The organism is uncultured Sphingomonas sp., from assembly GCF_937871615.1.
GTDB lineage: Bacteria > Pseudomonadota > Alphaproteobacteria > Sphingomonadales > Sphingomonadaceae > Sphingomonas.
In genome coordinates, this window is the sequence record NZ_CALMPA010000046.1 from 1 (window position 1) to 56817 (window position 56817).

The 56817-nt window shown below is 63.2% G+C and carries 57 protein-coding genes (1 of these 57 only partly in view); 40 read left to right on the forward strand and 17 right to left on the reverse strand.

Annotation, left to right across the window (positions count from 1 at the left end; all coding sequences use genetic code 11):
* Positions 1–91: 91 nt before the first annotated feature.
* The 3 genes from Q0316_RS12850 to Q0316_RS12860 all read left to right on the forward strand — a co-directional run bounded on the left by Q0316_RS12850 (position 92) and on the right by Q0316_RS12860 (position 2615).
* The gene (locus Q0316_RS12850; RefSeq protein WP_367179695.1) at positions 92–1834 is read left to right on the forward strand and encodes a strawberry notch C-terminal domain-containing protein; all 1743 of its coding nucleotides are present in this window, start codon (positions 92–94) and stop codon (positions 1832–1834) included.
* Positions 1835–1950: 116 nt separating this feature from the next.
* Positions 1951–2205, forward strand: coding sequence for a type II toxin-antitoxin system VapB family antitoxin (locus Q0316_RS12855; protein ID WP_298673098.1), 255 nt, complete (start codon positions 1951–1953; stop codon positions 2203–2205).
* On the forward strand, positions 2205–2615 hold the full coding sequence (locus Q0316_RS12860; protein ID WP_298673099.1) for a type II toxin-antitoxin system VapC family toxin: 411 nt from the start codon (positions 2205–2207) through the stop codon (positions 2613–2615). The genes Q0316_RS12855 and Q0316_RS12860 overlap by 1 nt, the downstream gene beginning before the upstream one ends.
* Positions 2616–2641: 26 nt before the next feature.
* On the opposite strand, the gene Q0316_RS12865 is transcribed toward Q0316_RS12860, so the two are convergent.
* The 4 genes from Q0316_RS12865 to Q0316_RS12880 form a co-directional block, all read right to left on the reverse strand.
* Positions 2642–3067, reverse strand: a complete 426-nt coding sequence (locus tag Q0316_RS12865) for a nuclease (protein WP_298673100.1) — start codon at positions 3065–3067, stop codon at positions 2642–2644.
* A complete protein-coding gene (locus tag Q0316_RS12870) occupies positions 3064–3594 on the reverse strand; it encodes a MucR family transcriptional regulator (RefSeq protein WP_298673101.1) in 531 nt (176 codons plus the stop codon). Before Q0316_RS12870 ends, Q0316_RS12865 begins: the two co-directional genes overlap by 4 nt.
* Positions 3595–3773: 179 nt before the next feature.
* Positions 3774–4775, reverse strand: coding sequence for a FecR domain-containing protein (locus Q0316_RS12875; protein WP_298673103.1), 1002 nt, complete (start codon positions 4773–4775; stop codon positions 3774–3776).
* Positions 4772–5245 (reverse strand): RNA polymerase sigma factor, encoded by a 474-nt coding sequence (locus tag Q0316_RS12880; RefSeq protein ID WP_298673106.1) that lies wholly within the window; start codon positions 5243–5245, stop codon positions 4772–4774. The genes Q0316_RS12875 and Q0316_RS12880 overlap by 4 nt, the downstream gene beginning before the upstream one ends.
* Before the next feature lie 370 nt (positions 5246–5615).
* Here Q0316_RS12880 and Q0316_RS12885 point away from each other — a divergent pair, with 370 nt between their 5' ends.
* The 17 genes from Q0316_RS12885 to Q0316_RS12965 all read left to right on the forward strand — a co-directional run bounded on the left by Q0316_RS12885 (position 5616) and on the right by Q0316_RS12965 (position 22514).
* On the forward strand, positions 5616–8828 hold the full coding sequence (locus Q0316_RS12885) for a TonB-dependent receptor (RefSeq protein WP_298673108.1): 3213 nt from the start codon (positions 5616–5618) through the stop codon (positions 8826–8828).
* Between the two features lie 148 nt (positions 8829–8976).
* Positions 8977–9513 (forward strand): hypothetical protein, encoded by a 537-nt coding sequence (locus Q0316_RS12890; RefSeq protein ID WP_298673109.1) that lies wholly within the window; start codon positions 8977–8979, stop codon positions 9511–9513.
* Positions 9514–9729: 216 nt separating this feature from the next.
* Positions 9730–12216 carry a TonB-dependent receptor gene (locus Q0316_RS12895; protein WP_298673112.1) on the forward strand — a complete coding sequence of 829 codons (2487 nt, stop codon included), beginning with the start codon at positions 9730–9732 and terminating at the stop codon, positions 12214–12216.
* Between the two features lie 64 nt (positions 12217–12280).
* Positions 12281–12730 (forward strand): DUF2147 domain-containing protein, encoded by a 450-nt coding sequence (locus Q0316_RS12900; protein WP_298673114.1) that lies wholly within the window; start codon positions 12281–12283, stop codon positions 12728–12730.
* A gap of 715 nt (positions 12731–13445) precedes the next feature.
* On the forward strand, positions 13446–14639 hold the full coding sequence (locus Q0316_RS12905) for a DUF932 domain-containing protein (RefSeq protein WP_298673116.1): 1194 nt from the start codon (positions 13446–13448) through the stop codon (positions 14637–14639).
* 44 nt (positions 14640–14683) lie between these two features.
* Entirely contained in the window at positions 14684–15595 is a 912-nt protein-coding gene (locus tag Q0316_RS12910; protein WP_298673118.1) for a hypothetical protein, read from the forward strand.
* 129 nt (positions 15596–15724) lie between these two features.
* The gene (locus Q0316_RS12915; protein WP_298673120.1) at positions 15725–16192 is read left to right on the forward strand and encodes a hypothetical protein; all 468 of its coding nucleotides are present in this window, start codon (positions 15725–15727) and stop codon (positions 16190–16192) included.
* Positions 16193–16263: 71 nt separating this feature from the next.
* Entirely contained in the window at positions 16264–16893 is a 630-nt protein-coding gene (locus Q0316_RS12920) for a DUF1419 domain-containing protein (protein WP_298673123.1), read from the forward strand.
* A gap of 182 nt (positions 16894–17075) precedes the next feature.
* On the forward strand, positions 17076–17387 hold the full coding sequence (locus Q0316_RS12925; protein WP_298673126.1) for a hypothetical protein: 312 nt from the start codon (positions 17076–17078) through the stop codon (positions 17385–17387).
* A gap of 131 nt (positions 17388–17518) precedes the next feature.
* Complete coding sequence (locus tag Q0316_RS12930; RefSeq protein WP_298673127.1) at positions 17519–17944, forward strand: hypothetical protein; 426 nt, start codon at positions 17519–17521, stop codon at positions 17942–17944.
* Positions 17941–18225, forward strand: coding sequence for a hypothetical protein (locus Q0316_RS12935; protein WP_298673129.1), 285 nt, complete (start codon positions 17941–17943; stop codon positions 18223–18225). Before Q0316_RS12930 ends, Q0316_RS12935 begins: the two co-directional genes overlap by 4 nt.
* A gap of 75 nt (positions 18226–18300) precedes the next feature.
* Positions 18301–18879, forward strand: coding sequence for a hypothetical protein (locus Q0316_RS12940; RefSeq protein ID WP_298673131.1), 579 nt, complete (start codon positions 18301–18303; stop codon positions 18877–18879).
* A gap of 30 nt (positions 18880–18909) precedes the next feature.
* Complete coding sequence (locus Q0316_RS12945) at positions 18910–20037, forward strand: phosphoadenosine phosphosulfate reductase family protein (protein WP_298673133.1); 1128 nt, start codon at positions 18910–18912, stop codon at positions 20035–20037.
* 48 nt (positions 20038–20085) lie between these two features.
* Positions 20086–20781, forward strand: a complete 696-nt coding sequence (locus Q0316_RS12950) for a hypothetical protein (RefSeq protein WP_298673135.1) — start codon at positions 20086–20088, stop codon at positions 20779–20781.
* 73 nt (positions 20782–20854) lie between these two features.
* Positions 20855–21502: a hypothetical protein gene (locus tag Q0316_RS12955; RefSeq protein ID WP_298673138.1), complete on the forward strand. Its 648-nt coding sequence runs from the start codon at positions 20855–20857 to the stop codon at positions 21500–21502.
* An 11-nt stretch (positions 21503–21513) separates the two neighbouring features.
* Entirely contained in the window at positions 21514–21975 is a 462-nt protein-coding gene (locus Q0316_RS12960) for a hypothetical protein (RefSeq protein ID WP_298673141.1), read from the forward strand.
* Positions 21960–22514, forward strand: coding sequence for a hypothetical protein (locus Q0316_RS12965; RefSeq protein WP_298673142.1), 555 nt, complete (start codon positions 21960–21962; stop codon positions 22512–22514). Before Q0316_RS12960 ends, Q0316_RS12965 begins: the two co-directional genes overlap by 16 nt.
* Here Q0316_RS12965 and Q0316_RS12970 read toward each other — a convergent pair.
* Together Q0316_RS12970 and Q0316_RS12975 are read right to left on the reverse strand one after the other, a co-directional pair.
* Positions 22482–24743 (reverse strand): tyrosine-type recombinase/integrase, encoded by a 2262-nt coding sequence (locus Q0316_RS12970; protein WP_298673143.1) that lies wholly within the window; start codon positions 24741–24743, stop codon positions 22482–22484. The two genes, Q0316_RS12965 and Q0316_RS12970, sit on opposite strands and share 33 nt — an antisense overlap.
* The gene (locus tag Q0316_RS12975) at positions 24740–25804 is read right to left on the reverse strand and encodes a tyrosine-type recombinase/integrase (protein WP_298673144.1); all 1065 of its coding nucleotides are present in this window, start codon (positions 25802–25804) and stop codon (positions 24740–24742) included. Before Q0316_RS12975 ends, Q0316_RS12970 begins: the two co-directional genes overlap by 4 nt.
* Positions 25805–25931: 127 nt before the next feature.
* Between Q0316_RS12975 and Q0316_RS12980 the strand changes: the two genes are divergently transcribed.
* The 12 genes from Q0316_RS12980 to Q0316_RS13035 all read left to right on the forward strand — a co-directional run bounded on the left by Q0316_RS12980 (position 25932) and on the right by Q0316_RS13035 (position 34115).
* Complete coding sequence (locus tag Q0316_RS12980) at positions 25932–27521, forward strand: ATP-binding protein (RefSeq protein WP_298673147.1); 1590 nt, start codon at positions 25932–25934, stop codon at positions 27519–27521.
* Positions 27522–27600: 79 nt separating this feature from the next.
* Positions 27601–28038, forward strand: coding sequence for a hypothetical protein (locus tag Q0316_RS12985; protein WP_298673148.1), 438 nt, complete (start codon positions 27601–27603; stop codon positions 28036–28038).
* Entirely contained in the window at positions 28038–28355 is a 318-nt protein-coding gene (locus tag Q0316_RS12990; protein ID WP_298673149.1) for a DUF6117 family protein, read from the forward strand. Before Q0316_RS12985 ends, Q0316_RS12990 begins: the two co-directional genes overlap by 1 nt.
* Complete coding sequence (locus Q0316_RS12995; RefSeq protein ID WP_298673151.1) at positions 28352–28540, forward strand: hypothetical protein; 189 nt, start codon at positions 28352–28354, stop codon at positions 28538–28540. The genes Q0316_RS12990 and Q0316_RS12995 overlap by 4 nt, the downstream gene beginning before the upstream one ends.
* A 38-nt stretch (positions 28541–28578) precedes the next feature.
* Positions 28579–29385, forward strand: coding sequence for a hypothetical protein (locus Q0316_RS13000; protein WP_298673153.1), 807 nt, complete (start codon positions 28579–28581; stop codon positions 29383–29385).
* Positions 29386–29498: 113 nt separating this feature from the next.
* Entirely contained in the window at positions 29499–29765 is a 267-nt protein-coding gene (locus tag Q0316_RS13005; protein WP_298673156.1) for a hypothetical protein, read from the forward strand.
* Between the two features lie 53 nt (positions 29766–29818).
* Positions 29819–30793, forward strand: a complete 975-nt coding sequence (locus Q0316_RS13010; RefSeq protein ID WP_298673158.1) for a hypothetical protein — start codon at positions 29819–29821, stop codon at positions 30791–30793.
* A gap of 105 nt (positions 30794–30898) precedes the next feature.
* Positions 30899–31549, forward strand: a complete 651-nt coding sequence (locus Q0316_RS13015) for an antitoxin of toxin-antitoxin stability system (protein ID WP_298673160.1) — start codon at positions 30899–30901, stop codon at positions 31547–31549.
* Between the two features lie 209 nt (positions 31550–31758).
* Positions 31759–32028, forward strand: coding sequence for a hypothetical protein (locus Q0316_RS13020; RefSeq protein WP_298673161.1), 270 nt, complete (start codon positions 31759–31761; stop codon positions 32026–32028).
* Between the two features lie 90 nt (positions 32029–32118).
* On the forward strand, positions 32119–32634 hold the full coding sequence (locus Q0316_RS13025; RefSeq protein WP_298673164.1) for a hypothetical protein: 516 nt from the start codon (positions 32119–32121) through the stop codon (positions 32632–32634).
* Positions 32612–33445, forward strand: coding sequence for a hypothetical protein (locus Q0316_RS13030; RefSeq protein ID WP_298673167.1), 834 nt, complete (start codon positions 32612–32614; stop codon positions 33443–33445). The genes Q0316_RS13025 and Q0316_RS13030 overlap by 23 nt, the downstream gene beginning before the upstream one ends.
* 175 nt (positions 33446–33620) lie before the next feature.
* Entirely contained in the window at positions 33621–34115 is a 495-nt protein-coding gene (locus Q0316_RS13035; RefSeq protein WP_298673169.1) for a hypothetical protein, read from the forward strand.
* A gap of 94 nt (positions 34116–34209) precedes the next feature.
* Here Q0316_RS13035 and Q0316_RS13040 read toward each other — a convergent pair whose 3' ends face one another.
* A complete protein-coding gene (locus Q0316_RS13040; RefSeq protein WP_298673170.1) occupies positions 34210–34605 on the reverse strand; it encodes a hypothetical protein in 396 nt (131 codons plus the stop codon).
* An 864-nt stretch (positions 34606–35469) separates the two neighbouring features.
* On the opposite strand from Q0316_RS13040, the gene Q0316_RS13045 reads away from it, so the two are divergent.
* Together Q0316_RS13045 and Q0316_RS13050 are read left to right on the forward strand one after the other, a co-directional pair.
* On the forward strand, positions 35470–35979 hold the full coding sequence (locus Q0316_RS13045; RefSeq protein WP_298673173.1) for a DUF736 domain-containing protein: 510 nt from the start codon (positions 35470–35472) through the stop codon (positions 35977–35979).
* An 81-nt stretch (positions 35980–36060) separates the two neighbouring features.
* The gene (locus tag Q0316_RS13050; RefSeq protein ID WP_298673176.1) at positions 36061–37134 is read left to right on the forward strand and encodes a DUF2493 domain-containing protein; all 1074 of its coding nucleotides are present in this window, start codon (positions 36061–36063) and stop codon (positions 37132–37134) included.
* A 150-nt stretch (positions 37135–37284) separates the two neighbouring features.
* On the opposite strand, the gene Q0316_RS13055 is transcribed toward Q0316_RS13050, so the two are convergent.
* Positions 37285–37602: a hypothetical protein gene (locus tag Q0316_RS13055; RefSeq protein ID WP_298673178.1), complete on the reverse strand. Its 318-nt coding sequence runs from the start codon at positions 37600–37602 to the stop codon at positions 37285–37287.
* A gap of 358 nt (positions 37603–37960) precedes the next feature.
* On the opposite strand from Q0316_RS13055, the gene Q0316_RS13060 reads away from it, so the two are divergent.
* From Q0316_RS13060 to Q0316_RS13085, 6 genes are all read left to right on the forward strand, one after another.
* Positions 37961–38260, forward strand: a complete 300-nt coding sequence (locus Q0316_RS13060) for a ribbon-helix-helix protein, CopG family (protein WP_298673181.1) — start codon at positions 37961–37963, stop codon at positions 38258–38260.
* On the forward strand, positions 38257–40335 hold the full coding sequence (locus Q0316_RS13065) for a type IV secretion system DNA-binding domain-containing protein (RefSeq protein WP_298673183.1): 2079 nt from the start codon (positions 38257–38259) through the stop codon (positions 40333–40335). Before Q0316_RS13060 ends, Q0316_RS13065 begins: the two co-directional genes overlap by 4 nt.
* Complete coding sequence (gene mobF / locus Q0316_RS13070; RefSeq protein ID WP_298673186.1) at positions 40332–43328, forward strand: MobF family relaxase; 2997 nt, start codon at positions 40332–40334, stop codon at positions 43326–43328. The genes Q0316_RS13065 and mobF overlap by 4 nt, the downstream gene beginning before the upstream one ends.
* 9 nt (positions 43329–43337) lie before the next feature.
* Positions 43338–43919: a restriction endonuclease gene (locus Q0316_RS13075; protein ID WP_298673189.1), complete on the forward strand. Its 582-nt coding sequence runs from the start codon at positions 43338–43340 to the stop codon at positions 43917–43919.
* A 68-nt stretch (positions 43920–43987) separates the two neighbouring features.
* Positions 43988–44452, forward strand: coding sequence for a lytic transglycosylase domain-containing protein (locus Q0316_RS13080; protein ID WP_298673928.1), 465 nt, complete (start codon positions 43988–43990; stop codon positions 44450–44452).
* Between the two features lie 259 nt (positions 44453–44711).
* A complete protein-coding gene (locus tag Q0316_RS13085; RefSeq protein ID WP_298673191.1) occupies positions 44712–45167 on the forward strand; it encodes a hypothetical protein in 456 nt (151 codons plus the stop codon).
* Here the strand turns inward: Q0316_RS13085 and Q0316_RS13090 are convergent.
* The 9 genes from Q0316_RS13090 to Q0316_RS13130 form a co-directional block, all read right to left on the reverse strand.
* The gene (locus Q0316_RS13090; RefSeq protein ID WP_298673195.1) at positions 45164–48934 is read right to left on the reverse strand and encodes a conjugal transfer protein TraG N-terminal domain-containing protein; all 3771 of its coding nucleotides are present in this window, start codon (positions 48932–48934) and stop codon (positions 45164–45166) included. The genes Q0316_RS13085 and Q0316_RS13090 overlap by 4 nt on opposite strands.
* A gap of 15 nt (positions 48935–48949) precedes the next feature.
* On the reverse strand, positions 48950–50371 hold the full coding sequence (locus Q0316_RS13095) for a conjugal transfer protein TraH (protein ID WP_298673198.1): 1422 nt from the start codon (positions 50369–50371) through the stop codon (positions 48950–48952).
* A gap of 46 nt (positions 50372–50417) precedes the next feature.
* A complete protein-coding gene (locus Q0316_RS13100) occupies positions 50418–51005 on the reverse strand; it encodes a hypothetical protein (RefSeq protein ID WP_298673200.1) in 588 nt (195 codons plus the stop codon).
* Entirely contained in the window at positions 51002–51841 is an 840-nt protein-coding gene (locus Q0316_RS13105) for a conjugal transfer protein TraF (protein WP_298673931.1), read from the reverse strand. Before Q0316_RS13105 ends, Q0316_RS13100 begins: the two co-directional genes overlap by 4 nt.
* Positions 51842–51876: 35 nt before the next feature.
* On the reverse strand, positions 51877–52473 hold the full coding sequence (locus Q0316_RS13110) for a peptidase (RefSeq protein WP_298673203.1): 597 nt from the start codon (positions 52471–52473) through the stop codon (positions 51877–51879).
* A complete protein-coding gene (locus tag Q0316_RS13115; protein ID WP_298673205.1) occupies positions 52445–53329 on the reverse strand; it encodes a type-F conjugative transfer system pilin assembly protein TrbC in 885 nt (294 codons plus the stop codon). Before Q0316_RS13115 ends, Q0316_RS13110 begins: the two co-directional genes overlap by 29 nt.
* Entirely contained in the window at positions 53301–54407 is a 1107-nt protein-coding gene (gene traN, locus Q0316_RS13120) for a conjugal transfer protein TraN (protein WP_298673207.1), read from the reverse strand. Before traN ends, Q0316_RS13115 begins: the two co-directional genes overlap by 29 nt.
* Positions 54407–56317: a hypothetical protein gene (locus Q0316_RS13125; protein WP_298673934.1), complete on the reverse strand. Its 1911-nt coding sequence runs from the start codon at positions 56315–56317 to the stop codon at positions 54407–54409. Before Q0316_RS13125 ends, traN begins: the two co-directional genes overlap by 1 nt.
* A gap of 349 nt (positions 56318–56666) precedes the next feature.
* A protein-coding gene (locus tag Q0316_RS13130; protein WP_298673210.1) for a TraU family protein crosses the window boundary here: on the reverse strand, positions 56667–56817 show its end. 866 nt of this gene lie beyond the right edge of the window; the window shows 151 of its 1017 coding nt (coding positions 867–1017); its start codon lies beyond the right edge, outside the window — the gene reads right to left on this strand; it ends in the stop codon at positions 56667–56669.

Here is a 56817-nt window from a genome sequence, read left to right on the forward strand (position 1 = left end):
ATCTGCGCCTCCCGCTGCCACGCTCGACATAAACTGCGACTGCAAAGAACAACTGATCGACTATCTCAACAACGCTTTCCCGACCCGCCAGATGGCTGTCTTTCGGGACAACAGCGGGGAGCTTCGTTCGCGTCCTGCAATCGGCGAGGACGGCAATCCACTGCTCTCGCAGGAAGCGCTGCGGATCCGGGACGGGCTGGTCGAGCGGCTCTGCGCGATGCCGCCGGTTGCGACCGCGCTCGACGAACTCATCCGGCATTTCGGCGCGGACCGCGTCGCCGAAGTCACCGGACGCACCCGCCGGATCATCACGGACGCGAACGGGCGACAGAAGATCGAGCGCCTCAGCCCGCTCGCCCGCATCGCCGAGACCGACGCCTTCCAGAACGGCGACAAGGATATCCTGGTGTTCTCAGGCGCCGGCGGAACCGGGCGATCCTATCATTCCGACCGGAACTGCAAGAGCGCCCATGGCCGGCGCGTCCACTTCCTGCTCGAACCGGGCTGGCGCGCGCCAGCCGCGATCCAGGGACTGGGCAGGACGCACCGCACCAATCAGGTCTCACCGCCGATCTTCCGCCCGGTCACCACGAACTGCAAAGGCGAACGCCGCTTCATCTCCACCATCGCCCGTCGCCTGGATGCACTCGGGGCGCTCACACGCGGCCAGCGGCAAGCCGGAAGCCAGAACCTGTTCGATCCTGCCGACAACCTCGAAAGCGACTATGCCAGGGATGCGCTCCATCAATGGTATCATCTGCTCCACGCGGGCAAGCTCACCAGCACGACGCTGGATGCGTTCGAGAAGATGACCGGCTTGAAGCTCACCGTCAGCGAGGGCGGCGAACTGCTGGAGCGCCTGCCGCCGATCCAGCGCTGGCTCAATCGTCTGCTCGCCCTTCGCATCGCCACGCAGGACGCGATTTTCGAGGAGTTCTTCGGGCTGATCCAGGCGCGCATCGACGCCGCGCGCGAAGCCGGCACGCTCGATCTGGGCGTCGAGACGATCAAGGCAAGCCGGATCGACCTGCTCTCCGACATCGTTATTCATCGCGAGCCGATTTCCGGAGCCGAGACCCGGCTTCAGAAGCTGAGCCTCCACCTCAAGCGATCGGTCACCACCTTCGAGCGCCTGATGAATGTCTGGGGTGGGACCGACGATATCGCCTTCGTTCGCAACACCCGCTCGGGTCGGGTCGCGTTGCGCGTACCGTCCTGGTCCACGATCGACGAGGAAGGGCGGCCTGTCCCGATGTGCCAGCTCATTCGACCGACCGGCCAGGATCGCGCAACTCTCGAAAATCTCGCGCGCAGCTTCTGGCACCGGATCGACGAGCCGACATTTCGTGCGCTGTGGGACGCCGAGGTCGATCAGGCGCGCGAGCAGGTCGATATCGAGACGGTCCACATCGCAACCGGCCTGCTGCTGCCGGTGTGGGACAGGCTCCCCGAGGACGACGTGCGCGTCTGGCGGATCGTCGACGAGGCGACCGGCGAATCCCGGCTTGGCCGCATCATCTCGGCCGAAATGCTCTCGGCGACGGCGGCTAGTTTCAACGTTGCCGAAGCTGTTCGGCTTACACCGGCCGACATAGTCGCCGCTGCTGTTTCAACCGAGGGCGGGCGGATCGACGCCTTGCCGGGCGCGCGACTGATCCGGGTCCGCGTCAATGATCAGCCGCGTCTGGAAATTCGCGGCTATCCGTTCGACCAGCTCGATTGGCTGAAGTCGCTGGGCTGCTTCACCGAAATTATCTCCTATCGGACGAGATTGTTCGTCCCACCTGACCAGGCCGAAACCGTCCTCGCCACGATGGACCGGGTGCCGGCATGATGCTGGCCGGGCCGGCTACACCAAGCCGGTCCGGACTCGCCCCTTGCGAGAAATCGCATATCGGATTGCCGTATGGCTGATGAAGGTATATATTGCCATACAAGCGGAGCTATACAATGACATTGAGCATCAGAAACCCCGAAGCGGACAGTCTCGCACGACGATTGGCGCAGCTAGACGAGACGTCCATCACCGATGCGGTGGTGATCGCCCTCAAAGAGGCGATCCAGAAGCGGGTCCGGAAGGAAACGCCTTCCGATACCGCCCAGCGCCTTCTTGCTGGCAAGAGGCTTTCCTTCGTGCCTGGCCGCAAACCCGTCAGCGCGGACGTTTGGCATCAGCTTGATCACGATCTGATCGACGACGATTGATGTTCATCGATGCGTGCGCGATCATTTCGATCTTCGCGAATGAGGAAACCGCTCCCGCCTACGATCGCGCCATCATGGCGGCGGAGGCGCCTTATACTTCGGCTCTGGCCGCGTGGGAGGCTATCATTGTCCTATCGCGGCCCGATCAACTGGATTGTCCCTATATCGAGGCCCATGCGTTAGTCACCGAATGGCTGGCGCTGCGCAACATCGAGTTGCGTGAGTGTCCATTGCCGGCGGACGCGCTTCTCTATGCCGTGGAGGTCGCGCAGGAACATGGCATTGGCAAGCGCAAGCTCAGCAATTTCGATTGCTTCCATTATGCTCACGCCAAGGTCGCCGGAACGCCGCTTATCGCCCTCGACAGGCTGCTGCGCGACACCGATATCGTCACCTTGCCGGACGATTAATGGGCGTGAGGCGCGGTGCCGACGCGTCATCTTCTCGGTATGCCTCGACCGCCCTCGATACCGCCCAGGCGTCGCAGTTCATCACCCGGCGGTTTGCCGTTGACCATGCAGGCGGCCACGATACGGTCATAGCTTCGATGGTCGGCCACGCAGGCGACCGTGCGGCCGAACACCAAAGACCGCAGGCGCTGCCTGGCCTGCTCGCCGCCCCGCTCGTGGAGTTCGGGAGCGTAGAAATCGGCGAGGCGGACTTCGATCCAACGATCCGGCCTTCCCATCGGGCCGACGCATAGGCCATCGCCATCCCCAATATAGCGCACCACACCGCTGAATTGTGCGCCCGGCGAGGGCAGCGGCGCGGTGCAGGGATCGGCGAATACGGCAGTCGGGGCAAGGAACGAGCCCGCGCCGATGAGGATAAGCGCCTTCGAACGCGATCGGTGGGCGGTCATACCGGTTGCGCGGACGCGGCCTTCTTGCGGAGACGACCCGCCGCGACCGGCTTGATGGCCTTGGCAGGCGCCTTGGTGACGGCCTTCGCGGGCTTGGACTCGACGGTTTGCACGGTCTCGGCCGCAACAGCCTTCGGCTTGCGACCGAGACCGCGCGCCTTGGCAAGTTCGCTCCGCTTGCGCGCATAACTCGGCGCCACCATCGGATAGTCCAAGGGCAGGTTCCATTTCGATCGGTATTGCGCCGGCGTCATTCCGAAATGCGTTCTCAGGTAGCGACGAAGCATGGTCAACTTCTTCCCATCCTCAAGGCAGACAAGATAGTCTGGTTTGACCGAAGCTTTGATGGATACGGCGGGTTTTTGCTTCGTCTCGATCGTCACAGCTCGCTGCGCAAGCCGCTTCAACGCCCGATGAACTACCCCGATCACGGTTTCGACCTCAGACACCGCCACTTCGTTGTTGGATAAATAAGCTGAAACAATGTCGACTGTCAGCGTGATGGACGGGCCGATCGCGTCAGTCATGCGCTCACTTTCATAGGAATGGCAGAACAAAAGGCAGTCTTGAATCACAGATCACGCCGCTTCGGAATCCACTACGTCAACACGGCCTAAGCTCAGAACCTTTTGCTCACGCTGAAAGCGAAGGTGCGTGGATTGAGCGTGAAGACGTTGGTGTCGGCCATTGCGAGCAGCGCTTTCTTTCATCGCCCGTCCTTCTCCATAATGATTTCGTCGGGGGTCGTGGAAACGCGCTTCGCGATCCCGTTCAGTTCCAGCGCGGTGATGAAGCTCTCCACGTCGCCAGCGGAAAACACGCCGACAATCTCCTTGTCCGGGATCTGGCCGTCCTTGAACGTCAACTTGCGGGTCGAGTAGCGGTTCACTTCCTCGATGGCCTTTGCCAAGGGATCGCGCATGAAGATCAGGCGGCCCTCGGTCCAGCCTATCTCCTTTTTCACGTCGACGGTGCTCACCGTCCATTGCCGGTTGGGGGAGACGACCAGTTGGCGTCCGGCCGTCATATCGGTTCCGTTGGCGGTCTTTTGCACCTCTTCGACGCGCACCTTGCCTTCGGCGAGGACGACCGCCATTTCGCCGCGATCCACGCTGACCTCGAACGCGGTGCCTATCGCGCGCACGCGCTTGCCCGCGGCCGTAACGGTGAAGGGACGAGAGGGATTGTGCGCAACCTTGAAAAAGGCGCGACCGCGAAACAGTTCGACGCGCCGCTCCTCGGCCAGGTCGGTGAAGCGCATAGCGGTTTGGGAGTCGAGCGTGACGATCGAGCCGTCGGGAAGCGTGATCGTGGTGCGCTGGCCCGTCGCGGTCTGGAACGCCTGCACCTGGCCATCGTGATCGCCGACCAGGTAAGGCGCGATCGCAGACGATCCAATGCCGACAGCAAGCAGGATCGACGCGGCAGTCGCGAACAGCCTTAGGCGGTTCGGGGCCACGCGCATCGGTGCGGCGCTCGCCAATTGCGCTCGGCTGTCCGACAGGGCGGGGTCGTCCTTTGCCATCCCCGTGATGAGCCACGCGCGATCGACGGTTCGATAGGCCTTGCGATGCGCGGGCGACCGATCGAGCCAGTCAAGAAAGCGATGTTCGTCCTCCAGCGTCATATCACCTGACAATCGCTCGACGTACCAGCGCACGGCCTCGGATCGAAGCCGGTCCCGATCTGCAAGGCTTTCGGGGTTCATCGGCCCGTCTCCAGTTCCTTGGCGATCCGACCCAGCGCGCGATGGATAAGCTCCTTGACGGAGTTCATCCTGATGCCCATGCGGTTAGCGATCGCTTGATAGGTCAATCCCTCGAATCGGTTGAGCTCGAAGGCCTGGCGGACCCGGGGCGGAAGGTCACATATGGCTGTGATCACGCGTTCGTATTCCTCAAGTCCGATGACGATGCGCTCGGGTGTGAGCAGGTCAATCACCTCGGCGCTTTCGGTCAGTTCGCGGCGCATCAGCGCACTTCGCGTCGCCTGGTCGCGGTATCGGTTGGCCAAAACGTTATGCGCCGTCGTAAACAGATAGCTTTCTATATTCTTGACCGGCTCGTCCGCTTGCGCGCTTTGAATCCGCAGGAAAACATCCTGCACAAGATCATCGACGTCATTCTCGGGAACGCGGCGCAGAAAATACCGGCGGAGGATCGGGCCGTAGATTTTCATCCATGCGCCGAAATCCGGTGCCGCAGGCCTCGACACCATTGTCAGCTTCGGCTCCTACCGGGCTGGTATCGACCCTGCGCGTAACACCCATTCATCATCCCTTCGTCTCGCGCCCCCTCCACGGCCATTTTTCCGATGTTCTATGGCTTAAGACACGCGAGACTGCCCTTCGGGGGGATAAAATTCGAGCCCGCCCAAAAAAAATCTCTGGGCCTTGCCGTTACGGCAAAGCCAGTTCCGAAAAAAATCCATTCAGGCGATCCCCCCGAAGGGCAGTTTCGCGTGTCTTATGGAGCGACGGTGGAGAATTTTCTTGTGACATCCAGAGGGCAAAGCCCCCGATGTTGAATGCTCCAGAGGGGAGAGGTTTATGAGTTTTCGTATAGCTGCGTTGCAGCACGTTCTTCTGGGTAGCGTCGCGGTGGTCGGGTTGGCCGCGACAGCGGTGCCTGCCTACGCAAGCGATGCCGTCGTCAATTACAATATTCCGCCGCAGCCGCTGGCCCCCGCGCTCAAGGATTTCGGCCTGCAGAACGGCATGACGATCATGGCCGATGCCGAGATCGTGCGCGGCAAGATGACACAGGGCACCAAGGGGCAGTCCGACCCTGAGACCGCCTTGCGGACGCTGCTGAAAGACACGGGCCTGACCTATCGGCGCAATGGCAATGTCTTCGTGGTGAGGAACGCGGGAAACGCACAAGCTGCCAGCACGGCAAGCGCCGCCACTGATCCGCAAACTCCTCAGTCAGGCGACATCATCGTGACCGCGCAGAAGCGCGCGGAATCGATCCAGAAGGTGCCGATTGCGGTGTCGGCCTTTTCCGCCAAATCGCTCGCTGACCAGAAGATCGAGGGCGGCTCCGAATTACTGCGCGCGATACCCAATGTCACGTTCTCGAAGACCAATTTCGCCAGCTACAATTTCTCGATCCGCGGCATCGGCACCAAGGCGCTGTCGGTGACCTCCGATCCCGCGGTGGCGATCAGTTTCAACAATTCTCCGATGCTCAGGAACCGCCTGTTCGAACAGGAATATTTCGACGTTGAGCGAGTCGAGGTGCTGCGCGGGCCGCAGGGCACACTCTATGGCCGCAATGCCACCGCCGGCGTGGTCAACATGATCCCCAACTTCGCCAGGCTGGACAAGTTCGCTGGCGACCTCAAGCTAGAAGGTGGCAACTACGGGTCGATGCGCGCGAGCGGGATGCTCAACATCCCGCTGACCGATACGCTGGCGATCCGTGGCGCGGGCGCGTGGACGAGCCGGGATGGCTATGACTACAACACGGTCACCAATCGCAGCGTCAACGGCCGCGATTTGTGGGGCACGCGCCTGACCGCGACCTGGGAGCCGTCGAGCCGGTTCAAGGTGACGGCAGCGTGGGAGCATTTCAACGAGAAGGACGATCGATCGCGCACTGGTAAGCAGCTTTGCCATACCGATCCCGGTCCGTCCTCGGTCGGCGGGATGGATATAAGCAACTTGCTGATGACGCGCGGGCAATTGAGCCAGGGATGCTCCGACGGATCGCTCTACGATAGCGGCGCCTATGGCGTTCCGAACGGCTACTCGCTGCCTTATCTGCTGACGGCGGCCCAAATCGTCCAGATGGGTTTTCTTCCCGGCGGCGGGGCTAACCAAACTGTATTGAATCTGCTGAATCCCAATAAAGACCCCTATAGCGGCGTGACGCAATCGCACGACCTACGCCAGATTGCGACCACATATGACCCGACCTTCAGGGCCAGGAATGATGTCTTCCAGTTAAATGCCGAGCTTGCAGTGACGCCGTCGATCAAGCTTTATTCCCAGACCCTATACACCAAGGATTATTATTACTCTACCCAGGATTATAACAGGTTCAATAGCGGGCCTGTGTTCAATAATTCAGCAGGGCTGATTAACCCGTTCTATCCGACCGATCCGATTGTCGGCATATCGCCCAATGGAATCTTGAACGATCCGCAGTTGGGGTCGTCAAATGCGATCGTTGGCGTCGACATGGTGAAGTCGCGCAGTGAGCAATGGTATCAGGAGATACGGCTGCAATCCTCGTTCGACGGTCCGGTCAATTTCAGCTTCGGCGCCAATTACCTGAAATTCAAGATCGATGAGGACTATTATGTCTTCAACAACGTCTTTACCGCCATTGCTCGCGAGGTATTCGGCGGTGGTAATTTTGGATTCCCGGTTCGCGATTGCGGTACTTATACGGGGGACGATCTCTGTGCCTATGTCGATCCCAATCCGCTCGGCTCGATCAACGGGCAGGGGCATAACTATTTCCGCAGCCGCAACGTCGCCAGCACGCGATCACTGGCCGCGTTCGGCGAGCTTTACTGGAAAGCGACCGACACGCTGAAGATAACGGCTGGCCTGCGCTACACCGACGATAGGAAGACGGCGACGCCGTACAAGTCGCAACTGCTGCTCACCACCGGCATGATCGGCGGCGGCTATGTCAACATGGGCTATCCGGCGTCGCCCGACGTCGTGCAGCATTGGGGCCGGGTCACGGGGCGGTTCGTGGTCGACTGGACACCGCGCCTCAGTTTCACGGACGCGACGTTATTCTACGCTTCCTATTCGCGCGGCTACAAGGGCGGCGGTGTGAACCCTCCCGGTATCGATGCGAATCCCCAATGGCTCCAGTTCTTTCCGGAACCGGCGACCTTCAAGCCCGAAAGCGTCGATGCGTTCGAGGTCGGTATGAAGAATACCTTCGCGGGCGGCAGGCTGACGCTCAACGCTGACGCCTTCTTCTATAAGTACAAGGACTATCAGGTATCGCAGATCATCGACCGCATTGCGCTCAACGAGAATTACGACGCTGACATCTGGGGTGCCGAGCTGGAGATGGTATGGCGGGCAACGCCCCGCCTAAGCTTCAACGGCAATGTCGGTTATCTCGGCACGCGCATCGCCAACGGCATGAAGTCGATCGATGTCATGAACCGCACCCAGGGCAATCCGGACTGGATGGTGGTGAAGCCATGGCTGCAACTCGCGTCCAATTGCATTGCCCCGAAAGCGGACGTGGCAACAATTCTGAACAGCCCATTCTTTTCAAATGAAAGTGCCTTGTCGGCTCTTAGCGGCTTGTGCGGTGCGTCCTATGCTTCGGACTTCAGGACCGGCTCGCTAAACTCCCTCTTCTATGGTTTCACCTATGACCCGGCGACCGACGCTCCCAATCAGGGGCGAGGCTTCTACGCGGATCTTGGCGGCAAGGAGCTTCCCAATTCGCCGCATTGGACGATGAATCTCGGCGCGCAATATACGCTTCCGATCGGCGATTGGGGTATGACGCTGCGCGGAGATTACTATCGCCAGGGGGCGAGTTGGGCCCGCGTTTATAACGATCCGATCGACCGGCTGAAAGCGTGGGACAACGCCAATTTGTCGCTCACGCTGGAGCGGCCTGCGGATGGGTTGGCGTTCCAGTTCTATGTCAAGAACGTGTTCAACAAGACGCCGATCACCGACGCGTTTCTCAACAGTGACGACAGCGGCCTCACCGCCAACGTCTTTACGCTCGATCCGCGAATCTTTGCTTTCAGCATGTCTAAGAAATTTTGATAGTAAAAATAGAAGAAATGAGATTTAATTTACATTAAAAAGTTGACTCTTAATATTTGTGTATAATAATCTTGAGAAGAGAATTTTATTCTCAACAAGTAATCGTCCATAATATTGTGGATGATGTGGATCATGCTTGTGATTGTGCATGATCGTCTTGAAGAAGCGGCAACTGTGTCGCTATATGCAGGAGAGTGATATGAAACTATATTCGATGATCTCGGGGCTGGCTCTGGTCGCCGCCACTATCGCGGCGCCGGCATATGCCTCGTCCGTCTCGCCAACGGGCACCGCGTTTTCCGCGACGGGATCTGCCACGCTCATGAAAACCGGTTATCCGACGCAATTTTGCACACTCACGATTACTGGCAACACCGGCGACGGCGTCAACGGCACCCTCGGGGGTGGCAGCAATACCGGCAGCGGCCTGTGCACGTCGATTAGCGTCGCGCCATCCACTTTCAAGATTACCGGAACGGTCGATGCGACCCATGTGAAGGGTGAGGTCGCTGATCTGAAGGTCATTCTCACCGTGGCTGGCGTTCCCGTTACGATGTGCGACCAGACCAATGCTGCTTTCACGGTCGATACCAGCGGCAATATCGTGTTCAACGGCCCGCTCGCGCCGAATTGCAGCGTGACCACGACGCTCGTCACCAGCCCGACGATCGTCGCGGTTCCCTGACGGCCATTCAGCCGCCGTCTGGCGGCTTCGCGAATGTCCCGATCGGCGTCAACCGATCGGAACATTCGCTCTCCACCGGATACTACTGGCCGCACCGCTACCACGGTGCGGCCCTTTCCGGACCAGCGGCGGCAAGCCGCTGCTGGCGCGCTTTCGATAAGAGGCTCAGGTGGGCGTCGCAATGTGATTGCGCTGAGACGAGTTTCCACCCCGCTGTTGCTGGGCCTGGCTGTCCAGGCGGTTCCCGCGCTTGCCGATACGGACAAGGGGAACGTCGCGGCAGGAACGACTGCGCGACAGGCAGCTTCCCCCGCCGACACCAGAGATATCGTCGTCACCGCGACGCGGCGGGGCGAGGCGAGCGTTCCGGCGGAATCGGAATTCGACGAAAACGAGATCGCCAGCCACGGCGCCGACAGCATCCAGGAGCTGCTGATTCAGCTTCAGCCGATGATCGACCCCAATGGCGATGAGCCGGTAATCCTGGTCAACGGCAAGCCGGTAGGGTTCGACCGCTCGATCCTGGCTTACCCGCCCGAGGCGTTGACCCGGCTCGCGGTGTTGAAGCCCGAGGCGGCGGCGCAATATGGCGCGCCGTCGGGCAAGCACGTCGTCAACCTCGTGCTCAAGCAGAAATTCGCCAGCCTGGACCTCGATGCAGGTGCATCCGCCGCGACCGCCGGGGGTCAATATGGCGGCAGCGTCTCGATCTCGCGCATGGCGATCAGCGGCGACACGCGCTGGAACGCGCAGGCGCAAGTCTCCCGTGACAGCAGCTTGCTGATGAGCGCGCGGCAAGTTCCGCCGCCCGCCGGAGTGTTCGATGGCGCTGGCTTCGTCACCGGGCTCGGCGGCGGCGAGATCGACCCCGCGCTCAGTCGGGCGGCGGGCTCGACCGTCACGGTCGCGGCGATCCCCCCGACTGGCGATGAACCCCCTTCGATCGCCGATTTTGCGGCGACGGCGAACCGGCGCCATCCGCTCGTCCCTAATCGCTTCGAGACGCTGCTGCCGTCGCGGCGCGCCATGTCGTTCGCGATCGGCGTGACGCGGCCGCTCGGCGCGTTCTCGGTGTCGCTCAGCCTCAACGTCAACCGCAATGACAGCCACGGCCTGAACGGATTGCCGATGGCCTCCTTGCTGCTTCCGGCGGGAAGCCCGTGGTCGCCATTCGGCCAGGATGTCATGCTCTACCGCCCGTTCGCCGGCACGCGCGCGCTGCGTCAGGACAGTAGCACACAGATGCTTGGCGGATCGCTGACCGTGAACGGCATCGTCGACGGCTGGCAGACCAGCTTCGCGGTCAATGTTGCGCATAATGAGTCGAGGAGCGTGTTCGAAACCGGGATCGACACGGCCCGGCTTCAGGACATGATCGACGCGGGCGATACGGTGCTCGATCCCTATGGGCCGCTCGACCAACGCTACCTGCTCGCCACCCGCAATCGGTATCGCTCCGACACCCTTGGCGCGCGCATCGGCCTCCAGAAGGGCATCGTCAGGCTGCCGGCCGGCAGCATTGCGCTCAGCGTCTCCGCCGACGCCAGCCGGATCCATTCGGTGACGACGCAGAGCGGTGGCCTGGACGGTTCCACGACTTCGGACCGTTCGACACTCTCGCAACTCAACGGCCAGGTCGCGCTTTCGCTACCGGTATCCGCGCGTGGTTCCGGATTCGCCGCGTTGGGCGATCTCTCGATCGATCTCACCGCCGCCGAGCTGGCCATGACCGGCAGCGGCGTGCAGGGTCGTCGAAGCGGCGCGATCACCTGGACCCCGATCCCGCCGATCCAGCTTCGCGCGAGCATCGACCGGGCGGACGCCGCTCCATCCTTCTACGAGCTTGATGGCCCGACCATCACCACCATCAGGCGGATGTATGATTATGTCGGGCAGGAGATGGCCGCGCCGGCATGGATCACCGGCGGCAATCCCGCTCTCCGACGCGGGACCCGGCAGACGTTCATGCTGACCACTATGATCCGGCCCTTGGGGAATGAGAAGCTCACGGTCAATGTCGGTTATCGCCGCGCGGTCGGTACAGGAATCCCCTCGGGCTTTCCGGAATTGACGCCCGCGATCGAGGCGGCGTTCCCCGAGCGTGTCACCCGAGACGGCGAGGGCCATCTGGTCTCTGTCGATGCGCGCCCGATCAATATCGCGCGCGATACCGAAAACGGGCTCAATTCGAACATGGCGTTGCGCTTGCGCCGCGCCGGGCAGGGCGCGGCAGCAGGCGACCCTATCCAGTTCACTCTGTCGATCACGCACAACTGGCGACTGCGCAGCGATATGCTGATCCGCGAAGGACTTCCGGTGATCGAGCGACTGGGCGGCGGCGGGGCGTCCCGGCACATGGTCGGGATGCAGCTCGGGTTCGGCAAGCGGGCGTTCGGCGCCAATCTCGGCGCGAGCTGGAACAGCACGGCGCATGTCACCGGCGCCGGTCCCGACAGCACGTTCCGGCTCAGCTCGCCGGTGATGTTCAATCTCTCCGCCTTCGTCGCCCTGGACCGGCTGCTCGAACGCTGGAAAGACAAGGCTGCGGTGAAGGGCGTGAAAATCTCACTCGATATCCAGAACCTGCTTAACGGATACCGCCATGTGACGCTCGCCGACGGCAGCGTGCCGGCGGATTATGCGCACGACGAGGTCGACCCGCTGGGGCGCACCGTGCGCCTGCAAGTTCGCAAGCGTTTCTAGACGACGATGACCCGGTCCTTCTCCCGTTATCCTGATCTCTTCTACACCGGAGGCATAGCCGACCATGAAATCGACCGTCGCACCGAGAATGATTCTGGCTTTCGCCGTCGTTGTGGCCACCGGCGGAGGGCTGGCCGAGGCTTCGCGGGGGAACGACGTCATCAACGGCGTCTGGGCGACCGGAAGCCAGCGCGGCCGCGTCGAGGTTTACCGCTGCGGTTCGTCGCTGTGCGGCAAGGTGATCGATGCCGCATCCCTGCGGGCCAACCCCGACCGGCGCGACGTGAACAATCCCGAGGCCAGTCTGCGCGACCGGCGCCTGAAGGGACTGGTCGTGCTGCAAGGCTTCGAAGGTGGTCCGCGCGAATGGAAAGGCGGCCCGGTCTATGACCCCGAGACGGGCGAAGGTGCGGTCAGGGGGTTTCTGACGCTTCGGGACGACGGCAAGCTTGAGGTGAAAGGATGCAAGGCAGCCATTTTCTGCCGAACGAAGGTCTGGACGCGGGCGCGCTGATCTCGTGGTGGCGTTTCGCGCTGAAATCGGAAAGAAGGGTGAGCGGCCCGGAAGCCGGATTACCGCCTTCGACGCCACGAGCGCACGATAGCGGGTCGATCTTTGCCGGCGCATCGAAACTCTCGCAAACTCAGCCGTAGCGAGGAAGCAGATTAAGGGCGTGAACTCCCTTCAATATCGCAGCGTATCGCGTGACGTGTTACAAATGAAAACATGGCGGGTGGACTATTTTGCCTGGCGCAATCAGGAGCGGTAATGACCGATGTGACCTTTACCTTTCGCGTCGAGCGCGTCTTGAAGGAGGCGTTCGCCGAGATGGCTGCTGAGAGGATTTGTCCGCTACGCAGCTGCTTAGCCGGATGATGCGCGAGGTGGTCGATAAATCTTTCTAAAATAACGTTATCCGCAGAAGCTCTTGAAAGCATTGTATTTCTTTTGTAATTACTGACGTAAATTTACATGTTTTGACCGCCTATTGTGCCACGTGTGTGCCACGATACTTAAGTTGGTCGCGTCGTTGATTGGCGAAAGGAGGTGCAAGCAATAGCAACCAATCAGAAGCGCAACCGGGCTTGGCGCCGTCGCACACGTCAGTCGCATCTCGGATCGGCGGCTGATCACCGGAATGGAGGGGAGGGGGAAGGGAATAGGGGCCGGGTGGCGCGGTGAGCATCGCGACCGGCGCACGTCAATCCACATTCTCGGAGACATTCCCATGGCAAGCCTTGCCCTTTCCGCCGCGCGCCCGGCGCCCGGTACCTATCACGTCGATCTCTCGCGCGGCTCATCCAATGACCGCGTCTCCTCCGAATGGTTCTCGCGACCCGACGACGAGCGCTTCCTGTCGCTCGGCGACCTTCATGCCAGCGTTCACGCCCGCGCGCAGCGCGCCCATACCCAGATCGTCGAAAGCCGGGAAATCCGTGTCGAGGCGCGCCGCGACGCCCCCGAACGGCTCGCGCTGCTCCTCCCGGAAAGCGACATGCCGATCGCACCTACCAACTGGTCGTTCGGCCAGATGTGCAGCATGGTCGGTGCGCCCGCCTCCTATCTGCGCGATCTTCCCGCCGCGCTCGCCGGGATCAACCTGCAGCACGGCCTGCTCAACCACCGCGCCGAGCACGTGAAGCTGCTCCAGACCGACAATGGCCGCACCGAGCTGCGTGCCGTCACCGGCCCCGATTATGGCCGGATCTGGGACCACCAGCTTGTCGAGGCGGTGATGCGATTCGCGGGCAACGGCACCGGCGACACGCGCTGGAAGGTCCCTGGCGTGCTCGATTGGCGGACGATGCAATATAACCCATATGTCGATGTCTCGAAGGAGACGACGACGCTCTACGCCTCGGATCGCGACATCTTCCTTTTCCTTGTCGACGACACCCATCCGATCGAGGCCGGGCGCCTGCCCAACGGCGATCCCGATCTCTTCTTCCGAGGCTTTTATTGCTGGAACAGCGAGGTCGGCGCGAAAACGCTCGGCATCGCGACCTTCTATCTGCGCGCGGTGTGCGCCAACCGCATTCTCTGGGGCGTCGAGAGTTTCGAGGAGATCAAGATCCGGCACAGCAAGTTTGCCGCCGGACGCTTCGCCCAGCAGGCCGAACCGGCGCTGGAACATTTCGCCGACGCCTCGCCCCGCAGCTTCGTGGACGGAATCCGCACCGCGCGCGAACGCATCGTCGCCCGCAAGGACCAGGATCGTGAGGATTTCCTGCGCAAGCGCGGCTTCTCCAAGTCCGAGACCACGAAAGTGATCGAGACGGTCCTGGCCGAGGAGGGGCGGCCGCCCGAGAGCGTGTTCGACTTCGTGAACGGCATCACCGCGCTCGCCCGCTCGAAGACCCAGCAGGACAGCCGGCTCGACCTCGAAGCCAAGGCGCGCGCCCTGCTCGAACGGATCAACTGACCTCGCGCCGGCCTCGCCCGCCCGAATTGCGCCCATATGCGTGATTGTTCGGGCGGGCGCGACGGTCATCAAGGACTATGACCATGTTCACGTCCCGCACCCAGCGGTGGCGCGATCGGCGCTGCCGCTGGATTCCTCAGGCAACGGAGATCGACCCGAAGCGCCTTGCCGTCGACGTCATCAGCACGACCGAGCAGGCCGCGCCCTTCGTGCTCGCCCATCACTATAGCGGATCGATGCCGGTCGCCCGGCTTTCCATCGGTCTGTTCGCAAACGGACGCGGCCGCCGCTCCGAGCTGGTCGGCGTCTGCGTCTTCTCGCATCCCGTCAACGACGCCAGCGTCCCCAAGACGGCGGGCCTGTCCAATCCGCGGTCGGCTTGCGATCTCGGCCGGCTCGTGATCGATCAATCGCAGGGTGGCAATGCCGAAACCTTCCTGGTGTCACGCGCCTTCCGGCTGCTCAGGCGCGAGAAACCCGAAATCCTCTCGGTCATCTCCTACGCCGATCCGGTTTGTCGCGTCGATGCCCTCGGCAATGTCATCCTGCCCGGCCATGTCGGCGGGATCTATGCCGTGATGGCGGCCCGCTATACCGGGCGCTCCAGCCCGCGCACCGATCTCATCATGCCGGACGGCCGCCCGATTTCGTCACGCGCCATATCGAAGATCCGTAACGCCGAGTGCGGCCAGCGCTATGCGATGGAGACGCTGCTCCGGGCGGGGGCACGTCCGCCCGGCCCACGCGAATCCCGTGCCGGATGGCTCGCGGACCTTGAGCGCGACGGCTTTCTGCGCCGCCAGCGCCATCCTGGCTGCCACGCCTATCTCTTCCCACTGACGAAGGCGGCCCGGCTCGCGGCGCGCAACGTTCCGAGCCTGCCCTATCCGGTGCTCAATCGAGGAACGACGTGCGGCGATGTCACGGCATTGCCACTGGTCGCTCTCGCCGCCTGACGTTCAGGCTCGGAGGGAAGGGGGAAGGGGGTGGTGAGGATAGCCGACGGTCTGTCGGATCGTCGTCGCCTCGATTCAACCTCGCGACCGGCACGCCGCCGCGCCGCGCATTTCCGGAAGGCATCCAAAATGCACACTGCCCAGAATATTTATGCGACCGCTCCCCTGGGAAGCCTCATTCGCTACGGCAACGGCCAACCCCGGCCGCCCGAACGTTTCAAGCGCAAGCTGCGCGCCTGGGAGAATGAGAACGGGACCGGCCGCCTGGTCGAGCGGCAGCCGGCCAAGGGCACGTCGCCCGCATATTTCACGCTCCGCCTCGGGGATTTCGAGAGCGAGGGCGTCATCGTCATGGTGGTCCGGCGTCTCTTCAGCGCCGAAAGCCCCAATCCGTTCGACATCGTCGAGACGCCGAAGCCGGGGATGGTCCGCGTGCTCACCGGCCATGGGGCGCGGGAGCAACTGCGCTTCCTCGCCCGCGATATGGCACATGCTGAACGCTGGATGGAGGACAACCATTATTCGGACATGCGCGCCGAGACCGTGCCCGATCCCGATCCGGTTCTCGGCCCGGATGCGCTGAAACAGGCCGCGTAATCCGAGAGTCCCGGCATCGGCGATTGCGCTCCGGTGTCGGGACACGGCGCTCCACGGCGCCCGGTCACGCCATGCGGCCGGGCTGCCCTCTATCCGAGGTGATCACCATGTCCATCGATCCCATCTTCCACAAAATCCATGCCCTAGTTGTCCCACATGGCATCATGCTAGAACTGATGAACGAGGAGCCCGACGCGCCGCTGGGGGAGCGTATCTCCGGGCAGGCATGGGCAGGCCGCTGGTTCGAAATCACGCAGCAATCCTACAACGAGATGTTCGAGATGATGCCGCCGCGCCTCATGGCGCCGGACATGTTCGCCCTGTCCGAGTTGAAAGCCGGCGCGGTAGGTTCGGTCTTCTTCGAGATCGTCATCGCCGGCAAGAAGCGGTGGTTCCACGGCTTCTGTTGCCTTTCCGACCGAGACGCGCCCACCAAAATGCGGACGGCCATCATTCTCTGGGAGACGGGTGACGCGACCGGGCTCACCCGCGATCAGAAGCTCGATGCGATCTGGTCGTTCACGCACCGAGGCTTTCGCGGGCACCTTCGCAATGGCGACGGGGCTGCGAACGCGGGCGACCTGCGGGGGTCCCGGACGATCCTGATCTACGAACCGGGATTCGGGACCGTCCTGAAACGGCTCGCCGATCTGACCGACAACGAAATCGCCGCCGAACTCCCCCGGCATCGCGCGCGATAGGCGCCGGAGCAACCGCCGGTCCCAATAGCATCGGTCACCTGGCGGCCGGTGCTTGCGGGCCAATCGCGTTGCGCCCGCCCAAAGATGGCGCGGGAAGGGCGATCGTTCCTGTCCACCGCGCCGCCGCCTGTCCGGCGATCCATTTTTCGGTCCTCTCGTCATCACCCAGCGAGGAACATTCCATGTCCAGCATTGCATCCATACCGCGCCTTGCGGTGCGGCAATTGACCCGTGACGAAGCGGTGCGCTTTGCGACCGACGAACGCTGGCGGGCGCTCTCGATCGAGGATCGCGGCCTCTTCCAGCTTCGCCAGGACTGCCTCTGCATGCCGTTCGGCCATTTCGTCGAGGGCATGAACGCGCTGCTCGGCCGCCCGGTCTTCACCCATGAGTTCGCGGACCCCGACGCCTTGTGGGCTGAATATCAGGGTGCCGTTCCGTCACCGGCTATCGGCGCGGTCATCGAGAATCTCGAACGCCGCCTCGCCGGCTGACCCATACCCGCGTCCGCCGATCCAGCCACCTCCACACGGAGCTGGTCTAGGTCGCCTGGCACGTTCCCGCCAAGTGGGGCCACGCAAACACTTGATTGCAAATCAGATCATCAGGCCAAGGAGGACATCCAATGAGTTTCGACCCGGCCAAATATGCGCGTGCCATGGGTGTAGCGACGATACCAACATCGACGTTGATCACCTTGAGGGACAAGCTGACCGCCGTTGTGATTGAGCAAGCAAGAACACGAGCGGAGTTACTGGCAGCGAAAGGCGAGGAGTTCACCCGCGAGGAGTGGGACACTCACTTCGAGGAGAAAGATGACGCCGACGCCCAGATACTGGCGGAAATCAACTCGGAACTTGCGGCGAAGAATGTACAGGTAGTTGAATCGCATGATCTGCCGATGTTCGAGCAGGCCGATCGGTTCGTCGAATGGCTCTCTCCCACCATCGAGCAGATCGACGATTATTGCAGCGACCATGATGCGATCGACACCGATAACGGTGCGTTCGCGGTCGACGGCGAAAGCGTCGTGGAGGAGGCGGGACAATGAACGCCACCCACCATGTCCATATCTACACGGTCATCCGGGTGAAAGTCGCCGTGGAAGCTGGCGATCAGCACGACGCCCTGAAGAGAGCCGATCAGGTGTTCAGCGCGCAAGGCTTTCCCGTCCGCCTCGTTCCCGTCGGTGAGCATATCCTCGATGCCGAACCGGCTGACGAAGTGATCGGCTATCTGGTCGATGAGGTAGACGATCCCGAGTTCCTCCGTTCCACCGCTTATGATGTGGAATTTCAACCTTGCATTCCCGGAAAGGCCGCCTCGCAATAGGCTCCGGCGGCGCGGAACGCCCTGAGGCCACGGCCGCGATATGGAAGCTGTCAGCCCGGAGGGGAGGGAGTGGGGATGGGTGCGGAAGCGAACGGTTCGCTGCCCCGCGTGGAGATCCATCCCATGGCCAACACATACCTGCAAACTGCGTTCGACATTCACATCACTCCCGATGAAGCCGCGCTTCTCGCGGAATGTTTCGAGGTCGCGGACGAGATCGATTGCGGCATCCCTGGCGAGGAGTTGGACGCGGCGAGAGCCTATTATGACGAACGAAGCGCGGCTTTTCGCGCGGCCTTCCCGATCCGCACCGACGAGAACGATCCTTTCGCCGCCTTCCTCGATCTTTGGGACGATCCCGAATTCCCCCAGTTCGACGCGGACCTGTCGATCCGGACTGCCGATGACGGTCCGGGCGCTGTCGCGTTGATCAGCGGCCACCAGGTCGACGTGCGCGCGGTAGCGAACCTGATCCAGAAGACTTGCCCATCGGCCCTGCCGTTCGGCTTCGAATGGGCGTGCTATTGCGACCGCCTGCGGCCCGGAGAGCATGGCGGTGGCTATTTCGTCGTCACCGGCACCGACATCATCGGCGGTTCGACCGGCTGGCTGATGAGCGAGGCGTTGCAATCGCCGGACACGAGGCAGCCCTAAACGCTTCTCGCCCCTGAACGGGAAATCATCATGTCCACCCTGATGCCGGGCGCGTTCAATCGCGCTCTTCCGGCGCTGGCGATCGACGCCCGCGTCCGCGATGCGCTCGCCCATGGCGCGTGGGTCGCCTTCAATCTCTCCGGCGGCAAGGACAGCGGCGCGTCCGCCCATGCGGTGAGCGGCCTGCTCGACCGCATGGGCCACCCCCGCGACCGCCGCATCGCCGTCCATGCCGATCTTGGCCGCGCCGAATGGGAGACGACACCCGCGACCGTGGAAGCCATCGCCGCCCATATCGGCGTGCCGCTAATCGTAGTGCGCCGCGGCGCGGGCGACATGGTGGCGCGCTGGGAGCAAAGGTTCGCAAACGGCAAGACGCGCTACGAAGCGCTCGAAACCTATAATCTGATCGGTCCCTGGTCGTCCTCGTCGCTCCGCTTCTGCACCTCGGAATTGAAGGCGCAGGTCATCGGTCCTGAGCTCGCGCGGCGTCTGCGCGGGCAGACGATCATCTCGGTGATCGGCATCCGTCGCGACGAGAGCCGACGGCGGCGCAACACCCCGGTCTCGAAGGTCGATTCCCGGTTCGCCAAACCCGGCAACCGCCACGGCACGCGCATGATGCTCTGGCATCCACTGGTCGATTGGGCGGCCGACAGCGTGTTCGCCTGCCACGCGCGGGGCGGGGTTCCGCTGCACGAGGCCTATCATGTCCATGGCGCGACACGGCTGAGTTGCCGGTTCTGCGTGCTGGCCTCGCTACACGACCTCACCGCGTCCGTGCGTGCGCCAGCCAATCTCGATCACTATCTTCATCTGGTCGGCATGGAAGCGGTTTCGACCTTCTCCTTCCAACCGGCCCGTTGGCTCGCCGATGTTGCGCCCGACGCGCTACCGTCCGAACTTGGCGCCGCCATCGACCTGGCAAAACGCGATGCAAGCGAGCGTCGCGCGTTGGAAGCATCGATGCCGCCGGACCTGCGGTTTGTGAAGGGATGGCCGCCGCGCATCCCTACCTTGGCGGAAGCGGCCGTGATCGCAGATGCGCGCGCGCCGATCCTCGCGCGCCATGGACTTCGCGCCCTCTACCCCAACGCCGCCGCCGTCCGCGACCGCTTCGCCGAGTTGGTCGCGCTCAAGCGGGCGCGCCGCGCCTGACGGGCGCGAGCCCTCGCTTTCCTCCTCCAGCCGCGAAGGATCATCCCGATGACGAACACCACCAGATCGGATCATCTGGCGCTCCTCGAGCGGGTACGCGCCGCGCTCGAAACCTACATGCCGAACAACGACGAAATGCACGCGCTGCTGGCAGAGTTCGGCGCCGGTATCGCCGCGATCGGCAAGACCGCCGTGCCGTGGCCCATCTTCCTCCATATGGCGCAGATCACGCATGGCGGCGGTATCCTGATGCTCGCGGCGATCGACCATCGCAGCCTGCTCGCACAGGTCGCGGACTTCTGCCGGGGCCAGTGGGGCGAGATCAACGACCCGCGCGATCCGGCCACGCTCGATGATGCAACGGCGACGCGGGACTATTTCAATCGCCATCCCGAAGTCCGCCTCCAATCGCGCAAGCTGCGCGTCGATCCCGTCACCGGCATCGATCGCGAGGAACTGGAATATGGCGTCTATGTGGTGCTGTCGAACAGCCACATCACCGAGGCAACCGCATGCCTGCTCGACGAATGGGCGCAGACCGATCCGATGCAGCGTCCGCTCAGCGTCGCCGACAACCATTATGGCTGGTTCGTATCGGCCAATCCGGTGGCCCCCGCCGACCAGGACAAGCTTCCCGCCGATCTCGCCGCCGCGCTGACCTTCGCCCGCGATCAGGGCTGCACCTATCTGCTGCTCGACCGGGATGCGGGCACCACCGGCCATCTCCCCGAAAGCGAATGGTGATCGCTGCAGGGAGGGGAGGGAGTGGGGAGTGGGGCGGGCGTTGGATTGCGCCCAGATCTCAGGAGCATCGCCCATGTCCTATGATGTCGTCTTCCGGTTCCAACAGGCGCTCGACCCGTCCGCGCTGACCACCCTTGCCAACTGCCTCCATGGCCTCACCACCGCCATCGAGGATTGCCGCAACGCCGGCAAACCCCATGACAGCGATCCCGCCGTGATCCTGCTGGCGCGCCATCTCGGCGCCTTTGCCGCGACGATCGGCGGCCCGGACGTGTTGCTCCGTCGCCAGTGCATGGACGCCGTCGCCGATCTTCGCAGCAAGCCCGCGCTGATCCCGCTCGCGCACAAGGGCGTCGCTTATGATGCCCATGCCAAGAAGGTCTTCCTGAGCGAGGGCCGCAAGGCGCTGCGCCGTCTCGCCGACGCGCTCGGCCTGGCCGATGAGAGCTACGACATCCGCGTCAATCGCGGCGGCATCGCCGTCAGCGGCGAAATCACGCTGCACGGCGAGGACATCTATGTCGAACTGAGCCTCGGCTGTTTCGGCCGGGGCCGCGAAGTTCTGTATCGCCGCGTGCAGGGACGCCGCGATTATTGCGGGGACCGCAATCACTTCACGGGGGTCGAGGACCTGCTGAAACCCGATCGGTTCGCCGCCCAGCTCCGTCGCGAACTTCATCTTCCCCAACCCGACACCGTGCCGGCCCGGCTGGTCGCCTGAGGAGAACCATCATGGAAATCGTCGTGACCCGTTCCCGCATCGCGGGGACGTTGCCTTTCTATGAATATCGCGCGCTTGTTCCCGTCGAAGACGTGGCGATCGAGCGTCGGGCAAGAACCTGCGTCGTCCGGGCGCCCAAGGTCGCCGGTTCGGTTCCGTGCCTTCGGATAGCCGCCGTCATAGCGCCCGACCGCTTCTTCTCGCCGAACGATGCTGGCCGCTGTCGGCTGGCCGCTCATATCGGCACGGTTGCCAAACGGATCGAGACGCTGATCGTGCGGAACGTATTCCCGGAAATGACCGCCGATACCTTGCGGCCGGTGATCCCGGTCGAGCACGACCCCGGAGACGCGTGCGTCTGGACCGATATCGACGACCTCGCCGGTTCCTACGATCGGTTCGCGCCTGAGTGCGACCTGCTCATGGCTTTCGACTTCGGCCTGCGACAGGATTTCGAATGCCGAGCAGCCTGATCCCCGCACCGGATATCACGAAAGGACATCCCATGGATGACTCCACCCATAGCTTTGCGCTCGAGACCGCCGCCTGTCTCTGGGAAGTGGTTCTCGACCTTCGCGATCGCCCCGTAACCGATCCAGACGCTCTTGCGCTGGCGACGGCGATCGACGCCGCCTTCAAGGCCGTCGGGGCTGCGGAGATGCGGCTGACCGTCATCGGCTGGACCGGTGCGGTCGATGCCGCCTGGACGGCCGTTCGGGACAACTATGATCGATGCTTCGACTGGGACTTCGTACCCGAATGGATCGTCGCCAACATCGACTGGTCGGACCCCGGTCGACCGACGATCAGGCCGCCGGATACCGGAGGGGAGGAAGGGGGAGATGGGGGCGGTGTTGAGACCGCGTCGTTTCCGGAGGATCCCATGAAATACCCTGCCACTATCCAGACCAGTGTGGGTCAGTCGATCATCGGCAAGGTCGGCCGCCTGTTCAACGGCACCGCCACCGACGTGCTCAACTTATGTGGAATTACGAGTCACGCGTTTTCTTGAGGATTTCTGGACCTTTTGCCGCAGCTCGGCCGGGGTCGGACCGGACGGGGTCGGTTCGCCATCGAGACGCGCCAGCAGGCGATCAATAGCAGCTTGATCTCCATCGGCGGCTCGCTGCTCTTCTGCAGTGACAGGGATGGTCTTCAGGAAGTGATCGACGTTGTCCTTTGCTTCCAGAAGCTGCCCGCGCGACGATGCCTTCGGAATGTAGAAGTCGCACCGTGCGCATGCCATCCGATGCGGGCATCTGTCGAAGAACTCGAAGCTGCACCAACCATGCCCGAGATCATAGTGAAGCCAGGGGACACCCTCCTGCGGATTTTTCATTTGATCGCGATCTATCAAGACCTTGACGACCCGAGAGTTGCGTTCAAAATACCCCGCATCGGTGTATGCCTTTGCCAGCCTTGTCGGCGTGATCTTTACATAATGCTGTGTCGAATGCGGCGATCTATGGCCAAGCCACTCCTGAAGTTCCGAGAGCGTCATCGGTTCTTCGCTGTTGAACAGTTGGCTGGCAATGGTGGCGCGTGCGCGATGACTGGTGAGTTTCCCCCGAACATCATGATCGGGAATGCCGGCCTTGCCACACAGAATTGGTATCAATCGGACATTTATGAAGCTGTCGGCCATCGGAATGGCTCGAAACTGAAACAGAAATTGGACAAGGTCTCCAGTCTTGGGATCAGGGTATGCCGGTTGGACGGGGCGTATGGCCTGCCAGGCTTCAACCGCTTCACCAACTGCAGGGTCAACAGGCTTGGTGTAGCAGGCTCCGGTTTTGTGGTCGGGGACGTCGAGCAAACAGATCGGCGCGCGCGCGTCGGCATCCACGGACTGCCAGCGGATACAACCAAGTCGCAGTCGACGGATCTCGTTGTTTCTCAGCGCGGCGAACAGCCACACGACAGCTATGGCACGTATATACTCCACGTCGAAAAGAAGGCCGCTGCTGTTGGCGCGAGGGACATCTGACTTCTCGAGGTTCAGGCCGGCCCACAGCAGACGCGCCCACAGGTCATCGGCAATCACTCGGGGCTTGGGACCAAGTTTGGCGCGGATACTTTGCGGTATCGCAAAACTGCGGCCCGGATCAAAGGACCGCTCGATCCAACCCCATTCCTGACAATCGTAGAAAAAGCCACGGACCTGGCAAATCAAGCCTGCGATCGTCGTCGCTTTCACCGCTTCGCCTGCCCGTGGATGCGGCGCTGCGGGCGCCACATATTGACCGACGCGCAATTTGGCCATCGCCGAGATGAATTCCGCCGCAATGCTGCGTGTCCACTGTGCTGGCGATACGATTTCCGGATGATGGGCAGCCAGCCACCGCCCAACCTTGTAGAGTGTGGTCCGATGGCCTCTACGGGTTTCGATAGTTGTCGTTTGCGTCCAGCGCTCGATCCAGCGGCACCATTCGTCTGCCACGCCGATGTGCATGCTTTCTATCTGTTTCGTTCTCGGCGGAGCGCGATCGAGCGGCTGTTCAAGGATGCCCTGATTGGCCAAGACTTTGGAGATGGCGTAATAGTAACGCCTTTCGACGTTTGATCCTTCGGCTCGATAAGATTCCAGAATCTCCGCATTCAGATCTTCGAGGCGCGGGCTTCGATTCACGAGCAGAACCGATGATACGAACAACTTCATGTATTTTGGATCTATTCGATAGCCCCACCGGATGAGAGGTGTCGTAAGCCGCTCAATCGCGGATGCTACCGACGCGCTACCAAAAACTCGGTTTGCCAATGATTTCCTGTGTGTTGACGCCAACGTCGAATAGCCGGTGAACCAGTTGTGCAGATAGGCGACCGCGGCGATGTCCACACGGACACCAGTAGATACTCTCCTTTTATTCCGGTCGAAGAAATCGTGGGTTGTGCGGCCTAACACCGTTGCCCAATGCTGCTCTTGCCAAGCCCAATATGTGCGGTTCAACAGCAGGCATTCTCTCAGAAACACCATCATTGCGTCGTTTGGGTTCGCAGCCTCCGATCCGATGATGCCAAGTGCGTCTTCGATCGGCTTTATCAGGCGTAGAAGCCGCTCACGCTCTTGCGCGCGATGTTCAAAGCGGCTCCATTGGCCCGGCACGCGCTTTTTGAGCCACGCTTGAATGGCTGAACGCTCTCCCGCGGAGAGCTTCGGCGATCGATCATATTCGGCCGTTGCGAGTGGATTCTGCCAATGTCTCGTAGCGAGCTGAGGATCGTTCACTGTCTGCGGGTTCATTGGTCGCGCTCCGGGCTGCTTTCGACCAACATGCGGGTTCGCCATGCGTGGATCTGCTCCATGGAGCCGGCCAGTTTTCTGGAGAGATCCCTGCCAGAGAGGTGGATATACTGCTGTGTGGATGCGAGGTTCCGGTGTCCGGCGAGCTGCGCGATCTCATGTATGTCCCAACCTGCGCGAGCCAGATCCGTCAGGCAAAGATGACGCAGTGTGTGGGTCGAAAACTTGTCGAGGTCGGCCGCGATCGCGATGCGCCTGATCACCTTTGACCAGGTCCACAGCGTGATGGGCTCTCCGTAATTTCGACGTGATTCAGAAAGGAAGAGCCTGCCGCGATCACGGGCCACCCGACGTCGATGCTCAAGATAGGCGGCAAACAAAACACCGGCGGTCTCCGAGTAGGGAACGATACGGTCTCTGTTGCTCTTGCTGGTTTCGCCCCGGATCAGGATCAGACGATGTGCCGGATCGATGTCGCGCGTCTCAATGGCGCAAAGTTCCTCGCGCCGCAGAGCGGCATCATATGCAATCGCCAGCATGCATCTATTACGGATGGGCTCATCCTTTGCGCACAGGAGAAACCGATGCCATTCTTCATCCGAAGGAATCCAGGGCAAGCTCTTATGCCGGCGGATCAGACCGCGGTCCCGCTTCGGACTAAAGGGCCTGTTTGGGACAAACCGACCACGTCCCACGGGATTATTGGTTCGAACCCCTTCTTCAACCAGGTAATCGAAGAATAGCCGAATGGCCGTAAGCCGCTGATGCAACGTGGCGCTGGAAAGGCCGGATGTAGATTGCGCTGCGTCCCGTACTGACTTCCTGGCGCCTGGAAGCGTCCGCAGGTGAGCTACATAACTGGCAATGTTGGGCCGGGTTGCAGCGCTTGCTGCGACATCGTTCGCCTCGCACCATCGTAGAAACTGCTCGAGGCCGCGACCGTAGGCCTCCACGGTATTGGAGGCCAAACCAAGCATGTGCTGAATATCGAGCCACTCTTTCCCATTCACGTGGCGAGAGGTGAGGGGGAAAAGTTGCCATCGGATATTCACGGCAGTCATGTGAGCACCCCGTCCGGTCCGACCCCGGCCGAGCTGCGGCAAAAGGTCCAGAAATCCTCAAGAAAACGCGTGACTCGTAGGTCTTAGCTTCTCACGCCCAGCCACGAATTCCAAATAACATAGCGAATTGCTCCAGAACGCTCGACGTGCCGGAGCATCCCGGATCGAGATTGAGAAACTCGCCACCGAACGCGGGCCAATCCTCACGGTGCGCGATGATGGGCGCGGCATCGCCGATCCGGCGAAGTTCCTGACGTTGGGCGATTCCGGCTGGGACGCTTCCATCGCCAGGTCCGAAGATCCGGCTGGGATGGGGGTGTTCAGCCTCGCTGGTCGCCATGTCACGGTGCGATCCCGCCCGGTCGACAGCACCGAGGGCTGGCAGGTGACAATCCCTCCCGAAGCCTGGGAGAGCAGCCTGCCGCTCGATGTTGTCCCCGCTGAGATCGTGCAGGGCACCGAAATCGATATCGATCTTCCCGATGGCTGGGTTCCGCACCTGGACAGCGCGGTGAAATCCGCCGCGACCTATTTCCCGCTTCCTGTAGTCTTCGACGGGGTAATGCAGGCCCGATCCGACTTCCTTCAGGGTGCTGAGCGTGTCGAAGACTGGGGCGGGTGCCGCATCGGTGTGTTCAAGAATGCGATCCGTGGCGACAGGGTCCGCATGAACTTTCACGGGCTGACCGTGCCGTGCAAACTGCCATACGCGCATGATGCTGAAGGCGGTGATGGCTGGGACGTCCGCGTGGAGATCGTGGATGCGCCGGATCTCCAACTCGTGTTGCCTGCTCGCAAAGAGATGGTCGAAGGCGCGGCTCTCGATGCGCTGCGCGTAGCCTGCGAGGCGGCAATCTACCGGACTATTGCTCGCAAGGGCCATCACCGCCTGCCATTTAAGAGCTGGCAGCGTGCTCGTGATCTCGGCATTCTTCTTCCCGAGGCTTCCCCCTGGCTCGACGAATGGTGCCCCCGCGCCGCAGATGACGACGCCGTCATGCGAGGCGACCGGATCGCTGGCGAGCCGATGATCATTCTGCCCTATGAAGATGCCCATATCGAGCAATGTATGGGCCGGGCGATCGGGACCGGAGGCTTGTGCGGGGCAAAGCCCGTCCGACCGGTCGACGCCTTCAAGGGCTATGCCTGGTATGATGCCCTCCCACGTGTCTTTGCCCCCAACTTCCGGATCGCGCGCGGCGAGGAGCGGATCGATTACGATGGGAAGCGGGAACGCCCTCACGAATTGGAGTCCGGACACGTCGACGGGCTGACTCTTGAACTGGCCGTGCAAGATTCCGGCGATCCGCTGGCCACCATCGAGGTGATCGAACTGCCCGTCGATGTGGTTATTGCGCCCGGTGACATCTGGGCCGGTCTGGGCGAGACGTCGATCTTGCTCGGCCCCGACTGCGCGATCGCTCCCGCCGATCTCGCCTGGCTCATCGAAGCGGCGTGTTTCTGTCCCGGCGACGACAGCAATGACGACAGCTACGAGACCCAGCAGTGCAGATTCGAGATCGAGGCGCGCTTCATCGCGAACAATCTCCTGCTCGGCGAGGATGCCGCGTTGCTTGCCCGCGTGCGCGACGCGATGATCGAACATGTGACCTGGCTGGTGCCGACGGGGCGTTCGGTCAGCGTGGCCGCAAACGACTGGACCGTCGAGGTGGCCTTCGCCGACAACGATCCGGGGCCGCTTCCCGCCGCCGCCTGACCTCCTTCCCACCGATGCGATCAACCGGGCGGTCTCAGGATCGCCCGGTTGCTTCGCGTGCCGACAAGGAACCGCCGCCATGACCGAAGATGATTTCGACAAGCTGGTCGACGACGCGACCCACGCGGTCAATAACCTGATCCCCGCCCACCTGCTCGATGGAATGACCGCAGGCCAGAGGTCGGACCTGTTGGTCCAGGTCAACGATGCCCTGACCCCGACCCTCCGGGATTTGATGGAGCCCACCGATGAGCCCGGCGAGGAGCGCCCGCAAACCCGCCCCCGCACGATGTCGGCGTTCGTCACCGAGTTGATCGAAACCCATATGGCAAAGTGCGAATGCGCCGGAGAACATCCGGACGACCGGCCACCGCATATCATCTCCGAGGCGTTCGGCACCCACGCCAATGTCGAAAGCATCTCGACCGCCGGCAACGAGATCGCCGCAGCGATCCTCCTCGTGCTCGACGATGGCACCGCGTTTCGGTTCACCATCGAATGCGTGGAGCGTGTGTGATGGCGATCCCCGAGCATTTCCGCACCAATTTCCAAACGCTGCTGCGAGCCGCTGCAGACAAAGCGCTCGCGCTCATGGAATGCAACGACGCAGCCACCGGCGAGCCGCGCTACGTCCTCTGCGCGGTCGGACGCGACCAGGGCAACTACGTCGTGACGCCCTTCGGCCATCTCGCTGACGGCAATCCCTATGAGCACTATCTGCCGCCCGATGTGCCCGGTGGTTCCCAAGGCCGCGCCAATCCCGTCAGCGGAAGCCCCGCTGCGCTATCCCCATCACCCGGAACGCGCCGAAAAGGCGGCAGGAGATCGCCATGAACGGTCTATCCACGGCCCGCGCCACGCTGGCCACGTTCGGAAACGCCTATAGCGTCGCGGTCCGGTTGCGCGAGACGACCGGACGGAACCAGTACGTCGTGCGGACCGGCAATGCGTTCCAGCCGTTCCGCGTCACGACCGCGCTGCCGGCGAACGACGAAGATGTGCTTGTCCAGGTCGCTTGACCGGACGCCTCATTCCCTCACCTGACCGGAGAACCGACATGCCCATCAGCAATATGGCTGCGCTCGCCGACATCGTGCTCGGCGACGCAGAAGCCCTCGCGCGCGCCTACCATGAGATTACGGTCCAGCGCCTTGGCGACTTCGAAAGCGAAGACGCGCGCCGCCGCTGCGCCATTGCCGTCCGGGCGGTCGGCATGGCCGCCGATCCTGACGCTTATAGCACGGCCTATGCCCGAATCGCGGGCCGTCCGACCGCGCCATCGAAGCCGCCTGTCACGCTGGTGTGCAACCGCTGTGGGAGCGCCGACGTGGTGCGCGATGCCTGCGCCCAATGGGATGAGGCAACGCAGCAATGGGAGCTCGCCGGGGTGTATGATTCCACGACCTGCCAGACCTGCTCGGCCGAGAGTGACGACCTTTGCGCCTGGGTCGCATGCGTGCCTACCCCGCCATCGCCCATTCCCGTTTGCCGCCGTTGCGGAAGCGATCGGATCGTGCGCGACGCCGGTGTGCGCTGGGACGCGCGATCAGGGCAATGGGTGTTGGTCGACCTTGATGACTGCGCGTTCTGCGAGGCGTGCGAAGAGGAGGGCGATTTGCTGGTCCGCTGGTCGTCGACCGATGCGCCGGAATCGGCCACATCCCTTGAGGATGAGCCCGACACCGACGCCGATCACGTCATCGCGCTCTTCAAGGCGCTCTGCGCGCTCGAGGCCGAGGTGCAACGGGTCAGGGAGCGGCTTCCCGAAGTCGACACCGTGATCAATCGCGGACTTGTAGAGGCAGCGCAGCAGACGGTTGAGGCGTACTTCCAACGCCTCTCCGCCCGGCTCGGAGACGGATGATGGCCCATCTCAGCAAGCAGAGGCGTTTGCGGGACACCGGACCCCGGACCGTTGCGACCAGATCGGACGAGGCGGCTTGCCCGTCACCGCCCGCCCGGCGGCCATCACCCCAGGTGGACTTGCGCTGGCGAGACGAGAATTACGGTTCAGTCTATGCGGTCGCCGCGTTTCGGAACTACGCCGATACCAGCGACTGGAGCGAACGGACGTTCCAGCGCTTCCGGGGCTGTCTCAGGCGCGCCGGCTTTGAAATCCACCACGGGCGCGCCGCCTATATCGCCACGAAAGGCGATGGCCCGAGCCGGAAGCGCGCGCTCTGCGACGAACTCGCCGCCGCCGGGTTCGACATCGCTCACGGTGACGTCCGGGGCGTGACATGATGGCCGCCCGCCCGTCTATCGCATTCCAGTGCCTGCGATTGCTGCGGGGGCGCTTGCTGGCTGTCTGTTTCGGCGCTGGCGTGGATTCCACCGCGATGCTGGTGGCGCTCCGTCTCGCGGGCATCCGTCCGCACGTCATCACCTTCGCCGATGTCGGCGAGGGCGAGAAACCGGAGACCATGGTTCATCTCGATCGGATGAACGCCGTCCTGATCTCCTGGGGCTGGCCGCAGATCTCGACCTGCCGGAAGATTCCGCTCGCTTCGACCGGCTATGACAGCCTCTACGGCAATTGCCTCGCCAACGAGACGCTGCCGTCGCTGGCGTTCGGGATGAAAAGCTGTTCCCGTAAATGGAAACAGATTCCGCAGGACCAATTCATCAAGGGCGCACGGTCCGGTCCGAATGCCGCGCGGCCTCATCCGGTCTGGGTCGAGGCGCAGCGGACCGGTCAGCGCATTCTCAAACTGATCGGCTATGATTGCGGGCGCGCGGACCTGCGCCGATCGCGCAACCTGGCCATGGCCGATGCCGATTTCGACTATGCCTATCCGCTCCAGATGCTCGGCTGGAGGCGCGAGGACTGCATCGAGATCATCACGGACGTGCTCGGCGCCGATTATGTGCCGATCAAATCGGCCTGCTTTTTCTGTCCCGCTTCCAAGATCTGGGAACTGTTCTGGCTAGCGGCACACCATCCCGATCTGCTCGATCGTGCGCTTCTGCTCGAACGCAATGCCCTGACCGGCCGCCATAGCCGGTTCGACGAGGTCGAGTTCGGGGCGACCTGGGAAGAAATGGTCGGCAATGCCGATCGCTTTCCGAGCACGAGCACCACCGTCGGCCTCGGACGCAGTTTCGCCTGGAACCAATGGGCACGGGTCAACGATGTCGTCGACGAAAGCTATCGCGTTCGGCGCGACGCGGCGGATCGCGCCCGTTTCGAGATTCGGGCCGCCGAATTGCGGACCGCAGGCAACGCCGATGACCGGCGGTTTCCGGTTCGCCCTTGGTCGCTCGCGGCGTGACGGCTCCCACTTCCTTTCCACTGCCGATGTTCCGGCGCCGGTCGCCCGTTCTGACGGTCGGCTGCATCCGCGCGCGGGAACGCCGGCTCCAGCGAGGACAATGCCATGCCAGACGTCATGGAAGTCACCGTTTTCAGGTTCGAGGAGCTCCCGGAGAGGGCCAAGGAGACCGCCCGCCAATGGTATCGGGAATCGTGCCTCGACTATGACTGGCATGACGACACGTTCGAGGATTTCGCACGAATCTGCGAGATTCTTGGCGTCTCGCTCAAGACCACGCCCGTTCGACTCTATGGCGGCGGCACGCGCGATAAGCCCAGAATCTACTTCTCCGGATTCTCTTCGCAAGGTGACGGTGCCTGTTTCGAGGCAAGATACCGATATGCGCGCGGTGCACATCGCGAAATCCGGGCGTATGCGCCGCAGGACGAGGAACTGCATCGCATCGCGGATGCCTTCCGCGATGTCCAGCGCCGGAGTTTCTATCAACTTACGGCCGACGCGACGCACCAGGGTCGGTATTATCACGAATATTCCATGTCGGTCGCTGTCGAGCGAGGGGATACGCATTACGGTGACGCCAGCGAACACGCCGAAAACGCGATAGCCGAGATTCTGCGGGACCTCGCGCGCTGGCTCTATCGAGCACTCGAAAAAGAATATGACTATCTGACGTCCGACCCGGTGGTCGACGAAGCGATCGCTGCCAACGGCTTCCGGTTTACCGAAGCTGGCGGCCGTTTGGCGAAGCTGTAGATGCATATGTCCCATATCGCATCGTGCAAGCGCGCCACGCTCGCCAACCCGATCCCCCAAAGACCCCCCTTCGAGGATTCCGCCCGGACGGAAGCGCGGACGCTCGAAAACGAAACCCGCTGCCTGGCATGACGAACTCTGCAGCCTGGCGTCTGACCCATTGCTGAAAGGAATGCGAGATGGACGCGCACCCTTGCCTCGGACTCGTGATGAACGTGCCCGAATTCTTCGCCGACCCGGCGTTCCGGCGCTGGCTCCAAAACGACAATCCCAAGTTCACCCGGTGTCGCGATGGAGCGATCGACGAATGGCCGGACGTGGTCGTGCTGGTCGACCCGAGCCTGACTGGCGAGGGTAGCGACTCCGATATGCCGAAGGCGTTCTGGACCCGGATCGTCGACGCCTGCCAGGAGCATCTCGGCATCGGGACTGATCAGTGGACGCACTATATGGTCCGGCTGACGAATCTCGGCGATTGATAGCGGTCTGCGGCTCCGCGATTCCTGACCCCGCTTGCAGGAGGGGAGGGGGAGGCGAGCGGGGGATAATTCCGTCCGTGGGGATTCAATATGCACACCGCCCAACTTGCGCAGCCCGATAACCCTCCACTTTCGGTCTTCATTTCGGGGTCGATCTCCATCAGGCAGCCGCTTTCCACGCTGGTCATGGATCGCCTCGCCGGGATCGTCGAGCGCTCCATGCCCATCCTGATCGGCGACGCCCCAGGGGTCGATGCTGCCGTTCAGTCTTATCTCGCCCGGCAGCGCTATAACCACGTCACGATCTTCTGCGGCGGTGGACTGCCCCGGCACAATATCGGTGGATGGCCGGTCCGTACGGTCCGCGCCGATGCTCCGGCCAGGACGCGCGCGTGGCATATGGCGAAGGACCGCGAAATGGCCCGCCTCGCTGATACCGGATTCGTGATCTGGGACGGATCGAGCCGCGGCAGCTTCGCCAATATCGAGCGACTCTGTCGGCGCGGATGCTATGTCCTCATCTACCTCGACCGGGAACAACGCTTCGTCTCGCTCGAATGCGATGCTGTACGGGAGGTGTTCCTTGCATCGCATCGGCCGGGCTGATCAGGATGCGCGGGTGGCCGTATGTCCGGGTGACCTGATGTGCCGCGCGCACGCTGAACTCATTCCGATGAACTGCTTTCCGTTCACGCGGATAGCGAGCGGGACGTTTGGCGCAGGGCCTGACGATCTGCACGTCGGCGCGGAGGGGAGGGGGATTGGGGCGGATGGGATGCAATACGCGGGTAGTTTGGCCGGCGGGTGCGTCCGATCCTTTCCAAGCATGGAGGCTCCCGTGGTTCACGTCGCTCCCCCTATCTCGAATATCCATCATTGCTTCGGCGTCATTCTTCACCATCGCGCAGAGTGGTGGTTCGTCGAATTTCCTGGTTACGATCTGACCCCGATCCGCGTGCTCCCGCTCACCGGCGGGATCTCCGACGCGTTGCGAGACTCCCTGCGTCGGCGGAGAGCGGATCCGGCGCTCGGTAATGAAATCGCGACCGTCTATCCTGGTTACGAATGTTGGTGCGGCGATTTCTCGCTGGTCCGGTCTGCAGTCGACCCAGAACGCTTCGACATAGCCGCGCATCCGTGGGGCGCCGACGCGGGGGAACTCGATGCGCGGCTTGCCCGGACGATGGTGGAATCGACACTGTTCCCGATACCCGCCGGCTTCATCTCGGTGTTCGGGATGCTGCCGAACGAGAACGTTCCCGTGCTGGCGATCCGGGCGAGCAGCTACCTATGCGCGACCTTCGAACTCATCACCGCGCGCTATATGCCGAGCTATCGGCCGCGCTCGCCATGGCGGGATATTTCGAACGACGCGGTGAGCGAGAGCGGGTGCGAAATTCTCGGCTGGACCCCGTGACTGACTGGATCAGGCCCACCCGTTCCTAGCGCTGCCTTCTCTTGTTGGAGGGAAGGGGGCGGCGGGGAGGTGGCCATTTGGCCGGGAATTGCGTGCAATCCGCCGAGCAGATTGGCGGCGATTTGCGTCGTTCCCCTCTTTCGATCATGTCATCAGGAGATTCGCTATGCGACTCATGGACGAACTGGCCGCGCGCCGGTGTCTTTATCCTCGGCCGCTTCCCACCGCGCCGGCGCTCATGGTGATCGACGTTCCGAAGAAATGGGCCGGGGCAAACCTGCCGCTCGGTCGCTTTTATCCAATCATCATTGAGAGCGATGAGGAGCTTTCCGAGCTCGAAGCCTATCTCGCCGCGCCACGGACCACGCCCATCGTGCCGGACCTGCTCGCCACGCGCCCGAGCAGGCTTATCGCAAGCGCGATCACCTTCTTCGAGTTTGCGCCCCCTGCCGTTGGCTGGCCGTGGTTCCTCGTTGCTCATTGGCCGGAAGATCTGGCGGCGATCAGCGCGTCACTTGGACCGGACATGCTCGCTCGAAACGCATATACGTTCGAGACGTTCGCGAGCCGCGACGAACTGATTGCGGCAGCCTCCGCTCTCGCCGGACTATTGGGCGGGGCGAGCGTGATCTGCAGCTATTCGGAAATGTCGGACACCGGAAACGCGTGATGCGTTGCGATTTGCGGCGAACATTCCGGCGAGACTGGCGGAAATTCCCGCCGGGGCGGGTGATCGCACTCGCCGGATATTCCATCGAGCGCGATCAACGACCCTGATTGCGCGCGGCGATCACGGGCCGATACATGTCGGCGCGCGCCTTCATGAGATCCGCCAGCCAAACGAGATGCGAGGCGGCGTCGGCGAGGGGAAGGTGCGCTACCGCATCGAACATCGCCCGCTGATAGGGCACGCCACGGTCGAGGATATCGCTCATCTTGACACGGCCGGGGCTGTCCGGATCGGTGATCTCCGCATTGGCTTCGAAAGCCGCCTCCAGGAAGGCCTCCGCCAATTCCTGCGCTTCGTAATAGCCGCCATCAAGACCTTCCGATCGCGCTATGGTCGCCAGCTTCCGGCGGACGAAGACGATATCGGGGTCCACCGCTGCGTCATCGAGCGGCAGGTCGAAATCGTATTCCGCGAGATATTTCTCGATCATAGTTGCGCCTCCTGCTATTGGGCGGGATCGGAACATAATACGAACGACAGGGCAAGTAAAATCCTGCTGCTCGCTGAACGCGAGATCAGTTTCTCGGGAGTGACGGCCCGTTCCAGTTACCCGCCGCAAGGGCCGCCGACGGCTGGGTTTTGCGCCGCCGGGGGAATGACGGCGGTCCGCCGACCGCCCGGGCGCGACACAACCATATCCAGCCCGAACCATCCTTCCGCGAGTCCCCGCCCGGCTCCCATCAACCCCCGACGCTGACAAGTGCGATCCCGCGCCTCCGACCCCGACGCTTAATCGCAAACCGGAAGGGCCCGTGCGGCAATCGGTGAGGCGCTTCTGCCGCCGCGTCGCTGGCGGGGTGCGTCGGGGACGCCGCACCCCGCGATCGCCTCCCGGACCAAGTCGTTCATCGCATCCTACACCGCCCTCGCAGGGTCTCGGCGTGCCGGGGCTGGTTCGGGAAAGCAAGGGCTGCCTCCGGCCAAGAAAATCTAGGAGAAAATGGGCCTGCCGACGTTGTTCTTTAGGTCAGAGTGTCGGCAGGCCCATTTTCTCCAAGATTTTCTAAAGGCCGCAGCGCGACGTCCCTTGCTTTCCCGAACCAGCCCCGGCCCTTGAGCCCCGGCGAAGGCGGCTCCGGATGCGATGAACGACAGCCTCCGCCCCGTCCGAAGGCGATCAAGAAGGAATGCCTTCGGCATGCGTCTTTTGAGGGGACGCTACCGCGTCCGTTTTTGTTGGCTCAGGCTCACCAGATGCGATGAAATTGTGTCAAGAAAACAGTGATCTATGTCAATATTGAGGGGTGTAGTAAAAGAAATGCGCGTTAGGGGACGTAACGCCCAAACGCAAAAGATGAAGGAGATAGATAAAATGAAAATCGGTTACTTCAAACTGGATGAGAAAGTGAATGAAACCATCGGAAAGGTGGTGACGAGAACCCTTCGCTTTCCCATTCTGATCTTGCGGAGGGTCGAAGATCGCCGCAGCGACGCGGCTCCGATCTTCGAGATTTTCGAGCCGAACAGCATGGGCGAGGAAGTCGGCATCGGCGCTGTCTGGGAACGCCGGATGAAGGCGACCGACGAGGTTTTCCTGTCCGGCATGATCGACGATCCAAGCTTCCCGGAACCTCTCCCGATCGCGCTATTCGGCGACGAGTTCAACGGTTTCGACGTGCAATGGCGACGTGAGCGTGAGCCGCAGACCTACGGCAACGGCGCGATGGCTGGCGGCTACGGCCAGCAACGCCGCAGCGGCGGGCAGCGATCCGGCGGGAGCGGCTTCGCGGGTGGCAGCACGGCGGGCACGAATGGCGAATATGTCGGCGCTGGTCGCAGCGTTGATGAGGAGGTGCCCTTCTAAGCCTCGACCAAGGCGGGCCGGGGAAGCGCTGGAACGCTTTCCCGGACCCTCACCGCATCCCAGATCAAAGGACGTTGGACCATGAGCAAGAACACGGCTGCCCGCAGCGTTAGCAGCTTTTCCGACCTGCCGGAACTCTATGCCGAACTTACGGCGACCGATGCTTTCGAGGCGTCATTCGGCGACCCGATGCCCCTTTCGATTGTCGAATTTGGCGACGAACCCGGTGAACACTACATGCCCGATCCGCTGGCCGCGCAGACGGAATGCGGCGGAATCATCGCGTCGATGTTCGACCTGTTGACCGACACGCGCCTCGAACCGCTTGCCCCGGAAATTGCGTGGGGAATGGTCAACAGCTTCCATTTCGTCGCGACGAAACTGGAGCGCGAGGAAGATCGGCTTGCCGACCAAATCCGCGAGATGGCGCGGCGATTGGAGCCGGGCGAGGTATTCACCAAGGAGCTTGAGGACAAGCAGCTTGAATGCCAGTCGCTGGCCGAGCAGCGTGCCGCCGTTGAAGCGATGCGCGATTACGCGGCGGCGACGTATCTGGCATGTTCCGGCCGCGCGTGGTCGCCCTCGAAGGGATCGAAGGCAAGCGAGGTCACAACCGCCAGCCAGATCAACGCGCTCGACTTCCTGCGCGCCCGCGCCGAGAAGCGGCGGGAGCGTTACGAGCCGCAAGGCCCTTGCGTCGTCGTTTCCGGCCCCGGCGACTGGCACGACTGGAAAATCATTTATGCCCGGCTGGACGAGATCAAGCGACGCATCCCCCACATGGTTCTCCTGTCCACCGGCGGGCGCACGGGTGTCCCCGCAATCGCCGCGTCGTGGGCGGCAAGGGAAGGAGTGCCGTGCGTCGTGTTCGGCCTATATGGAACCGGCCGGGGGCGCGCGTTCAAGCGCAACCGTGAAATCGTCGCCAAGTTTCTCCCGGTTGAGGCGCTGCTTTGCGAAGGCTCGGGAATCCAGTCGCACCTCTATGACCTGCTCAATCCACAAAGCGGGCGGCGCGTTCCAACCCACGTCATCATGCGAGCCGATCAGGCACCCGATCAGCCCAAGCGTCCGACTGGCCGGTTCGTCTGGTGTCCGCCGCAACCGAAGCGGGGGCTTCACATGATCCCGCGCGACCAACTGGTCGAGATTTAATCTAACCCCCTAATGACGCCGCCCAGCGCGGCAACGATTAGGCCGATGCGGCGGGAGCCGTATCGGCCTTTTTTTGTGCTCGCCACCGCCGCGCCTCGCGGCGCGGCGGGGCATCACATCCGGGGGAGCGCGGGAGGGGAAGCGCCCCAGTCAGGATTTGGGAGGCGCGGCTTTCAGCGCCCCCACGGCGGCGGCTCCGCCCAGCTTCAGCACCAGCCCCAGCGCCTCACGAAATTCCCGCTCGCCGATCTCCTCGACCGGCATCGCGACCACAATCGCGGCATAGCGTTCCCGGACGCGTTTTTGCGCCGTCTCGATTTCATCGGCGATCTTGTCGCGCTTGGCGACCAGATCGGCGAGCTTCTCGCGTTCCGACATCTTGGGCATAATCAGCGTTCCTTCATGGTCGCCGATCCGTTCGCCGTCGCCCTTGTCGCATGAGCGCGCCCGCGCGGCAATCTCCCACATTTCCGACCCGGCAGCGATGGCCGCCCGCAGCGTTGAGGATATGGCGCAGCGCCAGAGTCGCAGCGGGGAGGGGACGCACGCCCAAGGGCGGGTGTAATGCACCCTACGCACGGGTGCTGCGAAGGAAAATCACGGTATTCCAATGCATTGTTCTGGCTGACACGTCTGCCGACTTTTCGCGATGCTGGCAGACGTGTCTGCCAATGGCATTATTCGTCCCCGAGAATCCTTGGATTTCTGCCGTTTCTGGCCGGCAGACACGTCTGCCACCCCTGATTTTCTTGTGATTTTGGCGGGTCTGCGCTAGATTACATCTGCTTCAGGACCGTCCTGGCGAAGCTCCATCAGGAGCCTCGCCTTGGCCCGTGTTACCATCCGCATCGATGATGCGCTCCACGACCGTCTTCAACGCCGGGCGCGTAGTCTCCACCTTACAGTCGCCGAGCTTCTTCGGCCCGCCATCGATCAGGCCGCGGACCCGCGCAGCGGTTATGTCTATACGACGCAGGACGAGATACTGTCCGGGGTCCTCCAGACCCTCGCCATAGTCGCCGCATCGATCCGCCGGCGGTCGCCGGAGGCGCTCGAAGAGGGGATGGCTGATGCCCGGCAGATGCTCCTCGACCGGGGCCTGCTCCCTCCGGAGCAGCGGTCATGAGCATATTCCGCAACGACACCTTGGGGTCGTGGACGCGCGGGGGTCAGGCGATCGTCCACAACGTCCGCATGACCACCCAGGTCTTCATGCAGACGATGATCGCCGGGCTCGCGCTCTGGGTCATGGGCACCTGCTGGTATGCCCTCGAAAAATCCAACGACTATCAGCGGTTCGTCCTGGTCAAATTGGTGGAGGCCGCGTTCAAGGTTGATGCCGCGCCGGGGACCAACGACCCTGTTTCGTTCCGCACCCCGGACGGACGGCAATACTGGACCTCGGCCGACGCTCTTTTCGAATCCGAGATCGGGAAGAAATCCCTCCACAAGCTTGAGCAGGACCTCATCCACGGCGCCGCGATCGCCGGGGCCGGCGCACTCGCCGCGCTCTTCTGGGCGTGGTTCTATTTCACCCGGACCGGGAAGGGGTTGGGGTCCAACGAGTATATACGCGGCGCCCGCTTCGGCACTGCCTGGCAACTGCGTCGCGCCCTCTGGAAACAGAAGAAGGGCAGCTTCAGCATCGGCGGCGTTCCGGTGCCCGAGGCGTTCGAACCCGAACACTTCCTGATCTGCGGCGCTCCCGGAACCGGGAAAACCAACCTCATCACGGCGATGCTCGAAGGCATCCGCAAGCAGGGGAAGCGGGCGATCGTCTATGATACCGCGGGATCGTTCGTCGAGAAATTCTACCGGCACGGGCACGACGTGCTGCTCAACCCGCTCGATGAGCGGACGGACATCTGGAGCCCCTGGGTCGACGTCCCGCACGAATATCAATATGACCAGATCGCGGAATCCACCATTCCCGACAAGCACGGCGATCCCTTCTGGTCGAAGGCCGCGCGAGGGACATTGGTGGCGGTCTTGCGCAAGCTCGCCCGGCAAAAGCATACCCTTATCTCGATCCTGCTCGAGCGTGTCTTGCGCTCCCCGGTCGCGGATCTCGCCGCTTTCGTAAAGGGCACCGACGCGGCCGCTTTCATTTCGTCGGAGGGTGAGCGGACGTCGGCTGGTATCCAGGCCGAGCTCGCCTCCGTGATGCGCAGCTTCTCGTATCTCGACGACACCACCGACGCCTTCTCGATCCGGAACTGGGTGGAGAATGAGGAGGATGACTCCTGGCTGTTCATCACGGTCAAGGCCGACCAGCTTCCATCGCTCCGCCCCCTGATCACCGTCTGGCTCGACATCGCCATCAGCGCGATCATGAGCTTGAAGCCCGACCGCGAACGTCGCCTCTATTGCGTGATCGACGAGTTGCCGACGCTCCAACGACTGCCTTCCCTCGGCGATTTCCTCGCCCGCGCCCGGAAATATGGCGGATGCGGCATTCTCGGGTTCCAGTCCTATCCCCAGCTCAACGCCACCTATGGAAAGGAGGATGCCGCCGCCATCACGGGCTATTGCTCGACCTGGGTGGCGATGCGGGCCAACGACACCGATACAGCGGAACTGGTCTCGAAGAATCTGGGCCGCGTCGAACAGGTCGAAGCCAACGAGGGGATGAGCTACGGCGTCAACGACATGCGTGACGGGGTGAACCTGTCGCGCATGCAGGTCACGCGTCCGCTGGTGATGGACACGGAGATCAACAATCTCCCGAACCTCACCGGATTTCTCCGGTTCGGCCGCAACCTGCCGGTCGTCCGGTTCCGCGATCGCGTCAACCCAATTCCAACCGTCTGCCCGGCGTTCGAGGAACGAGCCACACCCCCGAAACGGCTCCCAGCGGGCAAGACCATTATCGCGCACGTCCGGGCCGCTGCCCAGAAACGCGCGGTTGCCGAGAAGGAGCAGGCCGAGCTGCCCAACTCGGCGCCGCCTCAATCGACGCAACAGCCTGATCTCTTCGACCAGGCTTCGCCGCCGCCGGTAGTCGATCCCGATCCAGATGCTCGCGAGCCTTTCCCCGGTGAAGAAGATCGCGACGTCGCTTCGCCGGATCAGGCGCCACTGGCGTCCGCCGTGTCATCTGGCCCCGTCGCGTTTCTGGGGGCGGCGCGCGGGCGGATGAACGTGCCGCTTGAGGCCCATGCCCGGGCGAGCGGTCCGCGTGATCCGGCGAGGCCGGCATGATCCACCCTCATCGCATGAAGGGCACGCCCGCGAACATCGCCCGATATTACACGATCGGCGACTATTATACGAAGGGCAACGAGGAGCACAGCGAATGGGGCGGCAAGCTTGCTGCTGACCTGGGCCTTGAGGGCAAGGTCGACCCTGCGCAGTTCCAGCTTCTGCTTGCCGGAAAAATTGGCGACCAACAGCTAGGGCGCCATCGCAAGGATGGTCAAATCCAGCATCATCCCGGTTGGGATTTCGCGATCAGCGCCCCGAAATCGGTTTCGATCATGGCGCTCGTTCTCGGTGATGAGCGGATTATCGCCGCTCACGAGAGGGCGGTCGGCGTCGCCATCCGCTATCTTGAGGAACACGCGGAACTACGTCGCCGCGTGAATGGCGAGGTTGTCCACGAAACAACCGGTCGGCTGCTGTTTGCCCGCTTTACCGAGCATTCGAGCCGCGAGCTCGACCCGCATCTCCATACCCATGTCGTGATGATGAACATGACCAATCACGGCACCGGCAGGCCCGTGGTTAGTCTGGAAACCCGCGCGATGTACGCGGAGCAGATGGCCGCAGGGCAGGTCTATCGCAATGAGCTCGCCCACGACCTGCGGCAGATAGGCTGGGAGATAGAGTTCGATCCGCGCAAGGGACTCTTCGAGATACGCGGCGTTCCCGGGGACCTTATCCGCGACTATTCCCAGCGTGCCGAGCAGATCAACGCGCATGCCCGTGAGCATGGCAACGAGGGACAGGCCCAGCGGGTCAGGTCCTTCTATGCCACCCGCAGGGCAAAGGCGAAGGTGGGGCTGGAAGACCTCCATCAGCAGTGGGCAACCCGCGCCGGCTCCCATATCGAAACCCTGAAGTCCGTGGCGCGCGAGGCGGAGCGGGCCGAAGGAGCGCCGCGTGAGGTCGATCCTCGTGCGCCCGCGCGCGCGGCGGCGTTCGGAATCCGCCAGGTCGAGACGCGCGAAGCGGTGAACAATGTCGGCCGGATTTATCGGACCGCGCTTGCGTCGCACGTCGGGGAGGTTCGCTTCGACGATGTGCGTCCATTGATCGCGGCCCAGGAGGCGGCCTTCAAGCTCCTTCGGACGCATCGGCAAACGGGCGACGAACTGCTTATCCGGGGAAGAACGAGCCTTCGGTCGGTACGCCGCGAACTCGCGCTTTCCGAACACCTCTCCCTCGCGATGGGCGACGTCCGGCCCGCGGCGACGCCGGAAAAGCTCGACGAGGCCGCGAAAGCGGTCGGCCTCACGCGCGATCAGACCAGGGCGCTGCACGCGATCGCGGCGGGGACGGACCGCGTTGTCGGCATCCAGGGCGTCGCCGGCGCGGGCAAATCCACGCTGGTGAAAGCGATGGTGCTGGCCGTCCGATCCGATCATGAGGTGATGGCGCTCGCGCTCGCGCCAACTTCGTCCGCCGCATCCGGGCTGGGCGTCGACGCGGGAATCCCGTCGCAGACGGTGGCCGCGATCCTTGAGACCGGCGGTCGCAACCTGACCGATCGGCACATCCTTGTTCTCGACGAGGCCGGACAGCTCGGCAACCGTCAGGCTATGCGATTGCTGGAAATCAGCCGCGACACCGGCGCGCGACTGATCCTGCTCGGTGACACCAAGCAGACTGGCGCGATCGAGCAGGGAAAACCCTTCTGGCTTTTGCAGCGGCTCGGCATGCCGACCAGTCTGCTCACGGAATCGATCCGGCAGGATGCAAGGGCGATCAAGCTCAAGCAGGCGGTGATGCTCGCGCGACAGGGCGAATATGCCGGATCGATCGCGTCGCTCGAACGGGTCACGGCCGGTGATACGGCGGAAGCGCTGGCGAAGAGCCTCGTCAAGGACTGGACCGAACTCAAACCCGCCGCGCGCGCCACGACAAATATCCTGGTGCTCGACAACGCCACCCGGCTGATCGTGAACACCCAGATCCGTCAGGTGCTGAAGACGGAGGGCGCGCTCGCGGCTGAAGAAGCGCGCCTTCAGGTTCTCACCCCGGCGGGTATGACCGAACAGGAAAAGCATTTCGCCCGCTTCTATTCGGGCGGCCAGGTCATTTTGTTCGCGCGCGACAATGTCGGGTTGGGGATCGCTCGCGATACCGAATATCGCGTGGTCGGGATCGGACGCGACAACGACGGCCGGCAGATCGTCCAACTGGTCGACCAGAACGGTCGCGTGATCGACTGGAATCCTCGCCTTGGAAAGGCTGGGCGGGTCAACGTCTTCCGGGCCGAGGATAGGGACCTCTCGCAAGGGGACCGGATCCAGTGGCGCCTCGTGAACAAGGACCTCGGTATCAAGAATGCCGAGCGGGGTACGGTCGAGAAGCTCGATGGCAGCGTCGCCACGATCCGATGGGACCGCGGCGACCCGACGCAGGATGTCGACCTCGGCAAGCACAAGACATGGGACCACGGCTATTCCGAGACCGTCTATTCCGCGCAGTCAAAGACCTATTCGCGGGTCTATGTGCTCGCGCCCGTCGGGTCCGGCCTGGTCAACGGCCAGAACTTCTACACCGCCATCACGCGCGCCCGATACAGCGCGAAGCTCTGGACCGAAAATCCCTCACGCCTCGCGGAGAAGCTGAAATCCAATAGCGGCGAGAAGACCTCGTCGATCGAGGGATTGGGCCGGCTCCGCAAGGACAGCCACACCGTCCGCGGCGAGCGTCACAGGGACCGGCTCGACAAAGCGCGCGCGGCCCAGGTTCGCGAGCGGGAACTCCGCAGTGTCGAACGCGAAAGGCGGGTGCAGGAGAAGATCCAACCGCAACCGCCGCGCGAACCCAGGACACTCGGCGAGCTGCTCGCCAACCGCGCCCAGGAGGGCGCGCTGGCGATCGAACGGTTCCTTCGCGGGACGCTCGCACGCCAGTCCAACCGCTTCGACGACCGCCAGGGTGAGCGTGAGCCATCGGCGCCGACCCCCACTCATCAACCCCAGCCCGACCATGGCCATGCCGACCGTGGCGGGCGCGATCGATAGGAGACTGAAATGACGATCGTGATACTTGTCCTTGCCGGGCTCGCGACGCTCGCCTGGTTGCTGCGCCATTACAGGGTTCCGATAAAGCACCGCTGGCGACGGCGGCAGGCACGGGTGATGTGCACGCAGATGCGCGGCCGCGATCGCCATCAGCCGGCGACCCTGCTCTACGCCCGGCTTCGAGCCATGGACCCGCTCGCCTTTGAGGAGCTTCTGCTGGAAGCGTTCGAGCAGCGCGGTCATCGCGTCGTGCGTAACCACCGGTATACCGGCGATGGCGGTGTCGACGGCGAAGTTGTGATCGAGGGCATCAGGTTCCTGATCCAGGCCAAGCGTTATAGGGACAGCATTCGCCCTGAACACGTCCGCGCATTCGGCGAATTGTGCGCGCGGCAACGGCGTCCCGGCCTGTTCATCCATACTGGGCGGACCGGGAATTTAAGCAGGGAGGCGATCGGTGCCACCCCGTACGTCACCATCATCTCAGGGCGCACGCTTCTCGCGTTGTTGACGGGTACGGATTGTCCGCTCCCATCGCCGTATCCGGCTCGGCGCGGCGAGCAGCCTGCGGCGAGGGGGCGGGCGCTATGACGAATTGGCAGTATCTCGCCAGTGCAACCATCGGCGCTATCGCGGCGTCCGTCCAACCAGCGGTCGCCATGACCCAGGCCCATTCGGAAGATCCAAGGGTCGTCGCGTGCGTGCGGCAAGCTGCACGAGGCCACGATTGGCTGGAAAAGACGCTATGGGGCTTGCGCTATCAGGAGGCTGGCTGGCTGGGGGCCGAGGTAGCGAATACGAACGGTACTCATGATCTTGGGCCGCTTCAGATCAACAGCTCATGGGTGCCGCGCATCGCCAGATTGGTGGGGCGCCCGGAAAAGCAGGTCCGCTATTGGCTTCGCTACGATGCCTGCTTCAATGCGGACGCCGCGCGCTGGATATTCCTGTCGGCGCTGCGGGCGAGCGGAGATTATTGGAAGGCCGTCGGCATCTATCATAGCCCGACCGGCTGGAGACAGCGCGCCTACGCGGCCAAAGTCGCTGGACATATGCGCCGCGCCTTTGGCCCCAATGTCTTCGCGCGTCGGGCCGGCGCAGAACCAACTACGCCGTCTGAATAGCGGAATCCTGGGATATTGGGGCACGGTTATCCGTGAGGCGACATGGACCGAGAGCGATTGATGGTCGCTAACAGCAGAACGAACAATGGACCGCTTTTAGGAAACTATCCCTGCTTGGTGTTACTGAAGTGGCGGGCAGTCGCGACCGGCAAGGGTGATGTAATTAAGTCGATATCGATTGATTTTGACTAAATATCGCGCCAATTTGCTATTCTCTTAGCTTGATCCGTGCTATCCTTCTTCCGAAGGAAATCTCGGAATGTCGGGCATTAGCAACAGTAGCATTGCGATGAGCGCACCCGCCGCGCCCGTGCGCCGGGCGGCGTCCTTCTGGTTGTGGCGGCCGTGGTACGCGAAGCTCTGGTGGTCCGCTATTCCGATCTGGTGGCTTGGGATGATGATCGCGTCCCGCGTTGATCTACTCGGTAATCTATATGGCAGCGCTTTCGGCGGATATCTCAACGTCCTCTTTTTCCCAGTGACCGCTCTTATGGTTTTGGGGGTTGGCTGGGCGCGTGAGATGCTGAAGTCTTTCCCGGCGACGCCAATCAGTCGAAGCAACCGAGCGGTGGCGGACGATCAGGTTCGGAACCTTGAGGAATCGCACATTGTCGCCGCGCGATCTCTGGACGCTGCAACCGACATATATGATCCCGAATCCGGCGCGCTCTACGTCGGCAATCCGCTGAGCCACCAACATGTAGGGCAGCGCTAGCGCTTCTTGAAACTGCTATCGCCGTCCTCAGGGCTGTTCGGCAAATCAGTCGAGAAGCGGCCTCTTCCAAGGATTGATCGCTGCTCAATCGAGGTTAGGGGGCCGGTTATATCGGAGGTTGCCCGAGCAGTATCGGCATCACCAAGATATTGATTTCTCAGGCCGTCGGTTCCGAGAACACGATTGGACAACTCGCGGGTGAATGCCGCTTCGGGACGCCCCGAGCGCGCAGCGGAGCGCTCGGCCGCCGCGATTGCTTCCCTCACGTTGTAATTGACGATATCGAGGTTGGCCTGGGCCGTCTCATTGGAAATACCCATATCGGAGCTGGAGATGCCAAGGTGCGCTCCAAGACGGGATGAAGTAGACTGAACTTTTTGGGGAGTCAGTGTTGCCTTCGCGTCTTTGCCCTTTCCGGCCCCTTGTCCTCGGCCGCCGGAAACCTCGGATTCGGAAGTACCAATCCCGCCGCCCACATCGGCGCCAACCTTGGTTCCCATCGCAATTTGATCCTGCGCTGAACGCGATATCCCTCGTTGCCATCCAGTCTGGGCGATAATCGCCTGGACATCACGCGTAAGGGTGTCGGCGACCTGAGGCTTCAGCCGCCAGTTGCCGTGCCTGTCCATCTCGAACCCGCCCCGCAGCCAGTTCTGCATCATCGCCTGGCCCTCCGCACCGCCACCAAGGAAATGCTCGACCGTATCGGGGCCGGCCTGCTTCCCAGCCTCAAACCGCGTCGACGTGTCGTTCCGCGCGGATTGCTGATAGCCGACGGAACTGGACACCAGCACATCGTTGCTGGCGAAACTGAATCGCGCGCGGCCGCCGTTGGCGATCGCGCCTAGCTGGCTCTCGTTGATCAGTCCGCCTTTCCACATCTGTGCAGCCGTCGCAGGCGTGAGGTTTAGGCTGAGATCGCCATTCTGCGCCGTCGCGATGTCTCGCTTCGACAGATCCACCCCATGGTCGCGAAGGAGCTTCTGCATGCGCGTGAGGCGTTCGCTGTCGACGATCCTGGACAGCCGATCGTTGCGCGCGCGATCGGCAATGCCGGCAGCGCCGCCTTCGGCCATGTCGGTCTGGTTCCCCGCTCCTTGCGAGAGCGTCCGGATAAAGCTGTCGAGGCGCGCTGCCTGTCGCACCGACATACCAGCCGCGGCCGCACCTTCCGCAAAGCCCGCATTGTCGGCCTGCCGACGTTGTTCGCCGGTCCGCGCCGACGAGCGCGTCCCATCGGGGCCGACCTCGCGCTGCGCACCGAGTTTGCCGGAGCGTTCGGCGAAATCGTACCCGGCCGCCTCGCGCGTCCGGCCGTAAACGCTGGTGCCTTCGCGGGCGGCCTCGGCCGTGGCCCCATCCGCCGTGCCGACCTGCGTCGCGGCGTTGTAGGTTTCGAGCGCGCGCAGGACCTGTGCTTCGTTTCGTCCCATTGCACGGGAGAGCTGGGAGATCGCCGTCGATCGCGCCTCGCCGGACAGGTTGTTGATGAACCCGATCCGCTTGGCGGTTTCCTGCACCGGCAGGCCGAGCATGGCCGCGGCCTGTCGCTCGCCGGCGTTGTTGCCGGTACGGTGGGCTTGCTCGGTGGCGACGTTGCCGCGCTCGATCCGCGCGACGTTATCACCGGCGAAGTCGCGCCGACCTTCCATCGCACCGACCTGCACCTGGGCGCCGGTAAGGTCGTTCCGCAGCATCTGCTCCTGGTCGAAGGCATTCGCGGTGAGCTTGGCGAATGTCGGATCAGCGGACGCCTGCGCAATGACCGTCGACGCCTTCAACGCCGCGTCGGAGCCGTCGTAGCCGGCGCGCTCGAAGTGGCGCTTCGCACCCTGCATCATCATGTCATAGGCCCGCTGGTCGCCGAACGCCCGCCACTGGACCATGCGCTGCGCGAACGCCGCAAAAGCCCTCTCGCCCGTTTGACCCTCACCAAAATAGTCATGGCCGAGCGCGCGGAGCGCATCCTTCTCGGCGAAACTGTGGATCGCGGTGGTCGCGGCATTGTCCCTCACGGCGCGGATCGTGGCGGGATCGGAAAGGCTCCTGCCGGACAGCGCGGGAGAAAGTCCGCCGAGTTCGCGTGCCGCGTCTAGCCCGCCAAGGCCGAATGCCGCCGTTCCGGCTGCTCCGCCGCCGTGCTCCCCGATATAGCGGCTTGCCGCGCCAAATGCCCGATCCGCGCTAAAGGTCGAACGCTCGCCAAAATCCCCGAAGGTGGAGGACGACTGCGCACGCGCCATCGTGCCCGAGGCGGAGGCCTGCGCCTCCAGCGCGCCGGCATAGCCTTCGCGTGTCCCAAGCGGCGCGGCGGCGGCGGTTCCCTGTCCCTGAACGCCCAGCGCGCCGCTGGTGAAGGCGGTGAACACGTTGCCGGAGAAGCGGAATACGGTGAACACAAACGCCCCGGCGAGTCCGGCGGCGGCGGTGCGGAAGCTACCGAAGATCGCGAGCGCCTTCATCGCTGCCGAGGGCGCGAGCATCCAGGCGTTCACACCGAGATTATTGGATCGCATCTCCGCGAGCACATCGGTCGCGCGGCCGAGGGTGAGCTGATAGATTCCGGCGTCGATCACGCCCCAGAGAGCCACGAAAACGAACAGACCCAGCGCGAAGCTGGCGACGCGCAGGTTGATGGGCGTCAGTATGAACATGAGCGCGATGGGCATCATGAACAGCATGATGCCGAACACAGTGGCGCGTATCGTCGGCATCCATTCATTGGCGGTGGACATGGTGGCGAGGCCTCCGGACACCACCGCGCGGTTCGCCATGACGCGCGCCGCGGTCGCCGGGCTATCCTCGAAGAGCACATCCCCGACGCTGTTGCCGAGCATCACGTTGGTCATGAACTGCTGGAGCGACAGCGGTGTGCCCATCATCATCTGGCCCATTTCGCCGAGGTTCGAGCGGCAACGCTGAAGCTGGGCCGCGTTGGTGACGTCGTAGCCGGTGCGGGTGCAGACCTGCGAGACATAATGGTCGAACAGCGCGGGCTCCGAAAGCCTTGTCGAGATATGCTCCCACGCCTGCGCGCACGTCATCGTCGTTCCGCCCTTGTCGGTCGGCGTATAGACGGTGCTGAAGGTAGCCGGGCCAGCCATGGCCGCGAACGCGTCGGGAAGATCGGTCGTCGTACGATAGAGCTGATCGTCATCGACGCCGTAGGCCGGCGACACGCGCGCGACGGGATAGCATTGGCGGACGTAATCCTTGATCGTCGCATCGAGGAAGGTGTCGGTCATCGGCCCGTGCGGGCTGGCGGCGTTGAGGAACAGGTCGAAACTATGGCCGCCGGCCCCGAATTCCAGCTTGGCGTTGGGATCGGTGGTATTGTCGTCGATCACCTCGGCCAGCGCGCGCTCCATCATGTTGGTCATGCCCGCGACGATCACGATCAGGTTGGGGACGCTGCCGACCGCTTGGTAGGAATTGCGGACCCGGTCATAGACGTGGACTGTGCCCGTCGTGGCGACGAGGCCGACATAGAGGCCGATGCCCACCAGCATCTGGAACCCGAACGCGAGGATGCCCATGCCCGATCCCCGGACGCTCGCCAGTAGCGCGCCGAGCGAGATTCCGGCCACCGCGACGATCAGCACCAGCGTCTCATAGCGCGGATCGTGGAAGATCATCGCCACCAGACGAAAGGCATCGACGGTTTCAGCGAATCCGTCATAGGTGTGGAAACTCGCATCGACGGCGAGCGCGGGCGTGGCGAAGACGAGGGCGACCGCGGCGAGCGCGATGCGGACAATCCGGGGCATGGGCGTCGATCCCGATCAGCGGTTGCTGTTGGCGGCGGCGCCGGCGGCGTCGCGCGCGTCGCGATCGCGCTGGCGCACGACCCCGGCATAGGTCGCGGAGAGATTGGCCTGGTTGAGCGCGGCCATATACGACTGGCGCATCTGCGCACGCTGGCGCAGCACCTCGTCCCGCAGATCGCGAAGCTGATCGATGCCCTTGGTCAGGATCCGGGTCTGACAGACCTTGGCGTTGGCGGCATCGCCGGCGCCCGCGGCGGTCACCCCGCGCTCGGCATTGGTCAGCGTGAAATCGATGCTGCGCGTGAGATCGTTCAGCATCTGATAGGCGAGCGTCAGCGCGACGAGTTCATCGGTGTCGGCGATCACGCTGTCGACGACGCCTTGTCGTATGCCCCATTCGAGCAGACGGTAGATCGGGAGCGTCCTGACGTTGGCGACGAACTGCTGTTCCTCGGGGGTCAGCGCGGCGCGCGTCCTGATCTTGAGGGCAATGCTTTCCATGCGCGACCTTGCGAGCACCAGCGCGCCCTTGCCGGAGCCGTTCACCGAGCAGTCCGCCGAGGTCGGAGGAACGCTGAGCGCGCGTGTCTGCACTCTCCCGGTCAGGAAGTCGTCGATACCCTCGCTATCCTGATGGGGGCAGGCGGGAATAGCAGAGAAGATCGGCACCTTGTCCGCCGGATCCCAGCGCATATAGACGTCGCCGACACGGGCACGCATGACGCCCGCCCAGTCCGACGCGCCGACCCGCGCCGCCGCGTGCGCAAGAAGGGATCCGGATTTGAAGATCTCCGTCACCTCGGGCGGGCAATTGTCCAGTGCGTCCTTGAGATCCTCGGTCGGGCTGTTGGCGTTCGCCTGAATCTTTTCCCGGCTCTGCTGATAGCTCTTGGCGAAGCCTTCCTTCACCGACTTGTAGCCGGTCATTTCCTCGATGATCCCAGACATGTTGTCGTCGCCCTTCGCGATCTGCACCATGCGGTTGGCGAGCCGGCAGTCGTTGACCTGGATCGAGTTCAGGAAATTGGTCGCGGCCTCCATCTTGCTGATAATATTTCCCATTTTTTCGTCTAAAGTTTCCAACAAGTATTGAAACGCGACGGCTGGCGCTGCCTGAAGGATGCTTTCGAGCTTCTGGACGAGATAGTCCGGATCGAGGAACGACATGCCGCCGAGGAACATGTCGATCCCGCCGCAGCCCGCTTTAACCTTGGGCAGCGTGACGCTCATCAGATAGTCATTGTGGACGTCGACGCGGCCGGTCATGCCGCCGGCCGTCAAATAGCCCCGCGTCTGGTCGTTGAAGCTGCCGGGGTTGGTGTAGGTCACATTGTCGAACCACGTCTCCGCCCAGCTTTGCGCCGACGCGGGCGAGGCGGAGGCGGTGAGCGCGGCGGCTCCGGCGAACAGCGTCAGGCGTGCGCGAACGTTCGGCATGGCGGATTTCCTTCGTGCGAGTGGGAAAGGGGACCGACCGCCATGCTCAGCGCCCCTTCGGCTTGGTGGCTGGGCTCGCCGTCAACCCGACGATCCCGGTGAATTTCGATAGCCCCCGCACCCCGACATCGACGCGGACGCCTCCCAGCATCTTCGCGGCGAGATAGAGATTGCGGGCAAGATTGGGCGCGTGGTCCGTGCCGATCGCGACGGGAATGGTCCTGTTGGAGTCCGATTTCGGGCGGACCCAGGCTACCGGATGGCCGACCCAAGGCAGCCCCAGCCTGCCGGATCGAATCATCGCATCCTGCGATGAGATGACCCGAACCTGCCACCCATAACGTCGTCCAAGCGCATTGAGCTTCGACCAAAGGTCGGCACAGGGAAGGCATCCTGACGCAGTGCTCATCTCGACCAGCAATGCCGGTGCCGATCCCGTCAGCGTTGGGCCGAAATCAGGCGGCCAGTCCCTGGTCACGGGAACGCGTGCCAGCCAGTCGCGCATCGCCGCTTCGCTCGTGACCGGATGGATTGCCGCGCGCATCGCCTGTTCGCGCGTCACGGTCTGGGCGCGGAGGGGAGACGCAATGGCCGAAGCCGAAAGGAGCAGGAGGAAGATCGCCGGGCGCGTCATGGCGTTGGTTCCACGCGCACATCGACCATATCGCCGCCGATCACCCGCGGGTCGGTGGCCGATACCGGGCCGTTGGCGAGCGCGTCGAAGAAACCGTCCTCCTCGCCTGCGCCGGTCAGGAACTGCTCGGGCCTGATATCGCCCGCGAGGAGACGCACGGCCTGATACGCCAACTGCGCGAGATTGGGGTAAGCTTCGACCCCGGATGCGATGACCATGCGCTGCTGGCTGTTGCGGCGGATCACCATCGTGGTCGGCGTGACCTCGACGCCGAAGCGCTGGCCGATTTCGGGTTTCCGATCGAGGTCGATCATCGTGACCTGCCAGCCCATCTCGTCCTGGAAACGCTGGACGATCGGCCATTGGACGCGGCAATACCCACAGGTCGAGCGCGAGAACATGACGAGCGCGAATTCGTTCGCGTGGGTGCGCAAATATTGGCGCCGCACATCGTCCTTATAGGCAACAAGCTGGTCGCGCGCGTCGCCGACCATCGGGTTGGCGGATTTCGAATTGAGCTCGGGATGCTGAAGCATGGCGATCTGCGTGACGCCGGCAAAGGCGCGCGCCTTTCGCCGCGCGAAGTCCTGCAAGCGCCAGAAGTCGGCGACCGCATCCACCGTCAGCATGGTCGCGGCATAATCGCGTTGCGCCTCGATCAGCTTGCGGATCTTCGGCGGCGTCCACGTCGCCAGTTCCTTCATCGGCGGGATGACCGGTTTTTCCAGACGGTCCTCGGCATCCGCCTGTTCCACCGGCGGTGGCGGCGCCTGATACCACCAATAGCCGGTGCGCGTGCCGTCCGGGGTTTGCGCATGGGCTGGTGCCGCCATCATGAGAATGGCGACGCAGGCGATGCCCCACGGCCGGCTCACAGCACCTTCTCCATACGCGAAAGGCGATCGATCGGGACCGGGCCGTAATAGCGGCTGTCGAACCCGCTCGCATGGGATGACCCGACATAGATCGTACCGGGGAGGATACGGCCGTTGGCCGGGTGCCAATGCTCCAGCGGCTGGCCGTTATGACCGAACGGCTTGCTGACGCCCAGGAGTCGACCCTCGCAGAAATACCAGCCGTCCCATTTACCGGGCGACATCGAGGGCTTCTCGATCATCGAAATGCGCTCGCCGGGGAAGCACAGCGCATATTTGGTGACGTCGACGGGCTTTGGGCCGGCGAGCGGGTGCGAGAGGGTGAACGAGACAAGATCGCCGCGCAGGATCGGGCCGGACGCGTGACGTACCAGATGGGCATCGATCGACGGGCTCATGACGATGGTCACTTGCGGGATCGCCCAGAGCGTCAGCACGCCGATCGGCAACACGATGCCATAGGCTTTCCAAAGCTGATCCGGTCGTGGCGGCTGGCCGAGCCCGGAACTGCCAAGCGCGACCGCAGCCCTGAGCGGCAGGTCCTTCAATCCGGTCCAGCCGTTCCTAGCGGCGTTGAAGGCGAGCTTCAGCATCACGCACCTCCTTGCCCCCGCCGATGCGGGCATATTCTTCGAGCAGGCCGGAAAGCGCCGCGTCGCCGTAAACGACATGGGCAGCGCGCGGACTCTCATCCTCGCGCTCGCAATAGGGCTGGGTCGGATCGCCGGGCACCATCGCCAACGCGGGAACGCGGGTGACAGCATGCTGGCGGAAGATCAGCGGATCGACGATCACGTGCACGTTGCGCATCGCGCATGCAGGACCCTCGCATCCGGGATCGAGGCGGAGCATTTCGGCCGACAGCTTCGCCATCGGTCCGATCCGTGTGAGGCCGCCCGGAACGCCGCGGAAGGCGAGCACCCCGTTCACCCGTTCGAGTTGCCCCGCATAGGTCCGCAGTGTCGACACCGGCATGGAGGAAGATACGAACAGGACCGGCACCCATCCCTTCGCGGCAGGGGCCGCGGCGATGCCGGCGACCGCTCGCATGTCGGGCGCTTCCAGTCCGAACGCCTGCCCAAGCCGGTGCGCCATCGCTTCGCGCTCGGCGGCTATAGCCTCCTGGCCCTTCTCGACAGCCTGCCGTGCGCGCGCGTCCATCGCCGGCGCCGCCGCGTGCCGGCGTAAGCCATCAAATGCGCGCCGGTGCATCTCCGGGGACGGCTCGGGCAGGGGCGAGGGGCGAGAGGCGCCGGCTTCGCTCTTTCGCGCGGCCGTTGCCGCCTTCAGCCGATCGAGCGCCGCGCCGCCTTCGCGTTCGATGCGATCGCGCGCATTCGAGGGCTGGCCGCCCGTCTCCTGTGCGCGGAGGCCAGGAGCGGAGGCGGCGAGCAGAGCGAACGCGATGGCGCCGCGCAGCTTATGGTTTGATGACCCGCATATAGGCATCGACCTTGTCCTTCATATCGATTTGGATGTCGGATTGGGCGCGGACCTCGATGTCCGAATAATATTCGGAGAGGTCCATTTTCGAGAAATCGAGCGCCTGGAACTCTTCCGGGGTGAACCCCCGGCAAAAGGGCTTCTTTGGCGTGCCCCAGCCGACGCCATTGAATGACTTGAGCTGCGGGCGGCCTTGCTCCTGGATGATCCTCCCGAGTTTGGTATTGAAGCAGCATTGTCCTTTCGACTTTTGCACGCAGATGCCGAGGATCTTCGACGAACAGTAGCTGCCAACCTCGTGGCACATGCCCGACCCCTTGAGCATGCCGACTTCCATGTCCTGCTGTTCACAACCGGACAGGAGGAAATCCACCATGAAGTTGATGGCGAGACTGATCGCGAGCGAGGTCGGATCGATGCCGGCGATGAAGGCGCCGGCGCCGGCATTCGCCGCCTGGCCTGCCGTGGCTCCCGCCTTGAACGCGGTATAGGCCGTCTTCATCCCGGTGAGCACGCCCTTCGCCACGGCGATCTTGGTGCCGACCGACGAGATCGACGAGCCCATCCCATCCTTCACGATCTTCCCCTTGTCCTTGCAGCAATTGGAGAAGGTGGTGAGCAGGCCCGCCGGGCGGCAGCGCATCGCCCGGCCCGAGAAAATCTCGACATTGCCGATGCACGCGCCGGTTTCGTCAACCGCGCCATCGGCGGGAACGCCCGGATCGTCGACGACGGGCTCATCCTCGATCGGCGCGACGGCGGGGTCGGTGCAGGCGTTCGGCGAACAGGTCGGCGCGCCGCCTGTCGCGGGGGTCTTGCACGCGTAGCTAGCGCCGAGCGGACAGGCATAGCCCGCCACCGCATCGCCCGTGCAGGGGACCGCCTGGATCGGGCACAGCCAGCTCGCGTCGGCGGCGAGCATGCAACTGGCGGTCTCGCCCGGGTCGCTCGCGTCACCATTGCCGTTGAGATCGGCCGCGCAGAGCGACTGCGCGTGGACGGGCGCAGCGGTGATCGCGAGCGCAGTTGCCGCGCTCCAGGCGAGATTCCGCAGGCGCGGAGAATGGGTGAGGGAGCGGACCATCAGCGGGCCTCCGAGGTGCAGACCATATCCGCACCGCCGAGCCGGACGGTCTGCATCATCACGACCGCTTCGGGGAAATCATCCAGGCAACCGCAGGCCGAGACCAGTTCCTCGCCATCGCCCAATGGGCAATGGTTGTCGGCCGTGCAGGCGTGATAGAAGGTGTCATAGCCGACCGGCACATTCTGCTTCGCGCCGACGACCCCATTGACCGCGACCGCGCTGTTTGCCGCGGGCGCGCGGGTCTTGCAGATCGCCTCGCAGGCGGGGACCGAACCACGATCGGGCAGGCTGAAGGGGCGGCTCGGTGTTGAAACGCCGCCATCGGGTGTCCGGATGCGATCGGACAGCAAGGTCTCGGTCGAGTGATCGATGATCCACGCCCCGCGGCTGAGGTCCGGCTCGGGCAAAGCGCCCGTGTCGATCGCGCAGCGATATTGCCGTTTCCTCTCGAACCACGGCCGGGTGAGGTTGAGCGAGCAGCCGCCGTTCTCGAACAGCCGCGTCTGCGGTAGCGGCGACAGCCCCGTGGCAACGCCGCTGCGGAAGGTCACTACGCCATCGACGGTCTCATCCTGGAGGCGACAGTTCGCATCGGCGGCATAGCCGGCGCAGAGATCGGCGATCGTCTCGGTCGGATTGCAGCTCGTGTCGACGCTCGCCTGAACCAGCGCATAGGCTTCGCCGCCGGTTGCCACGGCGACACGCATCCAGATTTCGTGGTCGCCCCTGGTCAGCCAGGGTTTGAGATCGAGGTTCGGATTGGCGCGGAAGGTCGCCTTCTGCTCGCATTTCCCTGGCGGGAGCGCCATGCCGGCCCATGGTTGCGGGCCGGACGCCACTAGCTCGCCATCAATCCGAACCTGGGCCCAATCGTCGGCGAACCAGCTTGCGAGGCGGACGTCCAGCAAGCGATCGGGATCGCTGACATGCAACGTCATCCGGAAGTCGAAGATGCTGCATGAGCCGCCGCTGAGGCTGTTGTCCGTCGGCGAGCCCATCGCAAAGCCGATGCTGCCGGGACCATAGACATAGGTCGCGTAACCGCCGGCCGCGCGAGCAATCACATCCTCCGGCTTCACCGCATTGAGCGACAGGTCGCGGGTGACCGCGCACGACCGGATCTGTTCGGCTTTCCCTATACCGGCGGGGGAGGCCTTGAGGGCCTGGAAGATGCTGTTCGATGCAGCCGCGATCGTCGCATCGCCCTGGATCGCGGTCGGGTTGGCGCGATAGGCGGATTGGGGAAGGGTCGGGTTGCTGGAACAGGCAGTGCTCTGCGCGCCGGTATAGCGGATGACCGGTCCATCGATCACCGCTTGCGCGACGCCAATGCGAGGATCGGCGGTGGTGAGCGCGCCGATCACGCCGCCGCCCAGATCCTTGAGGACTGAGGCCATGTTGCCCCAGACGAGGTTCGAGCCGCAGCTATTATTGATGCAATAGCAGCCGGCCAGGTCGGTGAGCCCGACCTCCGTGAGCTTGAGATCGCCGGTGCCTGAAACGTCCCATTTATAGGGATGGCACTGGTTCCACGTTCCGGGCTGACAGGCGATGACGCCGTTCACGCAGATGCCGGAGACCGGGGCGGGGAGCGTGAGGGTCTGGTCGACCGTCCCATCCAGATCCTTGTCGCGGCTGATCCGCAGCGTGCCGATGTCGCCGCTCGCCGCCGGCTGCGCGATCAGTTCGAGCAAGGTCGAAGTCTTCTGGCAGGCGATGTTGGGATTGAAGCTCTTGCTGCTGTCGATCGTCGCGATCGGCTCGCTCGCGAGTCCCGGCGTCACATAGTTTCGCTGGAGCGCTTCGCTGTCCGAGGTCTTCGCGCGCGACGCGGCGGCGGCCGCGCGGGCGCGATCCTCAACGGTCTGCGCCGTCGCCAAAGCGGGAACGAGCGCGGACACGACCATCAAGGAGACGCGGAAGCCTTTCATGCCTGCCTCGCCCGCGCGCCGCGCGATCCGCAACGGAACCGGAATACGTCTCCCGCCCGGAACGCGGTGGAACCGGGCGACAGTATCGAGAAGACGGCCTGTCGTTCGAAGGTGGTCAGCGCGGCCACGACCGGAGGCCTGGCGATAGGGACGGATGCAGGCCCCGGAAGGGGGACCGCGACCGCGCTGACCGGGGGAAGGGCAGCGGCGGCGGGAGGCTCCGCCGCTGCCCCGGCCGCGCGCACGACCGACCGCCCTTCGGCCGCATGGCGAACGGACCGGCAGGGTTGAGGGCTTTGCGCGCGGTTTGGGGTGAGGGACCTGCTCATGGCGTCGAGACCCCGGCGCAGCAGATCACCTTTTCAAACAACATGAACTGGGCATTGTCTCGGCCCGGTGCATGCTTGGCCGATGACCAGAGCGCACCGGGACGGCCGATGTTGACGCACTTGCCGCCCTTCACGGGCTCCATGATC

Bases quoted from the DNA above. Each gene is read 5' to 3' on its own strand.
- mobF (WP_298673186.1), top strand. From the start codon at position 40,332: ATGATCCACCCTCATCGCATGAAGGGCACGCCCGCGAACATCGCCCGA.
- Q0316_RS12975 (WP_298673144.1), bottom strand. From the start codon at position 25,804: ATGACTGCCGTGAATATCCGATGGCAACTTTTCCCCCTCACCTCTCGC.
- Q0316_RS13095 (WP_298673198.1), bottom strand. From the start codon at position 50,371: ATGCCGAACGTTCGCGCACGCCTGACGCTGTTCGCCGGAGCCGCCGCG.
- Q0316_RS12925 (WP_298673126.1), top strand. From the start codon at position 17,076: ATGTCCAGCATTGCATCCATACCGCGCCTTGCGGTGCGGCAATTGACC.
- Q0316_RS13105 (WP_298673931.1), bottom strand. From the start codon at position 51,841: ATGATGGCGGCACCAGCCCATGCGCAAACCCCGGACGGCACGCGCACC.
- Q0316_RS13015 (WP_298673160.1), top strand. From the start codon at position 30,899: ATGCCAGACGTCATGGAAGTCACCGTTTTCAGGTTCGAGGAGCTCCCG.
- Q0316_RS13110 (WP_298673203.1), bottom strand. From the start codon at position 52,473: ATGCTGAAGCTCGCCTTCAACGCCGCTAGGAACGGCTGGACCGGATTG.
- Q0316_RS13065 (WP_298673183.1), top strand. From the start codon at position 38,257: ATGAGCATATTCCGCAACGACACCTTGGGGTCGTGGACGCGCGGGGGT.
- Q0316_RS12965 (WP_298673142.1), top strand. From the start codon at position 21,960: ATGCCGAGCAGCCTGATCCCCGCACCGGATATCACGAAAGGACATCCC.
- Q0316_RS12915 (WP_298673120.1), top strand. From the start codon at position 15,725: ATGCACACTGCCCAGAATATTTATGCGACCGCTCCCCTGGGAAGCCTC.
- Q0316_RS12930 (WP_298673127.1), top strand. From the start codon at position 17,519: ATGAGTTTCGACCCGGCCAAATATGCGCGTGCCATGGGTGTAGCGACG.
- Q0316_RS13050 (WP_298673176.1), top strand. From the start codon at position 36,061: ATGAGCAAGAACACGGCTGCCCGCAGCGTTAGCAGCTTTTCCGACCTG.
- Q0316_RS13080 (WP_298673928.1), top strand. From the start codon at position 43,988: ATGACCCAGGCCCATTCGGAAGATCCAAGGGTCGTCGCGTGCGTGCGG.
- Q0316_RS12945 (WP_298673133.1), top strand. From the start codon at position 18,910: ATGTCCACCCTGATGCCGGGCGCGTTCAATCGCGCTCTTCCGGCGCTG.
- Q0316_RS13040 (WP_298673170.1), bottom strand. From the start codon at position 34,605: ATGATCGAGAAATATCTCGCGGAATACGATTTCGACCTGCCGCTCGAT.
- Q0316_RS12920 (WP_298673123.1), top strand. From the start codon at position 16,264: ATGCGGCCGGGCTGCCCTCTATCCGAGGTGATCACCATGTCCATCGAT.
- Q0316_RS12950 (WP_298673135.1), top strand. From the start codon at position 20,086: ATGACGAACACCACCAGATCGGATCATCTGGCGCTCCTCGAGCGGGTA.
- Q0316_RS13045 (WP_298673173.1), top strand. From the start codon at position 35,470: ATGAAGGAGATAGATAAAATGAAAATCGGTTACTTCAAACTGGATGAG.
- Q0316_RS13020 (WP_298673161.1), top strand. From the start codon at position 31,759: ATGAACGTGCCCGAATTCTTCGCCGACCCGGCGTTCCGGCGCTGGCTC.
- Q0316_RS12850 (WP_367179695.1), top strand. From the start codon at position 92: ATGGCTGTCTTTCGGGACAACAGCGGGGAGCTTCGTTCGCGTCCTGCA.
- Q0316_RS12855 (WP_298673098.1), top strand. From the start codon at position 1,951: ATGACATTGAGCATCAGAAACCCCGAAGCGGACAGTCTCGCACGACGA.
- Q0316_RS12880 (WP_298673106.1), bottom strand. From the start codon at position 5,245: ATGAAAATCTACGGCCCGATCCTCCGCCGGTATTTTCTGCGCCGCGTT.
- Q0316_RS12955 (WP_298673138.1), top strand. From the start codon at position 20,855: ATGTCCTATGATGTCGTCTTCCGGTTCCAACAGGCGCTCGACCCGTCC.
- Q0316_RS12970 (WP_298673143.1), bottom strand. From the start codon at position 24,743: ATGAACCCGCAGACAGTGAACGATCCTCAGCTCGCTACGAGACATTGG.
- Q0316_RS13085 (WP_298673191.1), top strand. From the start codon at position 44,712: ATGTCGGGCATTAGCAACAGTAGCATTGCGATGAGCGCACCCGCCGCG.
- Q0316_RS12940 (WP_298673131.1), top strand. From the start codon at position 18,301: ATGGGTGCGGAAGCGAACGGTTCGCTGCCCCGCGTGGAGATCCATCCC.
- Q0316_RS12875 (WP_298673103.1), bottom strand. From the start codon at position 4,775: ATGAACCCCGAAAGCCTTGCAGATCGGGACCGGCTTCGATCCGAGGCC.
- Q0316_RS12860 (WP_298673099.1), top strand. From the start codon at position 2,205: ATGTTCATCGATGCGTGCGCGATCATTTCGATCTTCGCGAATGAGGAA.
- Q0316_RS12990 (WP_298673149.1), top strand. From the start codon at position 28,038: ATGGCGATCCCCGAGCATTTCCGCACCAATTTCCAAACGCTGCTGCGA.
- Q0316_RS13055 (WP_298673178.1), bottom strand. From the start codon at position 37,602: ATGTGGGAGATTGCCGCGCGGGCGCGCTCATGCGACAAGGGCGACGGC.
- Q0316_RS13075 (WP_298673189.1), top strand. From the start codon at position 43,338: ATGACGATCGTGATACTTGTCCTTGCCGGGCTCGCGACGCTCGCCTGG.
- Q0316_RS12905 (WP_298673116.1), top strand. From the start codon at position 13,446: ATGGCAAGCCTTGCCCTTTCCGCCGCGCGCCCGGCGCCCGGTACCTAT.
- Q0316_RS13125 (WP_298673934.1), bottom strand. From the start codon at position 56,317: ATGGTCGTGTCCGCGCTCGTTCCCGCTTTGGCGACGGCGCAGACCGTT.
- Q0316_RS12995 (WP_298673151.1), top strand. From the start codon at position 28,352: ATGAACGGTCTATCCACGGCCCGCGCCACGCTGGCCACGTTCGGAAAC.
- Q0316_RS12870 (WP_298673101.1), bottom strand. From the start codon at position 3,594: ATGACTGACGCGATCGGCCCGTCCATCACGCTGACAGTCGACATTGTT.
- traN (WP_298673207.1), bottom strand. From the start codon at position 54,407: ATGGTCCGCTCCCTCACCCATTCTCCGCGCCTGCGGAATCTCGCCTGG.
- Q0316_RS13025 (WP_298673164.1), top strand. From the start codon at position 32,119: ATGCACACCGCCCAACTTGCGCAGCCCGATAACCCTCCACTTTCGGTC.
- Q0316_RS12985 (WP_298673148.1), top strand. From the start codon at position 27,601: ATGACCGAAGATGATTTCGACAAGCTGGTCGACGACGCGACCCACGCG.
- Q0316_RS13115 (WP_298673205.1), bottom strand. From the start codon at position 53,329: ATGCCTATATGCGGGTCATCAAACCATAAGCTGCGCGGCGCCATCGCG.
- Q0316_RS12890 (WP_298673109.1), top strand. From the start codon at position 8,977: ATGATCGTCTTGAAGAAGCGGCAACTGTGTCGCTATATGCAGGAGAGT.
- Q0316_RS12900 (WP_298673114.1), top strand. From the start codon at position 12,281: ATGAAATCGACCGTCGCACCGAGAATGATTCTGGCTTTCGCCGTCGTT.
- Q0316_RS12960 (WP_298673141.1), top strand. From the start codon at position 21,514: ATGGAAATCGTCGTGACCCGTTCCCGCATCGCGGGGACGTTGCCTTTC.
- Q0316_RS12935 (WP_298673129.1), top strand. From the start codon at position 17,941: ATGAACGCCACCCACCATGTCCATATCTACACGGTCATCCGGGTGAAA.
- Q0316_RS13090 (WP_298673195.1), bottom strand. From the start codon at position 48,934: ATGCCCCGGATTGTCCGCATCGCGCTCGCCGCGGTCGCCCTCGTCTTC.
- Q0316_RS13000 (WP_298673153.1), top strand. From the start codon at position 28,579: ATGCCCATCAGCAATATGGCTGCGCTCGCCGACATCGTGCTCGGCGAC.
- Q0316_RS12865 (WP_298673100.1), bottom strand. From the start codon at position 3,067: ATGACCGCCCACCGATCGCGTTCGAAGGCGCTTATCCTCATCGGCGCG.
- Q0316_RS12885 (WP_298673108.1), top strand. From the start codon at position 5,616: ATGAGTTTTCGTATAGCTGCGTTGCAGCACGTTCTTCTGGGTAGCGTC.
- Q0316_RS13035 (WP_298673169.1), top strand. From the start codon at position 33,621: ATGGACGAACTGGCCGCGCGCCGGTGTCTTTATCCTCGGCCGCTTCCC.
- Q0316_RS13100 (WP_298673200.1), bottom strand. From the start codon at position 51,005: ATGACGCGCCCGGCGATCTTCCTCCTGCTCCTTTCGGCTTCGGCCATT.